This window comes from Bacillus sp. P14.5, assembly GCF_003316765.1.
In the GTDB taxonomy this organism is placed as follows: Bacteria; Bacillota; Bacilli; order Bacillales; family Bacillaceae_B; genus Rossellomorea.
Window position 1 is genome coordinate 1 of record NZ_NIJF01000065.1, and the last position, 57,390, is coordinate 57,390.

The 57,390-nt window shown below is 42.8% G+C and carries 55 protein-coding genes and 3 pseudogenes; 20 read left to right on the forward strand and 38 right to left on the reverse strand.

Features of this window, described 5'->3' with window-relative positions:
• Positions 1-22: 22 nt before the first annotated feature.
• From B9Z54_RS09735 to hemE, 4 genes are all read right to left on the reverse strand, one after another.
• Complete coding sequence (locus tag B9Z54_RS09735; RefSeq protein ID WP_113928214.1) at positions 23-274, reverse strand: hypothetical protein; 252 nt, start codon at positions 272-274, stop codon at positions 23-25.
• 986 nt (positions 275-1,260) lie between these two features.
• Positions 1,261-2,661, reverse strand: coding sequence for a protoporphyrinogen oxidase (gene hemY / locus B9Z54_RS09740; RefSeq protein ID WP_113928215.1), 1,401 nt, complete (start codon positions 2,659-2,661; stop codon positions 1,261-1,263).
• A 32-nt stretch (positions 2,662-2,693) separates the two neighbouring features.
• Positions 2,694-3,623 carry a ferrochelatase gene (hemH, locus tag B9Z54_RS09745; RefSeq protein ID WP_113928216.1) on the reverse strand — a complete coding sequence of 310 codons (930 nt, stop codon included), beginning with the start codon at positions 3,621-3,623 and terminating at the stop codon, positions 2,694-2,696.
• An 87-nt stretch (positions 3,624-3,710) separates the two neighbouring features.
• Positions 3,711-4,754 carry a uroporphyrinogen decarboxylase gene (gene hemE / locus B9Z54_RS09750; RefSeq protein ID WP_113928217.1) on the reverse strand — a complete coding sequence of 348 codons (1,044 nt, stop codon included), beginning with the start codon at positions 4,752-4,754 and terminating at the stop codon, positions 3,711-3,713.
• Between the two features lie 345 nt (positions 4,755-5,099).
• Between hemE and B9Z54_RS09755 the strand changes: the two genes are divergently transcribed.
• Positions 5,100-5,612, forward strand: coding sequence for an antibiotic biosynthesis monooxygenase family protein (locus B9Z54_RS09755; protein ID WP_113928218.1), 513 nt, complete (start codon positions 5,100-5,102; stop codon positions 5,610-5,612).
• Between the two features lie 46 nt (positions 5,613-5,658).
• Here the strand turns inward: B9Z54_RS09755 and B9Z54_RS09760 are convergent, their stop codons facing one another.
• From B9Z54_RS09760 to B9Z54_RS09775, 4 genes are read right to left on the reverse strand one after another with little or no spacing between them, the layout of a single operon-like run.
• Positions 5,659-6,309, reverse strand: coding sequence for a response regulator transcription factor (locus tag B9Z54_RS09760; protein ID WP_113928219.1), 651 nt, complete (start codon positions 6,307-6,309; stop codon positions 5,659-5,661).
• Positions 6,302-7,357 (reverse strand): sensor histidine kinase, encoded by a 1,056-nt coding sequence (locus B9Z54_RS09765; protein WP_345840715.1) that lies wholly within the window; start codon positions 7,355-7,357, stop codon positions 6,302-6,304. Before B9Z54_RS09765 ends, B9Z54_RS09760 begins: the two co-directional genes overlap by 8 nt.
• Positions 7,358-7,370: 13 nt before the next feature.
• Positions 7,371-7,709 (reverse strand): cell wall-active antibiotics response protein LiaF, encoded by a 339-nt coding sequence (gene liaF, locus B9Z54_RS09770; RefSeq protein WP_162785160.1) that lies wholly within the window; start codon positions 7,707-7,709, stop codon positions 7,371-7,373.
• A gap of 23 nt (positions 7,710-7,732) precedes the next feature.
• Positions 7,733-8,176 (reverse strand): LiaF transmembrane domain-containing protein, encoded by a 444-nt coding sequence (locus B9Z54_RS09775; protein ID WP_113928221.1) that lies wholly within the window; start codon positions 8,174-8,176, stop codon positions 7,733-7,735.
• A 352-nt stretch (positions 8,177-8,528) separates the two neighbouring features.
• Between B9Z54_RS09775 and B9Z54_RS09780 the strand changes: the two genes are divergently transcribed.
• Positions 8,529-9,923, forward strand: a complete 1,395-nt coding sequence (locus B9Z54_RS09780; RefSeq protein WP_113928222.1) for a hypothetical protein — start codon at positions 8,529-8,531, stop codon at positions 9,921-9,923.
• Between the two features lie 37 nt (positions 9,924-9,960).
• On the opposite strand, the gene B9Z54_RS09785 is transcribed toward B9Z54_RS09780, so the two are convergent.
• Complete coding sequence (locus tag B9Z54_RS09785) at positions 9,961-10,593, reverse strand: phosphatase PAP2 family protein (RefSeq protein WP_162785161.1); 633 nt, start codon at positions 10,591-10,593, stop codon at positions 9,961-9,963.
• A gap of 153 nt (positions 10,594-10,746) precedes the next feature.
• On the opposite strand from B9Z54_RS09785, the gene B9Z54_RS09790 reads away from it, so the two are divergent.
• Positions 10,747-11,919 carry a M20 family metallopeptidase gene (locus B9Z54_RS09790; protein ID WP_113928224.1) on the forward strand — a complete coding sequence of 391 codons (1,173 nt, stop codon included), beginning with the start codon at positions 10,747-10,749 and terminating at the stop codon, positions 11,917-11,919.
• A gap of 200 nt (positions 11,920-12,119) precedes the next feature.
• Here B9Z54_RS09790 and B9Z54_RS09795 read toward each other — a convergent pair.
• From B9Z54_RS09795 to B9Z54_RS09805, 3 genes and pseudogenes are all read right to left on the reverse strand, one after another.
• Positions 12,120-12,838: pseudogene (locus B9Z54_RS09795) on the reverse strand (EcsC family protein).
• 196 nt (positions 12,839-13,034) lie between these two features.
• A complete protein-coding gene (locus tag B9Z54_RS09800) occupies positions 13,035-14,255 on the reverse strand; it encodes an ABC transporter permease (RefSeq protein ID WP_113928225.1) in 1,221 nt (406 codons plus the stop codon).
• Positions 14,252-14,992, reverse strand: coding sequence for an ABC transporter ATP-binding protein (locus B9Z54_RS09805; protein WP_113928226.1), 741 nt, complete (start codon positions 14,990-14,992; stop codon positions 14,252-14,254). The genes B9Z54_RS09800 and B9Z54_RS09805 overlap by 4 nt, the downstream gene beginning before the upstream one ends.
• Before the next feature lie 599 nt (positions 14,993-15,591).
• On the opposite strand from B9Z54_RS09805, the gene B9Z54_RS09810 reads away from it, so the two are divergent.
• Together B9Z54_RS09810 and B9Z54_RS09815 are read left to right on the forward strand one after the other, a co-directional pair.
• Positions 15,592-16,011 (forward strand): HIT family protein, encoded by a 420-nt coding sequence (locus B9Z54_RS09810; RefSeq protein ID WP_113928227.1) that lies wholly within the window; start codon positions 15,592-15,594, stop codon positions 16,009-16,011.
• A 281-nt stretch (positions 16,012-16,292) separates the two neighbouring features.
• A pseudogene (locus tag B9Z54_RS09815) lies at positions 16,293-16,815 on the forward strand (tryptophan transporter).
• Between the two features lie 88 nt (positions 16,816-16,903).
• On the opposite strand, the gene yhzF reads toward B9Z54_RS09815, so the two are convergent.
• A complete protein-coding gene (gene yhzF / locus B9Z54_RS09820) occupies positions 16,904-17,122 on the reverse strand; it encodes a membrane protein YhzF (protein ID WP_240189873.1) in 219 nt (72 codons plus the stop codon).
• Between the two features lie 230 nt (positions 17,123-17,352).
• On the opposite strand from yhzF, the gene B9Z54_RS09825 reads away from it, so the two are divergent.
• Entirely contained in the window at positions 17,353-17,709 is a 357-nt protein-coding gene (locus B9Z54_RS09825; RefSeq protein ID WP_113928228.1) for a YtxH domain-containing protein, read from the forward strand.
• Positions 17,710-17,937: 228 nt separating this feature from the next.
• Positions 17,938-18,507, forward strand: a complete 570-nt coding sequence (locus tag B9Z54_RS09830) for an HTH-type transcriptional regulator Hpr (RefSeq protein ID WP_113928229.1) — start codon at positions 17,938-17,940, stop codon at positions 18,505-18,507.
• Here the strand turns inward: B9Z54_RS09830 and B9Z54_RS09835 are convergent, their stop codons facing one another.
• The gene (locus B9Z54_RS09835) at positions 18,508-18,837 is read right to left on the reverse strand and encodes a DUF1878 family protein (protein WP_113928230.1); all 330 of its coding nucleotides are present in this window, start codon (positions 18,835-18,837) and stop codon (positions 18,508-18,510) included. It lies immediately after the preceding gene.
• A gap of 303 nt (positions 18,838-19,140) precedes the next feature.
• Between B9Z54_RS09835 and B9Z54_RS09840 the strand changes: the two genes are divergently transcribed.
• Together B9Z54_RS09840 and B9Z54_RS25655 are read left to right on the forward strand one after the other, a co-directional pair.
• Positions 19,141-19,689 carry a DUF3267 domain-containing protein gene (locus tag B9Z54_RS09840; protein WP_113928231.1) on the forward strand — a complete coding sequence of 183 codons (549 nt, stop codon included), beginning with the start codon at positions 19,141-19,143 and terminating at the stop codon, positions 19,687-19,689.
• Positions 19,690-19,834: 145 nt separating this feature from the next.
• Positions 19,835-20,014 (forward strand): hypothetical protein, encoded by a 180-nt coding sequence (locus tag B9Z54_RS25655; protein ID WP_113928232.1) that lies wholly within the window; start codon positions 19,835-19,837, stop codon positions 20,012-20,014.
• A 927-nt stretch (positions 20,015-20,941) separates the two neighbouring features.
• Here B9Z54_RS25655 and B9Z54_RS09850 read toward each other — a convergent pair.
• The 3 genes from B9Z54_RS09850 to B9Z54_RS09860 form a co-directional block, all read right to left on the reverse strand.
• The gene (locus B9Z54_RS09850) at positions 20,942-21,031 is read right to left on the reverse strand and encodes a YjcZ family sporulation protein (RefSeq protein WP_044022973.1); all 90 of its coding nucleotides are present in this window, start codon (positions 21,029-21,031) and stop codon (positions 20,942-20,944) included.
• Between the two features lie 66 nt (positions 21,032-21,097).
• Positions 21,098-21,187 (reverse strand): YjcZ family sporulation protein, encoded by a 90-nt coding sequence (locus B9Z54_RS09855; protein WP_044022974.1) that lies wholly within the window; start codon positions 21,185-21,187, stop codon positions 21,098-21,100.
• Positions 21,188-21,276: 89 nt separating this feature from the next.
• Entirely contained in the window at positions 21,277-21,363 is an 87-nt protein-coding gene (locus B9Z54_RS09860; RefSeq protein WP_113928233.1) for a YjcZ family sporulation protein, read from the reverse strand.
• A gap of 190 nt (positions 21,364-21,553) precedes the next feature.
• On the opposite strand from B9Z54_RS09860, the gene B9Z54_RS09865 reads away from it, so the two are divergent.
• On the forward strand, positions 21,554-22,561 hold the full coding sequence (locus B9Z54_RS09865; RefSeq protein ID WP_113928234.1) for a peptidylprolyl isomerase: 1,008 nt from the start codon (positions 21,554-21,556) through the stop codon (positions 22,559-22,561).
• An 81-nt stretch (positions 22,562-22,642) separates the two neighbouring features.
• On the opposite strand, the gene B9Z54_RS09870 is transcribed toward B9Z54_RS09865, so the two are convergent.
• The 11 genes from B9Z54_RS09870 to B9Z54_RS09920 form a co-directional block, all read right to left on the reverse strand.
• Positions 22,643-22,822, reverse strand: a complete 180-nt coding sequence (locus tag B9Z54_RS09870; RefSeq protein WP_113928235.1) for a sporulation YhaL family protein — start codon at positions 22,820-22,822, stop codon at positions 22,643-22,645.
• A 92-nt stretch (positions 22,823-22,914) separates the two neighbouring features.
• Entirely contained in the window at positions 22,915-23,856 is a 942-nt protein-coding gene (gene yhaM / locus B9Z54_RS09875; RefSeq protein WP_113928236.1) for a 3'-5' exoribonuclease YhaM, read from the reverse strand.
• A gap of 372 nt (positions 23,857-24,228) precedes the next feature.
• A complete protein-coding gene (locus B9Z54_RS09880) occupies positions 24,229-25,434 on the reverse strand; it encodes an MFS transporter (RefSeq protein WP_113928237.1) in 1,206 nt (401 codons plus the stop codon).
• An 82-nt stretch (positions 25,435-25,516) separates the two neighbouring features.
• Positions 25,517-25,915, reverse strand: a complete 399-nt coding sequence (locus B9Z54_RS09885) for an ATP-binding protein (RefSeq protein ID WP_113928238.1) — start codon at positions 25,913-25,915, stop codon at positions 25,517-25,519.
• Complete coding sequence (locus B9Z54_RS09890; protein WP_113928239.1) at positions 25,912-26,436, reverse strand: ATP-binding protein; 525 nt, start codon at positions 26,434-26,436, stop codon at positions 25,912-25,914. The genes B9Z54_RS09885 and B9Z54_RS09890 overlap by 4 nt, the downstream gene beginning before the upstream one ends.
• Entirely contained in the window at positions 26,415-28,484 is a 2,070-nt protein-coding gene (locus B9Z54_RS09895; RefSeq protein ID WP_113928240.1) for an AAA family ATPase, read from the reverse strand. Before B9Z54_RS09895 ends, B9Z54_RS09890 begins: the two co-directional genes overlap by 22 nt.
• A 21-nt stretch (positions 28,485-28,505) precedes the next feature.
• A complete protein-coding gene (locus B9Z54_RS09900) occupies positions 28,506-29,738 on the reverse strand; it encodes a metallophosphoesterase family protein (RefSeq protein ID WP_113928241.1) in 1,233 nt (410 codons plus the stop codon).
• Between the two features lie 729 nt (positions 29,739-30,467).
• Positions 30,468-31,823, reverse strand: coding sequence for an NAD(P)/FAD-dependent oxidoreductase (locus B9Z54_RS09905; protein WP_113928267.1), 1,356 nt, complete (start codon positions 31,821-31,823; stop codon positions 30,468-30,470).
• An 89-nt stretch (positions 31,824-31,912) separates the two neighbouring features.
• Complete coding sequence (locus tag B9Z54_RS09910) at positions 31,913-32,095, reverse strand: hypothetical protein (RefSeq protein WP_113928242.1); 183 nt, start codon at positions 32,093-32,095, stop codon at positions 31,913-31,915.
• Positions 32,096-32,674: 579 nt separating this feature from the next.
• Positions 32,675-33,925 carry an ABC transporter permease gene (locus B9Z54_RS09915; protein ID WP_113928243.1) on the reverse strand — a complete coding sequence of 417 codons (1,251 nt, stop codon included), beginning with the start codon at positions 33,923-33,925 and terminating at the stop codon, positions 32,675-32,677.
• The gene (locus B9Z54_RS09920; RefSeq protein WP_113928244.1) at positions 33,918-34,817 is read right to left on the reverse strand and encodes an ABC transporter ATP-binding protein; all 900 of its coding nucleotides are present in this window, start codon (positions 34,815-34,817) and stop codon (positions 33,918-33,920) included. Before B9Z54_RS09920 ends, B9Z54_RS09915 begins: the two co-directional genes overlap by 8 nt.
• A gap of 229 nt (positions 34,818-35,046) precedes the next feature.
• Here B9Z54_RS09920 and B9Z54_RS09925 point away from each other — a divergent pair, with 229 nt between their 5' ends.
• Positions 35,047-35,232, forward strand: a complete 186-nt coding sequence (locus tag B9Z54_RS09925; RefSeq protein ID WP_113928245.1) for a YhzD family protein — start codon at positions 35,047-35,049, stop codon at positions 35,230-35,232.
• Between the two features lie 232 nt (positions 35,233-35,464).
• On the opposite strand, the gene B9Z54_RS09930 is transcribed toward B9Z54_RS09925, so the two are convergent.
• From B9Z54_RS09930 to B9Z54_RS09965, 7 genes and pseudogenes are all read right to left on the reverse strand, one after another.
• Positions 35,465-36,259 (reverse strand): enoyl-CoA hydratase, encoded by a 795-nt coding sequence (locus tag B9Z54_RS09930; RefSeq protein ID WP_113928246.1) that lies wholly within the window; start codon positions 36,257-36,259, stop codon positions 35,465-35,467.
• 160 nt (positions 36,260-36,419) lie between these two features.
• On the reverse strand, positions 36,420-38,033 hold the full coding sequence (locus B9Z54_RS09935; protein WP_113928247.1) for a long-chain fatty acid--CoA ligase: 1,614 nt from the start codon (positions 38,031-38,033) through the stop codon (positions 36,420-36,422).
• A 232-nt stretch (positions 38,034-38,265) separates the two neighbouring features.
• The gene (locus tag B9Z54_RS09940; RefSeq protein ID WP_113928248.1) at positions 38,266-39,759 is read right to left on the reverse strand and encodes a coproporphyrinogen III oxidase; all 1,494 of its coding nucleotides are present in this window, start codon (positions 39,757-39,759) and stop codon (positions 38,266-38,268) included.
• Between the two features lie 518 nt (positions 39,760-40,277).
• Positions 40,278-41,433: pseudogene (locus B9Z54_RS09945) on the reverse strand (IS256 family transposase).
• A 545-nt stretch (positions 41,434-41,978) separates the two neighbouring features.
• Positions 41,979-42,845, reverse strand: a complete 867-nt coding sequence (locus B9Z54_RS09955) for a Cof-type HAD-IIB family hydrolase (RefSeq protein ID WP_113928250.1) — start codon at positions 42,843-42,845, stop codon at positions 41,979-41,981.
• Between the two features lie 654 nt (positions 42,846-43,499).
• The gene (locus tag B9Z54_RS09960; RefSeq protein WP_113928251.1) at positions 43,500-43,853 is read right to left on the reverse strand and encodes a YlbF/YmcA family competence regulator; all 354 of its coding nucleotides are present in this window, start codon (positions 43,851-43,853) and stop codon (positions 43,500-43,502) included.
• A 92-nt stretch (positions 43,854-43,945) separates the two neighbouring features.
• Positions 43,946-45,082 (reverse strand): DUF445 domain-containing protein, encoded by a 1,137-nt coding sequence (locus B9Z54_RS09965; RefSeq protein WP_113928252.1) that lies wholly within the window; start codon positions 45,080-45,082, stop codon positions 43,946-43,948.
• A gap of 362 nt (positions 45,083-45,444) precedes the next feature.
• Here B9Z54_RS09965 and B9Z54_RS09970 point away from each other — a divergent pair, with 362 nt between their 5' ends.
• From B9Z54_RS09970 to B9Z54_RS09985, 4 genes are read left to right on the forward strand one after another with little or no spacing between them, the layout of a single operon-like run.
• Positions 45,445-46,821, forward strand: a complete 1,377-nt coding sequence (locus B9Z54_RS09970; protein WP_113928253.1) for a YheC/YheD family endospore coat-associated protein — start codon at positions 45,445-45,447, stop codon at positions 46,819-46,821.
• Positions 46,787-47,872 (forward strand): YheC/YheD family endospore coat-associated protein, encoded by a 1,086-nt coding sequence (locus B9Z54_RS09975; RefSeq protein WP_113928254.1) that lies wholly within the window; start codon positions 46,787-46,789, stop codon positions 47,870-47,872. The genes B9Z54_RS09970 and B9Z54_RS09975 overlap by 35 nt, the downstream gene beginning before the upstream one ends.
• Positions 47,869-49,233 (forward strand): YheC/YheD family endospore coat-associated protein, encoded by a 1,365-nt coding sequence (locus tag B9Z54_RS09980; protein ID WP_113928255.1) that lies wholly within the window; start codon positions 47,869-47,871, stop codon positions 49,231-49,233. The genes B9Z54_RS09975 and B9Z54_RS09980 overlap by 4 nt, the downstream gene beginning before the upstream one ends.
• On the forward strand, positions 49,230-50,423 hold the full coding sequence (locus tag B9Z54_RS09985) for a YheC/YheD family endospore coat-associated protein (RefSeq protein WP_113928256.1): 1,194 nt from the start codon (positions 49,230-49,232) through the stop codon (positions 50,421-50,423). The genes B9Z54_RS09980 and B9Z54_RS09985 overlap by 4 nt, the downstream gene beginning before the upstream one ends.
• On the opposite strand, the gene B9Z54_RS09990 is transcribed toward B9Z54_RS09985, so the two are convergent.
• Positions 50,416-50,811 carry a hypothetical protein gene (locus B9Z54_RS09990; RefSeq protein WP_113928257.1) on the reverse strand — a complete coding sequence of 132 codons (396 nt, stop codon included), beginning with the start codon at positions 50,809-50,811 and terminating at the stop codon, positions 50,416-50,418. The two genes, B9Z54_RS09985 and B9Z54_RS09990, sit on opposite strands and share 8 nt — an antisense overlap.
• A gap of 317 nt (positions 50,812-51,128) precedes the next feature.
• Between B9Z54_RS09990 and B9Z54_RS09995 the strand changes: the two genes are divergently transcribed.
• From B9Z54_RS09995 to B9Z54_RS10010, 4 genes are all read left to right on the forward strand, one after another.
• Positions 51,129-51,338 carry a YheE family protein gene (locus tag B9Z54_RS09995; RefSeq protein ID WP_113928258.1) on the forward strand — a complete coding sequence of 70 codons (210 nt, stop codon included), beginning with the start codon at positions 51,129-51,131 and terminating at the stop codon, positions 51,336-51,338.
• A gap of 66 nt (positions 51,339-51,404) precedes the next feature.
• Positions 51,405-51,599, forward strand: a complete 195-nt coding sequence (locus tag B9Z54_RS10000; protein ID WP_113928259.1) for a hypothetical protein — start codon at positions 51,405-51,407, stop codon at positions 51,597-51,599.
• A gap of 316 nt (positions 51,600-51,915) precedes the next feature.
• The gene (locus B9Z54_RS10005) at positions 51,916-52,839 is read left to right on the forward strand and encodes a PucR family transcriptional regulator (RefSeq protein WP_113928260.1); all 924 of its coding nucleotides are present in this window, start codon (positions 51,916-51,918) and stop codon (positions 52,837-52,839) included.
• 112 nt (positions 52,840-52,951) lie between these two features.
• Positions 52,952-54,049 carry an ABC transporter ATP-binding protein gene (locus B9Z54_RS10010; RefSeq protein WP_113928261.1) on the forward strand — a complete coding sequence of 366 codons (1,098 nt, stop codon included), beginning with the start codon at positions 52,952-52,954 and terminating at the stop codon, positions 54,047-54,049.
• Positions 54,050-54,147: 98 nt separating this feature from the next.
• On the opposite strand, the gene B9Z54_RS10015 is transcribed toward B9Z54_RS10010, so the two are convergent.
• Positions 54,148-54,360 carry a hypothetical protein gene (locus B9Z54_RS10015; RefSeq protein ID WP_240189874.1) on the reverse strand — a complete coding sequence of 71 codons (213 nt, stop codon included), beginning with the start codon at positions 54,358-54,360 and terminating at the stop codon, positions 54,148-54,150.
• A 308-nt stretch (positions 54,361-54,668) separates the two neighbouring features.
• On the opposite strand from B9Z54_RS10015, the gene B9Z54_RS10020 reads away from it, so the two are divergent.
• Positions 54,669-54,890, forward strand: coding sequence for an alpha/beta-type small acid-soluble spore protein (locus tag B9Z54_RS10020; RefSeq protein ID WP_113928263.1), 222 nt, complete (start codon positions 54,669-54,671; stop codon positions 54,888-54,890).
• Between the two features lie 208 nt (positions 54,891-55,098).
• On the opposite strand, the gene fumC is transcribed toward B9Z54_RS10020, so the two are convergent.
• Positions 55,099-56,478 (reverse strand): class II fumarate hydratase, encoded by a 1,380-nt coding sequence (fumC, locus tag B9Z54_RS10025; RefSeq protein WP_113928264.1) that lies wholly within the window; start codon positions 56,476-56,478, stop codon positions 55,099-55,101.
• Positions 56,479-57,390 lie beyond the last annotated feature (912 nt).

The window sequence follows — 57,390 nt, forward strand, 5'->3', positions numbered from 1 at the left end:
CCAGGCCTTTTTAGTTTTTCAATTATAATCGATTTTTAATCATGCCGGTCATTTCAGGCTTGCTTTTCCCGGTAAATTCTTCAATCAGGGGCAGGAAAATCAATGTTCCAAAGATGAACATGAAGCCGACCATCACACCGATCCCGATCGAAAGAAAGTATTCTTGAGTGATACCGCTTACAAAAAAGCTGTAAATTGTTAAAGCTAATCCGATTGCCGTCCCTGCCGCTGACAACCATTTAACGGCTGCCATTGTTTGAAGTTTGTCTCCCATCCGTTTTTCCCCCTATACGTTTTCCTTTATATACTATTTTATGTTTGTTCACAGATTTGTCAAATAAAATTCTTAAAAAGTTCAAAATTGGTTGTTTAGCAGGGAGGAGATATAGTTGGAAAGAAGCTGTGTCCTGGGAGGGTGATGAAAGAAGGTTATTTTACTCTTCGTTCTTTCAAATTAAAATTCTATTTAAACTCTAATCCGTTTGGATGACGTCGATTTTATAACTATTAAGATCGTTGCTGTTTGGTGGAGCAGCTGACTGCATCGATTCTTTGATTTCTGGATTCGATGATGCCTGTGACTCCATCTGACTGCACCGATTCTCTACTTTCTAGATTCGATGATGTCTGTGACTTCATCTGACTGCATCGATTCTCTACTTTCTAAATTCGATGCTGTCTGTGACTCCATCTGACTGCACCGATTCTCTACATTCTAGATTCGATGCTGTCTGTGACTCGATCTGACTGCATCGATTCTCTACTTTCTAGATTCGATGCTGTCTGTGACTTCATCTGACTGCATCGATTCTCTACATCCTAGATTCGATGCTGTCTGTGACTCCATCTGACTGCACCGATTCTCTACTTTCTAGATTCGATGCTGTCTGTGACTCCATCTGGCTGCATCGATTCTCTACATTCAAGATTCCATGATGCCTGTGACTCGATCTGACTGCATCGATTCTTTAAATTTTGGAATCGACGTAGTTACAACATCACTATTTCCTGCATTTTTTAATGCATCAACCCCACTTACTCATGATTTCATGCTGTATAAACTCTCCTTTTACTGCATCAAACCCACTCACCTCATGAGTTCATGCTGTATAATCCTACTTCCCCATCAACCACAGCACAACATAAACCACATACTTTAACACATCAACGCACGAAGAGGGACCGCCCCTTTTAACACGGTAATGCACTAAAACAAAAAAGCATGCACGCTGGATCTCTCCAGCGAGCATGCTTTAATTCTTATGATAGATAGGTCAATACATTTTGGACGGCTTTTTCACCTTGATCGATACAATCGGGAAGGCCGAGTCCTTCGAAAGAGCTTCCGGCGATGAATAGTCCCGGCAATTCATTGCGGACTTTTGACTGCATGGCTTCTAATCTTTCATTATGCCCAACCGTATACTGCGGCATAGCATCCTTCCATCTTGATACGATTGTGAATTCCGGATCCATCGTAATGTTCATGATTTTGTTCAGGTCTTGCAGTACGATTTTTTCAATCTGGCTGTCGGATAGATCGACAACCGCTTCATCGCCCGCTCTTCCCACATAGCATCTGATCAATACTTTGCCTGCTGGAGTTGTATGCGGCCACTTTTTATGTGTCCACGTACAGGCAGTGATCGTATAGTCGCTGTTCCTTGAGACGACGAAACCAGTTCCGTCAATGTCCTTTTGGATCGCTTCTTCCGGAAAAGCCATGGCGACCGTTGCCACTGAAGTAGCAGGGGTCGATTTCAAGTGGTCGAAGAAGCTGTACTGTGGAAACATTGCCGGTATGGTTGTATGCGGTGTGGTCAGGATGACACTGTCCGCATCAAGATTTTCACCGTTATTGAGCACCAGGGAATAACGGTTGTTTCCTTGTTTCTCAATCTTTTCAACTCTGACACCTTTCAGAACTGAATCTGGTACAAGCCTTTCCTCTATAGCATCAACCAATGACTGCAATCCTTTAGTCAATGTAAGGAAGATCCCTTTTTTCTTACCGTTTTTGCTCTGAGGTGCCGGGGTCGTTTTTTTCATACCTAGAATCAAACTTCTATGTTTCTGCTCAACCTGGTGGAACTGCGGAAATGTCGACATCAGGCTCAGTTTGTCAATATCTCCCGCATAAATCCCGGATAACAGCGGCTCAATCAGGTTTTCGACTACTTCATCGCCCAATCGTCTCCTGAAAAATTGGCCGAGTGACTGGTCGCCTTTTACATTTGATTTCGGTAAAACAAAGTCGGCTGCAGCTCTCGCCTTGCCCTGCATTGAAAACAAACCGGTAGTAACAAAAGGAGCCATTTGTGTCGGAATGCCCATTACAGATCCGCCAGGCATGGGATGAAGCTCCCCATTGACAAGAACATAAGCCTTGCCCGTTGAGTTGTTCACGAGATCATGATCGATGCCGACTTCTTTAGACAGCTTTGCTGCGCTCGTTTTTCTTTCGAGGAAAGAGTCCGGTCCCCGTTCAATTATGAAACCGTCCCGTGTCACCGTCTGGATTTTTCCGCCAAGCCTGTGGCTCGCTTCTATTAACTTAATTTCAAGCGGACGGCCTGTCTTCTCAGCTTCTTTTTGTAAATAGTAAGCTGAAGTTAATCCTGTAATTCCCCCGCCGATAATTACTACCTTCTGTTTCTCCACTGCTCATCGCCTTCTTTTTATAGTTTTGATTCTTATTTTAGATGCTTCATTACAACCGCTGCCATTGCATCAATGAACTCAGGCTTGGCATTTGGCATTTCCGGTCTGTAGTAGCTTGCGCCGATTTCATCTGTGACAACTTTACACTCATAATCATTATCATAAAGAACTTCCAAATGATCCGCCACGAAGCCTACTGGAATATAAACAAATGTATTATAGTTCTTTTTCTCGTGCAAGTCTCTCGTCAAATCCTGCACATCCGGGCCCAGCCATGGATCAGGAGTGTTTCCTTCACTCTGCCAGCCGACTGCATATTCTGTGATCCCCGCTCCTTTGGCAATCAGATCAGCAGTTTCCTGCAGCTGATTCGGGTAAGGATCTTCATCTTTCAGGATTTTTTCAGGAAGGCTGTGGGCGGAAACGATTAATACTGCACCGTTTCTTTCCTCTTCCGTCATTTTCGCATAGGTATCTTTTACTTGCTTAACCCAATAGTCAATGAACTTCGGCTCATCATACCAGCTTTCAACCGAAGTGATGCTTGGTCCTCCAATTTTAGCTGCCTCTTCCTTGGCACGTCCGTTGTAGGATTTGACACTGAATGTGGAGAAATGAGGAGCCAGGACGATTGAAACCGCCTCTTGGATCCCATCTGCATGCATTTGCTGGACTGCATCTTCGACAAATGGCTCAATATGTTTAAGGCCAAGATACATTTTGAATTCTACTTCATCCTGAATGGCATTCAAACGCTCTTCAAGGGATTTCCCCTGATCAAGTGTGATTTTTGCCAATGGCGAAATCCCACCGATTGCCTCGTAGCGACTGGTCAAATCTTCAAGCATCTCAGGAGAAGGTTTTCTGCCATAGCGGATATGGGTGTAATATCGTTCGATGTCTTCTTCTTTATAAGGAGTTCCATAAGCCATTACAAGGAGCCCCATTTTTTTCTTTGCCATAATGATTCACCTCAATAGTAAAATTCGCTGCTGCATCGACCATTCTCTTGCTTGAAAACAGGGTCTATAAGCAGCCTTTGTTTAAAATTACCCTTTAAGCTTTTCTGAACTGTATTCATGGATAAATGCCGTCAGCCTTTTCAGTGTTTCCGGTTTAACGGACGGGAACACGCCATGGCCAAGATTGAAGATGTATCCTGGTTCCTGTATACCCTGGTCGATGATCGATTTAGCTTTATCTTCAATGACATCCCAAGGAGCCAATAGGATAGCGGGATCCAAGTTCCCCATTACTGTCTTTGTGATTCCGTTCGAACGTGCTTCCTGGATTGGAAGTCTCCAGTCCAGTCCGACTACATCGATAGGAAGATCATGCCACTCCTGAGAGAGATGGCTTGCTCCTACACCAAACATGATCAATGGAACATTTTCCTGCTTTAATTCAGTAAAGATCCTTTCCATTGTCGGCTTGATGAATGCCTGGTAATCCTGAACATTAAGCGCTCCCACCCAAGAATCAAAGATTTGGAAAGCTGAAGCTCCTGCTTTGATTTGCGCGCGGCCATAAGCAATGGTCATATCCGCAAGTTTTTCCATCAAGGTAAACCATGCTTTCGGTTCAGCATACATGAATGCTTTCGTTTTGTTGTAGTTCTTAGAAGGACCGCCCTCGATCATATAACTTGCCAATGTAAAAGGAGCGCCGGCAAATCCGATCAAAGGTACGGACAGCTGCTCCTGAGTCAGCAGCTTGATGGTATCCAATACATAAGGAACATCGCTTTCCGGATCGATTTCCCCCAGTTTTTCCACGTCTGCAAGGGATTGGATCGGGTTGTCGATGACAGGACCGATTCCGCTTTTGATATCCACATCCACGCCAATTGAAGGCAGCGGGGACATGATGTCCTTATAAAGTATGGCGGCGTCCACATCATACTGTTCAACAGGCAAACGAGTAACGTACGCACAGATTTCCGGTTGATGAGTAATTTCAAACAGCGAATATTTTTCTTTTAATTTGTTGTACTCCGGCTGGGAACGTCCAGCTTGTCTCATGTACCAAACCGGTGTATATTCCGTTTTTTCACCTCTGGCAGCTTTTAAAAATGTGTCATTTAACTTTTTCATATTTATATGTCCACCCTTCTGAGTCCTCTATGTACACCATTGTATTATATTTTGCCTTAAGAATAAAAAATGAAGCAGCAATAAAGCCTATCCGTTCATATATCCCGTTTTCACTATAGACTTTTCCACTATAAAAGTATAGTTCAGGAGGTTAAATGTCATAAATTTGCCGATTTTTTTATGTCCGTTTGTTCAAAATCAAACCTGTATTTGCAGGGGCCAGTTCAAAGCGATATCATGAACATAACAGACTGGATGCATACTCTAATGAAAACAGCAGAGTTTACCCTTATAAACCAGGGGGAAAGATAAGAATATAATTCAACAGGCAGGAGTGATATGAAAATGTATGTTTATATGACCAGCGGAACACATGAATTCCTTAAAACACTTGAAGACAAACATTCAGATCAGACAATGGTCTTGATGGATAATGCAGATACTGCTGTCCTTGTTCACGAAACAGAAGGTAAGTCCATCTTTCAGGAGCCTAGACGCTACGAGGTGATTGACACTGCCGGCGACCTCAAAAAGCATGGTTTCGTGGTGATCAACAACATCCCCGTATCAGATGAAGGACGCCCGGTGTTTGAATACCGCTTCAAAAACCGCGCAGGGTTAATAGAAGAAGTAGATGGATTCATTGCCATCAGGGTGCTTCGTCCCTTAGATACGGATACCTACGCCATTCTGACTCAGTGGGAAGATGATCATTCCTTCAAAAAGTGGCAGGATTCCCAGCAGTACGCTAAAGCTCATGAAAAGAGAGGAACAGAAGACGGAGTGGATGCTCAAAGAAACATGTTCCCCCGTCCATCTTATGTGACGAAATACAGCATCGCTGAAGAGGAAGAATAAACCAAAAGCCGGCTCGCAATTTAAATTGCGAGCCGGCTTTTTCATTTTACTTTCCGGAACCATTCAGCAAGATTCCATTTCGATTGGCATAAATGGCTGCCTGTGTACGATCAGCTACTCCCAGCTTGCCAAGGATATTGCTGACATGGGTTTTCGTGGTTTTCACCCCTATAAATAATTCTTCCGAGATTTCCTGATTTGTCATCCCTTCGCCAAGACATTTCAGAACTTCTAATTCCCTGGCAGTCAAGTCCTCATGAAGCTTCCTTACCTGAGGACGGAACCTGTTCATCATCTTGTCCGCAACCTTCGGGGCAATAACGCTTTCCCCTTTGGCTGCTTTATAGACTGCAGCGGTTACTTCATCAGCGCTTGCAGTTTTCAATAAATAGCTGTGTGCCCCCGCCTCGATTGCAGGAAAGACTTTCTCATCATCGTAATAGCTTGTAAGTATGATAATCTTGCAATCCGGAAGAAACGTAAGAATTTCCCGTGTAGCTTCAATTCCATTTCCGTTTTCCATCAATAGATCCATCAAGATGATCTGCGGCTGGTATAGCCTCGCAAGTTTAACAGCTTCATTGCCGCTGGTGGCTTCCCCCAGGAAATCAATTTTATCTTCGGTCAGCAGGTAGGTTTTCATACCCAGCCTGACCATTTCATGATCGTCGACGATCATTACCTTGATTTTATCCATTCCTGCTCTCTCCCCCTTCTTTTAAAGGAATTCTTATATTAATATACGTTCCTTCGTTTTCCTTGGAGCGAATTTGAAAGACACCGCCAATTTCTTCACACCGCTCTCTCATTGTCTGCAGGCCGTAGGATGTCATTTTTTGCTGATTAACGTTAAAGCCTTTTCCGTTATCACTTATGTACAAGTTCAAGGTTGAATCTATCTTTTTGGTTGTTATCTTAATTTGGGTGGCTTCTGCATGCCTGAGGATATTTGAAATTCCCTCTTGGACTATGCGGAAGAGATGAGCTTCCGTTCCCTTTGTCAAACCTTCCAAGTGTTCCAGCTCAGGGGTGATTTCAATCGGCGTTTTATCTATTAGCTCCCCGATGAGCTTCTTTAGCCCTTCTTCCAGATTTTCGCCTTTAAGATCTATCGGCCTTAAATGAAGCAGCAGGGCCCTCATTTCTCCCTGGGCTTTCGCGGCAATTTCAGCTGCCTGCTGTAAAATCGGCTCTGCATCCTTTGGATTGTTCCTAACCGTTCTAACAGCTGCTGATGAAAGCATACTTAGAGCGAACAGCTGCTGGCTGACCGAATCATGCAGGTCTCTTGCAAGCCTGTGTCTTTCCTCCATGACTGCCGCCTGGTGAGCCTGGTCTGCTAATTCCGATTTCTCCTCAGCCAGTCTTTGCAGGATCTTCACCTGTTCTTGTATATATACAGCCAGCTGGTTCAGTTCATCTGTAATGATCCCTATTTCATCCTGTTTGCTGTCATCTACCCTGGCAGAAAACCGCCCGCTTCTTAAAACCGATACAAAGGTTGATATATCATCCAGCCTCCCTTTGAACAGGGAACCCGTCCTGACCCCAAAATAGATACTGAGCGACGAGAATAACAAGAAAATAAGGAGAGTCAGATACAAAGAACCAGCCAGCGTGATAGAAGGAGCCTCTGTTATCAGGATATAGAATTGTATAATTAGAAAGAAGATCAGGGTGCCCATCAAAGCCATCATAAAAAAGCTTCTAAAAAACCAAAAACGGATATTCATAGATTTGTTCAACAGAAACACCCCCTCACACCTTGTTAATCCGAACAGAGCCGATGGAGTACTCTATCTCGATTTTCAACTTCTTCCCTGCTTCTTCATACCCCGGAGACCGATAGCTCAGATTCGGCTTGATGTCCGAGGACTTTTGGCCGAAAATCTTTATATCTCCAATACTTCCTGCTACATAAATATCAACCGGGATATCCTCTGGTATCAGCATTTTCACATCTCCTATCCAACCTTTTATCTGGATAGGCGTTTCTCCCTCAGGGACATATGCCTTGCTTATATCAAAATAATAATCTCCAATCATGTTATACAGCCTCATGGGCTCAAGCGGCCAATTAGGCTGATTGAACTTCACATCGCCAATAATGAATCCGCGGTTTACTTTAATCCTTTTTTCTTAGATCCTTCGTGGACTCTCCCCTCGTAAGGCTCTGTTTCATCTCTAAATGGATAGTCATCTGTAACCGTCACTCTTATTCTGCTTTTTTTCCATAACAGCATGAAGGCAAAGCCGATTAAGCCGACCGGCCACAATTTCCACCAGTCCCCATAGCTGAATGCCATTATTTCAAAAACATCTAGAAGGAGGAGCCCTCCATAGATAAATAGAAACAATCCCAAGGTAAACTTTATCATCCTTCTCCATTTTAAACCTGTATAGATCCACTTCGCTCCCTCGATCAGAATGAGAAATGGAATGAATATGACAAATAACTGTTTTATTTCCAAGGAAATGACACCAATATTGATCAGAAGAAACACTATACCTGTAAATAATAAGATTGCAGAAAAAAACCATTGTTTTCCGCCAGAACTTTTCAAAATCAACACCGCCTTTTACCTTACTTCCTTCATTTCGATGATTAATGTAAAAATCCTTTAATTGCTTTCTGTTTTGTGATTTATCGCAGTGAGACATATTGGCAGATAATGCTCTGTAATAGAGAGTCTAAGGGCAGCCTGCAGTAAACGCTCCTCATGTAATTCAACTGACTAATTATAGTTTAGCTCCAATTCATTTCTTATAAGAGGAGCAAGGGCAGGATTCCCTCTCCGTCCAGAGACGGATTTTTTTCGTTTTCTTCCCTCACCTTCACTGTTCTGGTGAATATTCTGTAGTACAAAAAGGCGAATGCCCCTTTTTGAAGTGCAAACAGGGTGAGGGGGAATTTCAATGCTCGTGGAATTGACTGCATTACACTGGCTGTATTTAGTATTCATCGGGTTCATCATCCTTTTCATGATTTTCAGGAAAGATACCACCATCCTTTGTATAGCGGGAATTTTTCTTATTACTTTAGTTGCGAATGGTTCTTTGACCAGTTCTGTGAACAGTGTCTTTACAAGTTTTATTTATGCTATCACAGAACTGCTATCAACTATCCTGGTCATTTCGATTATTGTCGGAATGAGCAGGACGCTTACAAAAACCGGTATCAACGATGTTATGATCAGTCCATTTGCCCGACTGATCAAGACCCCGGCACTTGCTTATTGGACTATAGGGATCGTCATGATGCTGATTTCCTGGTTCTTCTGGCCTTCTCCTGCAGTGGCTCTTTTAGGAGCAGTACTGGTCCCGGTAGCTCTCCGTGTCGGTCTCCCTGCATTGGGAATAGCAATGGCCATGAACTTGTTCGGACATGGAATCGCCCTTTCCGGCGACTTTGTCATCCAGGCTGCACCCAAGCTGACTTCAGATGCAGCCGGACTCCCTGTTTCAGAAGTAATTCAGGCGAGCATTCCTCTTGTCATTGTGATGGGGGTGGTCACAACAGTCACTGCCTTTTTTCTTTTAAAGAGGGACATGAAAAAGGGAATATTGAGAGTCGAGGAATCGCAGCTTGAGGAAACTGAAGCAGAGGCAGGCCCTGAGCTCCTGAGTCCATCTGCGAAGAGGTTCTTCGCATTGATGATTCCTGCGCTTTTCGCCTTGAATATCCTTGCCATGTTCATGTTTGACCTGCAGGGAGGCGATGCAACCGCGCTCATTGGAGGAACATCCATTTTCATCTTGCTCATCATATCCCTTGCCGCTTACAGAGCAAAAGGACTTGAGCAAACCACAAGTTTCATTATCGATGGTTTTCAATTTGGGTTTAAAGTTTTTGGTCCCGTCATTCCTATAGCCGCTTTCTTTTATTTAGGAGATTCGGGGTTTTCTGCCATTATCGGAGAAGGCATTCTTCCGGAAGGTTCTGCCGGAATCGTCAATGATTTAGGAGGAGCGCTCGCAGCAGTTGTCCCACTTTCCAAAGCAGTCGGGGCTGTGACCCTGACAACAGTGGGAGCCATAACCGGTTTGGATGGATCAGGGTTTTCAGGCATCTCCCTGGCAGGCTCGGTGGCACTGCTTTTCTCAGACAGTATTGGTTCAGGAGCTGCCACACTGACAGCGCTTGGGCAGATTTCCGCCATCTGGATTGGAGGAGGCACCCTTGTTCCCTGGGCATTGATACCTGCCGCCGCCATTTGTAATGTTGATCCCTTTGAATTGGCGCGAAGGAACCTGATCCCCGTCATTGTCGGCTTGATAGCGACAACCATTACCGCTATGTTTCTCATATAACTTCTACTTTTTGTTCTTCCGTACAAAGAAGATGAATCTAAGAGTAAGGCGATAGCCCGCTCTTATGATTCATCTTTTTAATGAAAATATTTTTAAGTTTTAGATATACATATTCACACAGTAGATAATAGGAGAAACCAATGAGAAAACCGGCAAGTATATCTGATGGAAAGTGAGCCGAATCGACTGTCCTGCTAATTCCTGTCAGAAGTGCCAGAGACACGGCTGCTGCATAAACAGCTAATTTTCCTTTTTCGGAACTGATCATTTGGGAAATAAAGAATGCCAGTACCAGCATAAAGATAAGACCAACCATCGCGTGGCCGCTTGGAAAACTAAACCCTTCTTCGCCATGCAGCGCTTGTGGCCTTTCCCTTTCCACTGCGGATTTCAGAAATTTATTTACAAGATTCCCTCCGCCTATGGCCAAAACAGTAAATAGGATTCCAACAAAATTCCGATCTTTAAAACCGAGCCAAAGAATCAGGATTATACTGAATGTACCAATGACCAGTTCGCTTCCTATTATAGAAAAATGAGCTAATAAGGGGACGCTTTTGAATACAGCGAAAAACGGCTGATCAAACCACTCTATATTATCTGTATAGACAAGCAAAATAAGAGCCAGGAAAGCTGCAGATGCTATCCACCCCCATATTATTTTATTCATAAACATTTTCCACCTCCCCTGTTTGTTTTACCATATATGAAAGCAGTTCAACTAAAAAGAACTAACTCCGGCAATATTAAACTTGTAATGTTATACTATTCTTAATTTTCATATATATTAACAGCGACAAAGTTGTCTGAGGGAGGAAGTTTAATGCTCGATAAACTGCGTAATAGATTGGAAAGTGACTTTGATGAAATGGTTGAAATCCGACGCTACATGCATCAGAACCCCGAACTTTCCTTTAAGGAAGAAAAGACTGCTCAATATATTACCGACTTTTATCGTCAACTGGATATTGAGGTCACACCAGGAGTTGGCGGCAACGGTGTTGTGGCCAGGATACAAGGAGGAAAACCCGGGAAGACGATTGCTTTAAGAGCAGATTTTGACGCCCTTCCCATCCAGGACGAAAAAAAGGTTCCTTATCGTTCCAAGATAGATGGAGTCATGCATGCTTGCGGCCATGATGGACATACAGCTGCCCTGTTGATACTGGCCAGAGCCATGAATGAAATGAAAGAGGAACTGCCGGGTTCTTATGTATTCATACATCAGCATGCAGAAGAGTACGCGCCAGGAGGAGCGAAGCCTATGGTGGAAGCCGGCTGCCTTGATGGAGTCGATGCTGTATTCGGCACACATCTCTGGGCAACCGAGCCGCTTGGAAAAATTCAATATCGCACAGGTCCTATCATGGCGGCGGCAGACAGATTTGAAATTGTCATACAAGGTGCAGGAGGACATGGTGCCCAGCCTCACAAAACAAAGGATTCTATCGTAACCGCTTCGCAATTGACCGGCACACTGCAGCAGATTGTCAGCCGCAGAGTCAACCCGATTGAACCGGCTGTTGTCACTATTGGCTCATTTGTGGCAGAAAATGCCTTCAACGTCATTGCGGATACAGCCAAATTGGCCGGTACAGTAAGAACCTTCAGTGAAGAAACCAGAGACTTCATTATCAGTGAAATGGAAAGAATCATTAAAGGCACTTGCCTCTCAGCTGACTGCTCGTATTCCTTTGAGTATGATAAAGGCTATCCGGCTGTGGTAAATCACAAAGAGGAAACAGAGCATCTTATCAAGGCCGCAGAAGGTGTAAATGGGGTCAGTGAAGTTGAAGAGTGTGAAATGCAGATGGGCGGAGAAGACTTTGCCTACTACCTGCAAAAGGTTCCCGGCACCTTTTTCTTTACAGGCGCAAAGCCTGAAGGAGTCGAAATCCCCTTTCCCCATCACCACCCGAAATTCGATTTCAATGAGAAAGCGATGCTGACCGCTGCATGTGTTCTTGCAAACGCAGCTATTACTTACGCAGAATGACTGATATGCCGGTACATCTGTGCCGGCTTTTCTTGATTTGACGGCACTTAAGACCGCGCTCCATTTGCGAGGGACATCATCTTCACAAAAAACATATTTCATGCACCTCGCTGCATGGTCCAGGCCCATTATCCCGAAAAAAAGACGCACCCCGCTCATCCAGCGAAGTGCGTCTTGAAATAACTTAAAAAGCAAAAAATCTATGAAGACTGCTGGTTAAAGAATCTCCGACGGTATCCATATACAGCCGCCTCACCCAGTTCCTCCAATAATCCATAGTTGGCATAGGCACCGACCACTGCCCCGATGCCCGGAATGAGCTGAAGCATCTTCACAAAGTCGATATAATCACGGTATTCCTGCTGAAATACTTTCCAGTCCAGTTCAACCAGTCCATCTTTTTTTCTTCCCAGTGGTCGATGATGGATATTACTTCGCGGCGGTGATCGTCACTGGAGAACGCCAGCTGAAAAATATAAAGCATGAACAATCTTTCCTCATAAGACGACGGATCATATCCGTGGATTTTAGCTGCTTCATACAAATATTTCATCTTGATGGAGAGCAATAAAGGAAAATCAGCAAGCCCTAGAAAAATCCCTCCAGCTCCAGTGCCGGCTCCCTCCACTGCAGCGGCCTTCCTGTAAAATGACAGCCTTTCCCCCATATGCTTTTCCTTTTCTTCAAAACTCTCAGGTACGGTTACTTTACTGCTGGAAACAAACCCTGAACCAGCGAGAGTCACTTTCACCATATTTTTAATGCTGTCAGTAATGACCGTGTGAACTTTCTCAGGAATTACCGAGTTGAATTTTAACTGAGCCCTCTTAGCGGTACGATTTAATATTCCCGACCGTTTCAGTTTCTTTCTCTTCCACGTTTCCATATCGTTTCGAGCCTGATTTTCATAGATGCTCATCTGTCACACCAGTCCTTTTCATTCTTTCTTCGATAATGCGTCCTATCAATTCCAGCTTCTATTACCGCTGCCGGCGGGTATCTGTAAGGCAAGCGAGATGGGCATTATCGACTGAACCGCCTGTTCATGGGGGCTCTCCGACAAGTGTAAAGAATGCTTTTTTATATAATACGAATGAAGAAGGACAGAGTTTCACTCAGTAGTCGAATTTCTTCAGCCTCTGAATGAGGTAGGAGAAAGAAAATACATATGAGAACAGCAGGCCTGCAGCAAGCATTAAAGCAGCTCCTGTCCATTGTCCGCTCAGCAGCAGGGCCAATGAGAACAGGACTGCCTGGACAATCAATGACCAAAACACAACTTTTTGAAATGATTGTTTCTTTATACCCTTGGCTACTGGATAAAGAGATACCCATATTTTATAATCAAACCGCTTGAACATCGGGATCAACTGGAACCCTGTCAGGTACATAAACAGCATGCCGATCACAATGCCGAGCCAAAGCGTGTCGCTGAAAAAGAGAATGACCATGGCAATCAGGGACAAGCGGATATATAAACCGAAATACTCACTGGTCCTGAGAAGGGAACGCATATATAAGAACGTAAAGGTCTGCTTCTGTTCATACCTGGGCATGTTCATCAAGCCGTCAAGCCACTTTCTCCTGTGCACTTTCCCTTTCAGCTTTGGTACGTCCGTGAACATATTAGCCATTCTGTAAAACAGCAGCATCCTTTGCTCCTCCAAGGAAATCAGCACATCCCATTTCACACTTTTTTCTTTTACAGAATACTTGAAATAAACTAAGTATCCTATAAGGATGACCGCCACGACAGCAGCCAGCACAAGAGAGGCATCACTGAGGACCATGTATAAGAAAACGGCATTTAAAGCGAACCTGACAGCATAGTCAACGAGATGCGCTTCACGTTCTTGGTTTTTCAAGGTGTACCATCGCACATAAAGGTTCCATACCTTCAGTCCTAAAAGAAGCCCCAGGAGAAGGAAGAACGATTGAAATCCCTGCCCGGTCACCTTCACATACATCGGCATCATTGCCGCAAGGACGAGAAGCAGTATATAGGATTGAGAAATGAAACTCGCCCATATCCCTTTTTGAAAAAAAGATTTCATCCGGCTTTCCAAAGGAAGCAAAAAGACTGCGTCCGCTTCACGCAGGAAAGTGTAAACAGGACTCCAGGACAGGAGCAGCGCCAGTATTACCGCCATGATTAGAGGAGCAGGAAAAGAACTGTCCAGAGTCGCAACCCACTGGTTATATGTAAAAGCACCGCCGCCCAGCGCAAAAATCAGCACGAACAGAAGATGGTCATTAAACATATAGCGAAGATATTTCCTAAGTTCAGCGTTATATTCTACTACCCTTTTTTTCCATATTTCATCGATATTCTTCATTGATCCATTTCTTCCTTTGTCAGTTCAATATAAATATCATCTAGAGTGGCAGACGGCATACCGAATTCCAGGCGAAGCTCCTGCAGTGTCCCTTTGGCTCTGATTTGCCCGTCATGCAGAATGACAAAAGAATCGCAGTACCTTTCAGCGGTTGCCAGAATGTGAGTCGACATCAGGATACCGGCTCCGTTTTTCTTCATTTCCTCCATCCAGTTCAACAGTGACTGAATTCCGAGGGGATCAAGACCGACAAAAGGTTCATCAATGATATACAGACTTGGCTGAACCAAAAATGCGCACATGATCATGACCTTCTGTTTCATCCCTTTTGAAAAATGGGAAGGAAACCATCCAAGCTTCTTTTGCATACGGAATTCCTTCAGAAGCCCTTCTGCCCTCTTTTTATATTCCTCTTCAGGAAGACCATAAGCCATGGCAGTCAGCCTCATATGTTCCTCAAGGGTCAATTCATCATATAGGATCGGGGTTTCCGGTATGTAAGCAAACTGTTTTCGGTACTCATCCGTATCGCTTTTTAATTGGAGGCCATTTATGTTTATTTCTCCCTGTTTAGGTTCCATTAATCCGATTATATGTTTGATCGTCGTGCTCTTTCCGGCACCATTTAAGCCGATAAGGCCGACGATTTCCTTAGAATCAATACTAAATGATATGTCTTTCAAGACTGGTTTTCTCGTATAGCCTCCAACCAGATGCTGAATATCCAAAAGTGACACAAGCAACGCCCTCTCTTTTTGTTGTTGTTTTTATTTTAGCAAAGCGGCAGGTTCCAGGCTATGCAGGAACCTTACGCACCTCTTCATATTCCAACTTTTCCCTGTAGTAACCTGTTCAATATTGGCCATCATAATGGAGGAAGGGGACAGCAAATAAAAAACGGGGTGGTTGTTAAAGACCGGTATCCGATTTAAACGTTTGCTTTCAATAATTTTAGGGGATGGTCGTCATGCATAGTATTGACTGTACTCACACCATAATTTTTAACATACTTTAAAAATGAGGTGTTTATCAAAGAGAAAAGACTGTCAATGAACTCTTAAAGTGTAAAAGCTATAAGATAAGGGGATGGTCGCTTTGAACCAGAGTCAGACAAAACAGAATCTCTATACTCACTGATCTTGCAAAAAAATGCAAAATGAGGTGTTTATCGCAGAGCATTCAGACGTTCCACAAATGAACCTATAATATAGTCCTCCTTCAAATGGGGCTGGCAGAGGGTGATGCTGATATTACCTTCTTGCCAGCCTCTTCTCTGTCCTTTCCATTATTTCACTTCTTATGATAAAATCAGAAAAACACAGAAAGGCGGGATAGTATGAGTGACTGTATTTTTTGTAAAATCATCGACGGAGAGATTCCTTCATCCAAAGTATATGAGGATGAACACGTCCTTGCATTCCTCGATATCAGCCAGGTAACCAAGGGACACACTCTTGTAATACCTAAAGTACATAAAGAAAATATTTATGATCTGACAGAAGAAACAGCTGCTAAGGTTTTTTCAGCGGTGCCCAAAATATCAAATGCGATCAAGGCTGAATATAATCCTATCGGCTTAAACATCCTCAATAACAACGGTGAAGATGCAGGACAATCTGTCTTCCATTTTCATATGCACATCATCCCTCGCTATGGGCAGGGTGACGGATTTGGGGCAGTATGGAAAACACACACAGATCAATACACTCCTGACGATTTGAAAGAAATTGCAGAAGGAATCAGCAAGCACCTGTAAAACAAACATCCCTTTACTAATTACACAATAGAAACGAAAACTCCTCCTAACACGGGGAGTTTTTATATACCATTTTGACCTCAATCAACTTATCATCGGATGTCAAAGTGTTCACACATACTGCCATTTTGCAGCATAAAAGGCCTGATCAAAAAATTCAAACCTTTTGCTGTTAATGCGATTCATGCTGTGATATACTATTTTTAACTTTTCGCTGCCGGCAATGAGTGCACGGCGGGAGAAGCAAAGTTGAGAAAAGATTAGATGAGGAGAGATGAGAAATGAATACAAAATCTTTAGTCGCACTTTCACTGTTAGTAGGGATAGGTGCTGTACTGCACGCTGTCATCCCGGGAGTATTTCTTGGAATGAAGCCGGACATGATGCTGACAATGATGTTTTTAGGCATTTTTTATTTCCAGACAAAAAAATGTACTGCTGCTAGGAATCACTACCGGAATTATTTCCGGCCTGACAACACAGTTTCCGGCAGGTTTCATCCCTAACCTGATTGACAAACCGCTAACTGCATTTGTCTTCTATTTAATGGTTCTGGGAGTTAAAAAATATTCAAATACGATTGCAGGGACAGCTGTCCTGACAGCCGTTGGAACAATTATTTCAGGTGTTTTCTTCCTGACTTCCGCTTACTTGATAGCAGGCCTTCCAGGAGCATTCCTTGGTTTGTTCGCCGCCGTGGTACTGCCGGCAGCACTGGTCAATGCGGGAGCAATGTTTGTGGTTTATCCACTTGTTACAACGATCATCAAGCGAACCAGTTTCGCACAATCGGCTTCATCATAAAAACAGCCTTAATTTCCATAATAAAAATCAAAAAGGAACCTATTTTGGGTTCCTTTTTATTGTTCACTTATTAAGAGACAACAGGAACCTACGTCACCGCAACCCACAGCAGGATGCCCAGAACCAACGTGATGGCCCCTCCTGCTGCCAATACACCAGCTCTTCTCTTCAAGATGTTTTTTGGCGGATACATTCCCGGCTTTTGTGCAGCCATAAAATAGTGGACCGTGCCAAAGAACAATATTGCGCTCAACGCGAAAAATCCGAATATAATGCCATCCACATCCTCCACCCCTTCCTTCTTCAAAGTTTTTCCGCATGGCTTCTTCCTCCTGACCCTGGATACTAAAAGACCCTTATCTTATAAGAGGAAAAGCTAACGAAAAACTTTCCTTAAACACCCCTATAAGACATGTTTATGCCGAAATGAAAGGGTTATGAGAAAAGTTGATTAGGGTTTTGCCGAAAAGGGTAAAAAGGAAATAATGACTATGGTGTCGAAATAAAAATTCAAGATTAGATTTGGGGGAAAAATAAATGAAATTGAAATCAGTTACCTTCGGAATATTAGCCGGAAGTGCAATCGGAGCAATAGCGACACTTCTCTCTGCTCCTCAATCCGGAAAAGATCTGAAAGGACAAATCAGCCAGAATAAAGACGAATGGAAAGCTGTTCTGACAGAAATCAAAACAAACTCTGTTGAGGTCAAAGATTCTGTTTCACGCCTGACAACTGAAAGTAAACAGACAATTACCAATCTCAAAGATGAAATGCAAAGTTCTATCCAAACCTGGCAGGGCGAGACAGAACCGAACATCCAGCATATCAAAGATGATATCAGCGCAATCGAACAACTGGCTGATAATATGGAGCAAAAAATCAGCAAACAATAATTTTTAAAAGCCCGGCAAGCTATTTTGCCGGGCTTTTTTTATGCCTCATCAAGAAGGAAATCCTCTATAATAAAGAAAAAAATCTACCTTTCGAAAAATTTAGTAAATTTAAACCTTTATTAATTTTTATTTTATTGGCATAATAAAAGAGAGGGATTTGTAAGACTTATAGATTAGTTGAAATTAGACACGGTGAATCAATCAACTTTTGCAAAGCGGGTGAATCATATGGAAGAAAGAGAATACTCCATGAAGGAAGCGATGTTGTTCAGCCAAAGAATGGCACAACTGAGCAAGGCCTTATGGAAAGCGATTGAAAAAGATTGGCAGCAGTGGATTAAACCCTACGATCTCAATATAAATGAACATCATATTCTATGGATTTCCTACCATTTGAAAGGTGCTTCTATTTCAGATGTAGCCAAATTCGGGGTAATGCATGTATCAACGGCTTTCAACTTTTCCAAAAAGTTAGAAGAAAGGGAATTGCTTCGCTTTTCCAAGAGGGAAAATGACAAACGCAATACCTATATCCAACTCACTGAAAAAGGTGAAAGCGTTTTACTTGAATTAATGAGGAATTATCAGCCTGAAAAACATTCAATCTTTGAGGGAGTTACCCCTCTCAGGGAACTTTATGGACGTTTTCCCGATATGATTGAAATGATGGCTGTGGTTAAAAATATTTACGGAAATGACTTTATGGAAATCTTCGAAAAGTCCTTCCATAATATTGAAGCCGAATTCATTGAGGAAGACGGTAAACTTCAAAAAGTTTCTTCTGATGACGGAGCCTGATTATAGGTTGCGTTTAAGCTGCTCCATCAAAAAAGGGTATATTTTTTGAGCAGTACAGGCATCAATCACTTCTTGAGGGGTCAACCGGGAGTTAAGTTCCTCAGTAAATTCCTTGAAAAGCGGAGCAAAAAACACAAAACCTTCCGCTTTTTGTTCTTGACATTTAATGTTCAACCTTTCACAAAGTTGATAAAATTCCTGTAACTGTGCTTCAGACAGGCCTCTTTTGATGATAAGCTTGTAAAAATCATATCCTCTCTCCGGTATCATCTCCATCAGCAGCTTCTGCTGAAATTCAATTTTTTCAATTCTCTTCAATAAATCATTCATTTAAACACCCTCTTCTATCATCAGTTCCACTTGTAAACTGGCACAAATCCTATTGTGCAAAAATATTATAGATATTTCTTTAAACCTTTCCAATTTTTCCTTTCTTAAATGATACCAAATGCCGTGAAAACTTGCTATCAGCCTGTTTCTGAGCCACCCTTTTCACACGTGGAGACGGAAAAAATTATTTGAATATTTTTTTTACAAATTAATGTTATTTTTACTATTGATTTTTTCGTTCAGACGTCGTAAAGTATGAAAGCGAAAGATCAAATACTTGTCGTCTACTGGAGGCGATTTTTTATGCATTGCTGGAAAACAATCAATCTGGAAAAACAATTCGGTCACAGCCGTGTAATGTTATTATCAGCCATCGTCATGATGATGGTTTTTACAATCATCTATGTACCTGTCAATCTCATACTATCTGAAGATCTTTATGATAGTCATTTCTATATCTTCCTGGCGGGAATGCTGATTATATATCCATTGCATAAAGTGCTGCATATTGTGCCGATTTTGACCTATTTAACCAAAATTAAATATCAAGTAAAACGTCATTTATTCTTTATACCCATCGTCTCTTTCCGTGTCGGTGAGCCCATTTCAAAAAACCGCTTTATCTTAGCACTGGTGTTTCCTTTTTTCGCGATCAATACAGTGCTGCTTGCCGGGTGTGTAATGCTGCCGAATTTTTCACATTATTTTACGATTCTGACGGCTTACCATACAGGAATCTGCACAATTGACTTTCTGTATGCAAAAAGTTTGCTCTACTCCCCAAGAGATGCGATGATTGAAGAAAATGAAGATGGCTATGAGATATTAAACCTTCAAAGAGGCAGTATATAGTTCATTCAGCATTAAATAAATTTTTCTAAAGCATGCTGAATCTCCTATATATTTTGCCTCTTCTTACTTTTCAGCACTTCATTCTACCAATTTAGAGGATATTTTGGTATCGTATAGCATATAGGAGATATAGGGAGGGGATAAAATGATCTCCATTTTTATCATTTTTTCAGTATTTATCCTTTATTTTATAAACCAAATGACAAATTCACTTTGTCTGCAAAAAGAAATACCTGAAGAAAGACAGCCAAAAGTATTCAGGACCATCAACATACTCATCACCATACTTTTAATCTCATCATACATAGAAATATTGTATGCTTAACAGAAAAGTGAAAGGCGCTTGCTCAGACCCGACAAGCGCTGACGCGAAAAAGGAAGGAAGCCTGCACTTGGGCTTCCTTCCTTTTTTGTGCAGCGACTCGAGGGGCTAGCGCCTGGAACTGGACAATGAAAAGCGGAGCCGACTGTCCTGGCCCGACAAGCGCTGACGCAACAAAGAAAGGAAGCCTGCACTTTGGCTTCCTTTCTTTTTCGTGCAGCGATTCAAAGGGCTAGCGTCTGGAACTGGACAGGGAAATGTGGAAGGCCTTATACACACCCCTATAAGTTATCCTTCACCCAGGCCTGTATTTCCCTTTTGCGGGCCATTATTCTGTATTTCTTCTCTTCCCATTGGCCCGTATGTCTCTTTTGCGGGCCGTTATCCTGCTTTTCTTCCCTTCTTATTGGTCCGTATTTCTCTTTTGCGGACCGTTATTCTGTATTTCTTCTCTTCTCATTGGCCCGTATTTTTTTTTGCGGGCCGTTATCCTGCTTTTCTTCCCTTTTTATTGGTCCGTATTTCTCTTTTGCGGACCGTTATCCTGTATTTCTTCCCTTCTCATCGGCCCGTATTTCTCTTTTGCGGACCGTTATCCTGTATTTCTTCTCTTCTCATTGGCCCGTATTTTTCTTTTGCGGGCCGCTACCCTGCATTCCTTTACCTAGAGGTAGCGTAAATGTACCCTGCTCCGCCGGCGGAGGATCGGTTATACAAGGTGAACTCAAAGTCTCAAATGATAACGGCACTTCTATAAGTATTTAGTTTGCCCGGCTCATCTGCAATCTGACGGGTCCAATCTTAAACTGCATTGCTTTCTCCGTCTCTGCTGCCCGAATCTGAACCTTTCCTGCCCTCACTGTCCAATAACAAACACAACAGCGGACCGCCGCCCAGGCAGTCCGCTGTTTTTATGTTTTTAAGCAGTTATTAAACCCAAGCTGCTCCGATGATAATCAACAAAATGAACAATACAACGATTAACGCAAATCCTCCGCCATATCCGTATCCACCTGACATTAGACGCTTCCTCCTTTCTTAATGAAGCATAAGGCAATAAATTGCCTTATGCTTATCGAGGTTAAATTATAGCCAAGCTGCACCTACGATGATTAACAAGATGAACAATACTACGATCAACGCGAAACCTCCGCCATATCCGTATGAGCCACCCATAACTTTCCACCTCCTTTAGAAGCGCTACTTTATCGTATTCAAATAATCATTTTTTGTTTAGGCGCATTACATGTTTCCTTTGAAAAAACTTAGCAAATGTAGGCTGCACCCACGATAATTAATAAAATGAACAGCACCACAATCAGCGCAAATCCTGAGTTATATCCGTAGCTCATTTTTATTACCTCCTTTTTTCTAGTCAAAATATCTTATGTATGACGCAGAGATTTGGGTGTTATATATGCCCATTTTTTAGAAAACTCTCCATTAAAATGTTTATTTTCCTGTAGGGTTTGTGATATAGTATGTTTTGTAGTTTTTAGACAAATCTTATGAACAATATAAACATTAGGAGATGTTAACCCTATGAAAAAATGGATCTTAACTGTATCTCTAGCGGCTGGCGTCATTGGGCTGTCTGCATGCAACAATGGAGATGACAATGGCAGCAGTGAAGTCGTGGCGGAAACAAAAGCCGGAGATGTTACAAAGGAAGAACTATATACATCAATGAAAGAGAAATTCACTCCTCAATTGGAGCAAGCACTTCAGGAACTGGTACTTACCAAAGTACTGAGTGAGGAGTATGAGGTTTCGGAAGAAGAGATTGATGAAAAGCTGAATGAAGCGAAGGATCAACTTGGACCACAGTTTGAGATGTTCTTATCTCAATATAACTTGGATGAAGAATCATTCCAAGAGTACCTCAAGCTGCAGCTGCTTCAAGAAAAAGCGGCAACTGCCGATGTGGAAGTAAGCGAAGATGAGCTTAAAGAATACTACGATAATTGGAAGCCTGAGATTGAGGTGCGCCACATCCTTGTCGATGATAAAGAGACAGCTGACGAAGTCAAACAAAAGCTAGCTGATGGCTCAGCATTCGAAGACTTGGCAACGGAATATTCCAACGACCCCGGCTCTGCCGAGAACGGAGGAAGCTTAGGATGGGTCGATTATGAAGGCAGACAGAACTTTGTGCCTGAATTCTCCGAAGCTCTGGACAAGCTTGAAAAAGGAAAAGTCAGTGAACCTATCCAAACTCAATATGGATTCCATATCATCGAAGTAACGGATAAAAAAGAAAAAGAGTCGTTTGAAGATATGAAAGACGACCTAGAAAATTCATTGAAGTTATCTAAGGTGACTCCTGAAAAGATCCAACAGACGATGAAAGCCGTCATAGAGGATGCAGGACTGGAAATCCAAGATAAAGACCTTGAGAACAGCTTTGAACAGATCCTGAACCCTCAGGAAGCACCAGCTATGCCTCAAGAAGGGGAAACACCTGCCCCTGCAGAAGGCGCACCGGCTGAGGGAGAGACACCAGCTCCAGCAGAAGATGCACCGGCTGAAGAAGAAACAACAGAAGAATAAGCACCAAAAAGGGAAGCACGTTAATAGTGCTTCCCTTTTTTATATAGGCAAGGTTTACGAATAGAGCCCTTAAACGAGAATTCAGGCAGATGGCTGGCGGCGCTTTTCTTTTTCATTCTCCATCCGCTTGATATAAACCTCCCCTTCCTGCTCAATCCATTCATTTTCCACATCTCTATCTTCTTTTGCTGATTTCATGGCCATGTAAGCACTGACAAAAATACCTGCTACAATGAAATACATCCAAATAGGCAAAGTCATATTTTATATCCCCTCCACTGTTTGTCCTGCTATTAAAAATATATGTGGAGAAATATAAAAAATGACTTTCAAATGAAAGTCATTTAAGCATGTCACTTATGAAAAGCCGGTTTATAGAATGAACGGTTATCGAGAGCAAATACTCTTTCCGTATATTCTCCAGGCTTTGTTTTATCCAGCACCTTATCAAGCATATTCATTTTTGCATCGATATTATCAATATAGTGCAGAATTTCCGCTTCTTTGATCATTGGCGGTTTCGGGCTTCCCCACTCCGCTTTCCCGTGATGTGAGAGGACCAGGTGTTGAAGAATCATGACTTCTTCTCCATTTATCCCCAGCTCTTCAGATGCTTTTCCGATTTCATTGATCATAATTGTAATGTGTCCAAGCAGGTTTCCTTCCACTGTGTAAACTGTCGAGGTGGGCCCGGATAGTTCAAATACCTTACCCAGGTCATGCAGAATCACTCCAGCATACAGCAGGTCCGTATCAAGGGAAGGATACAGGGATGCAATCGACTTGGACAAGTCCAGCATCGACACAACGTGGTAGGCGAGTCCAGATACGAACTCATGATGATTTTTAGTTGCGGCCGGATACTCCATGAAGGGCTTTTGATATTTCTTCAGAAGGTGTCTTGTGATCCGCTGGATGTTCGGATTTTTCATTTCAAAGATATATTGGGTGATTTTGCTGCTCATTTCATCAATGCTCAAAGGCGCAGTTTGCAGAAAGTCGCTTAGTTGCAGGCCATCTCCAGGAGAACTAGGTTTAATCTGCCTGATTCTAAGCTGGTTCTTGCCCCTGTAGCTTTGAATATCCCCCGAAACTTTCACAATAGTTTCCGGCTGAAAATTGACTTCGTCCTGCTCGCTTGCATCCCACAGCTTCGCCTCGATATCCCCGCTTTTGTCCTGCAGGATCAATGTTAAAAATGGTTTGCCTGTATTGGTTGTTCCTTTTGTCGCCTGCTTGATCAGCATGAATAAATCAACTGATGAGCCGACATCATATTGAGCAATCCCTGACATTCTTACTCCTCCCATTTCTCTTGTTTCTGCTAGTATACCATAATCATAAACTCAGACTGGCAGGAAAGGACTTTCCATATTTTTGATTGATTTGTAGGCTCATTTAATTTTTGCCATTTTGGTGCAAAAGGGCATTCCAGCAGCAAAAAAGACAAGCAGAAACTGCTACTGCTTGTCTTTGAGTAAGGCTCTTTTCGTAAACTTTGTTACTATTTGATACTATTCCGAAGAAATATCTATACCAAGAAGGAAAAAATACGGTAATCACGAAAAGAAAAGAGCTGCTCTTTCCCGATAAGAAATAAAACTCTTAGTATCCGGGGAAAAATCCGGCTGTTGGGATTTTTCCGAAAGCAACAATATATGAGTAAGTCAACCTGCCGCCTCTGCTTTCCCTTTCCTGGCTATCCATACCTTCGTTGAAATTAAACCAATAATCATAATGAATGCACCGAATAAATAAGGGATATGAATATTCCATTCAAAAAGTGTTCCGGCGATTAATGGGCCAGCTACATTCCCGAGGCTGAGGAACGAATTGTTCAGCCCCATTACCATCCCCTGCCTCTTTCCGGCAAGCTTTGAGATCAGGGAATTCAAAGAGGGGCGCAGCATGGAGTTTCCGACAAAAAAGACCGCCGTGGTAATCAGGACCCAGACCATATTAGGCGCAAGAGTCATGATCACAAAGCCGAAAGCACTGATGAGCAATGAAATGGTCACAACTCTTTGATCACCAAGCCATTGAGTCATTTTCCCGACTCCCACACCCTGTACCACGGTCCCAATCAATCCTATCACCAGGATGATGAACCCCACTTCCTGAGGCCCGTAGCCATATCGCTCGAGGGCGTAATAACTGAAGATCGCCTGAAAGTTAGCGAGTCCGAAACTCATGATAAAGACCAGGACGAGCAAAAATCCGACCGGACTTGCAAGTGCTTTTTTCATGAGTATAAATTGATTTTCTTTCTCTTCAGGTTCCTCCTGCTCACGCATTTCCTTTGTATAGGATTCTGGCAAAATCAGGATCGATAAAATAGCAGCAATGGATGCGGCAATCCCCGCAAACAGAAATGGGTAGGAAAGGTCGTATTCCGCCAGCCAGCCGCCGATTCCGGGCCCAATGACGATCCCCATTCCCATTGCTGCTCCCAGGATCCCCATGCCCTGTCCGCGCTTTTCAGGTTCAGTGACATCGGAGACATAAGCCATGGCAGTCGGCATTAAAGCAGAGCCGAATATGCCCGCGAGTATTCTTGAAACAAACAGCATCCACAAACCGGAGGCAAAAGCGAAGACAAATTCAGCGATGGCGAACCCAATCAAACCGATTGTGATCAGCGGTTTACGCCCAACCCTGTCAGAAAGCCTTCCCCAAACGGGAGCAAATAAAAATTGCATGAACGCAAATACAGCCACGAGAGCCCCGAGCACTTGGGCATTCGCATTGAATTTTTCCACATAAAACGGAAGGATTGGAATCACCAATCCGATTCCAACCATGATGATGAATAGATTGAAGCTTAATAAGGCTAAAGGACCCCGTGCCTGAGCCCATCCTTTTGTACGATCCATAATATTTTTCCTTTCTGTCATTCCTTTGTGCTACTCTGTATTGTAACGGAAAAGAGTGAGATTTACTAATACAATCACCATGTTAATGCTGCCCGGCTGCAAGACTCTCTTTAGACAGGTAAATTACCTTTCCGCTATCCACTTTACTGGCAATGTGGGAATGACAGGTGAAAAACAGGATTTGAATATCGCCCCTTAACTCTTTCAGGAGCTTCATGACTGCTTCTGTTCTTTTTTCATCAAAATTGACAAAGCCGTCGTCAATGATCACAGGCATAGAGTGCACATCTTTCAGCATCAATACCAAAGCGAACCTTAAGGCAATATATAACTGTTCTCTTGTCCCTTGGCTGAGTTCATCCGGAGTGAAGGCAATTCCGTCTCTTCTTTCTATAATAAAAGAATTTTCCTGTCTCGAACGGATCTTGCGGTATTCTCCATTTGTCAGCAATTCAAAGTACTGCTCTGCCGTTCTAATCACCTTTGGAAGCTTTTCTTTTTATACTCTTCAATAGTCTTATTAAGAGCTGAACGTGCCAATGAATATCTCATCCACTCCCTGGACAATTCATTCAATTCCGCTTTTTGCTCATGATATTTGTATAACAGCCTTGAGTGAGATTCCCCTTCTTCCAGCACAGAAATTTCATAAACCGTTTCTGCCAGATTTTCACTCTCTTTATTAGTTTTCCGCTTCAACTCAGCGATTTCTTCTTCGAGACTGCTTTTTATTTTACTCAGTTCATGACTCTCTTCTCTCAGTATGTAGAATTCATGGAGCAAATTCTCCCCCAGCCGGTTAAACAGGATCCGCTCCTGTTGTTCAAGGGAATGTTTTTCACTACTTAAGTCAGCAAGCCACCTGTACTCCTCTTCCGTCTCTGTTCCAGCGGCAGCCAGCAGCTCCTTCAATTCCTTATGAATTGAATTCTCCTGTGCCTGGATGAATTCAAATTCTTTAATAGTATCAGCCCGCTGCTTCAGCAATTGGTTGTAGGACAAGGATTTTTTTCATTGACTGCAAGCGCATCTTTCATTCTCAGTAAGGTCTCTTCAATCACAGTGAATTTTATTTGGGTATCTTCGACAGCTTCCTCAACTTCCTTCGCGAAAAGTGAGATCTTCTCCAGGAGATTTCTGTGAATCTCAGAGATTTCCCGCTCCTCCTCATATAGGACTGATAACTCTCTTAGCCTGTCAAAAGCTTCTCCAAGCAGCTTCCACGGCATGTCAGGTGAAAGATGTAACTCCTCTGCCAGATCTCGAAAGCTTTCTTGCAGTCTTTGTTCTTTTATGAACAGGCCATGTTCCTCTTCTTGAAGTTTAAGGAATCCGTTTTCTGTGTTCTCTAATTTCAAGATCCATTGTTTCCAGTTCTCTCTCAGTTCTGTTTGCTCCTTCAATAACTCCCTGTTCTGCGCTTCCTCCCCACCGCTTTGAGCATCCAGTTTTTTCCGGAGAAGTTCTGCCTTTTCTTTCAACTGCCCATAATAATCTTCGCCCTCTTTATTCGACTGTAAGTTCATGAGAAGGATTATTGCTGAAAGGACCAGGAGGAATGCTGCTGCAGCTGAGAATAACGAATCCGACAGGAACCAGACCATACCCCCGGTTAAGATCGAGAAAACCAAACCAACTAAAATAGCAGAGCCTTTTTTACTTCTTTTTGGCTGGCTGTCTCTATTCTCTTTAAGTTGCTCTTGAACCAGCTCATATTGAATCTTAAGGGTATCTGCTTCTTTGCTTTCCTTTACCTTCTTTTGCAGCTCCTGATAGCTGGTTTCTTCCAGAAGCTTTTCTTCGATTTCCCCACAGCGTTCCTCCAGGAATCGCAGCTGCTTTTTTTCTTCTTGTATGGCTTCAATTACAGTTTCCTTTTTCAGTTCTAGTTTATTAAAGGAATCTTCCATGCTCTTCACTCGGTCTTTCATGACTATATCCAATTTGACATCTTTGATTGAATGAAAATCTGCTATATTCAATTCCCTCATCAACTGGTCTTTTTTAGCTTTAATGACAGTGAGTTTACGCTCTATGTCAGCAGCCTGGTCCTGCCATCTTATGTACAACTCCCTTTTTTCAAGGATGCTCGCGAATAATGCGCTGCGATCACTAACAGTCTCATCGGGCTGACTTTCCTCTAAAGTCTCATTCAATTCTGTTAGACGGGTACGAGTGACTTCCATAGCAGATTTTTGGTGAACATGCTGGCTTTGCCATTTTTCAAAGCGCTGAAGGCCATTTACAGGAAAAGAATGGAGGTTCTCCAATTCAGCTAATCTTTCTCTTATATCCTGATACTCGCAGAGATCCTTCCAGGATTTTTCAAGTGCTTCGATGAGGTTCAACTCTTCCAGTCTTCTGTCAGATTCTTCACGAATAGCAGCAAGCGATTCCTCCGCATTCTTCTTTTTTTCTTGTAACAGAGTAAAATTCTCGTTCTTCTCTCTGGCTTTTTTCAACTGTAATTCAATATGCTTGATTTCCATCAATTTCTGATTGATTTCAGGTTTCTTGCCCGCCTTTTTAAACAATCTGTCTAGTTCCTTCTGCCATTGCTCCTCCAACTTGAAAAGAGCATCAGTGCCTGTCATTCCCGAACTGAAAAGGTAACGGTTGATATCCTCTTCCTTCAGCTTGGAAATCTCTTGAAGGCCATGGATATTAAATGAATAGATCCCTTGAAAGGCCGCCTTATCCATACCCTTCAATACTCTTCTCAATTCTTCCTCGCCGCCTGTTGTTCCGTCCTCATAAATAACGGTGGCATCTCCTGCTGCTTTCCCTTTGATTCTCTCCACTGTAATTGAATGGCCTTCATCCAATGACAATGTCAATTTCCCTCCATACTTGGCATGCGTCTTCGGCTCGTACCTCTGCTCAGAGTGCAGCTTCGTAGGGAAACCGAATAGTACACCATGAATGAATGCCATAATAGTGGACTTTCCCGCCTCATTCTCCCCATAAAAAACAGAAAATCCGCTCAGTTCCTTCAATTCAAAATCCTCCAGTTTTCCAAAACCATAGATATGTATGTCAGTGATCTTCATGGTTGTCACCTCCTCTATTCATTAAGATTCTTGATGGGAAAAGGAATTTTGCAGCATGGATAATACCGCTTCTTTAATCTCTTCCTTTTCTTCAGGTTGAAGTGAATCAATATAGCGGTGCGCCTGGGGATGAAGAAATAAGGCAGAGGAAGCCTCGTCCCAGCTCTGTTCATCCCAGCCCTGGATGTTATGAATCATTTCGTTCAGGAATGTTTCCTGCCCTTCAATATAAGCAATTCCCGTGTTTTCCTTGATTCTCAAGGAGTGCACCCAGACAAAAGCATCCTGATGTTCCTCTCCATCCTGAAAGGCTTCCAGGATTTCACCAGTCTTTATTTTCTCAAGGACATCCGCACCTAAACCTTCTGTATCAGTTATTTCAATTTCCAAAAAAGTGTTCCCGTTTTTTCTGAACCGTTCCATTTCTGACTTGCACAACTCAAAGACCTGGCTGAGCTTTGTCTCCTCCTTCAAGGAAATGGTTGTTTTTTCCCAAAGAATTTCCTGGGTTTCAATAAATTCAAGCTCTGATCCTTCATTATCAATGGTCACGGTATAACAACCCTTTGGACCTGTTTCTTTCCGGTGCCTTCCTTGTATATTCCCGGGATATACGATCGGCGGGGAAGCAGAAAGCTCCTGGCGGACATGGATATGCCCGAGCGCCCAGTAGTGATAGTTTTTCTCTTTGAGATCCTTTATGGTGAATGGGGCATAAGTTTCGTGAGCGGATGTCTCACCTGCTTCGCTTCCGTGAAGGAGAGCAATATGGATATCTCCATTATTCCGGACAGCGGGATAATCAACTGCTTTCCGTTCTAATACATGGCGTGTATCATAGCTGAATCCGTATAGATGGACCCGGCTTCCTCCATTTGTTGTATGGATGAATTCCTCCACATCCGCACCAAAGACTTTTACATTGTCCGGCATCTCCAAGTGAGACCAGTAATTCCCCAGATAATCATGATTTCCATGAATGATATATACCGCAATGCCAGCTTCGCACAGACGTTGAAACTGCTTTTTCAATCTGGCCTGGGCCCGTATACTTCTATCTTCTTCATCATACAGGTCCCCGGATATAAGGAATAAATCCACCTTCTTCCTTAACGCATGATCGACTATTCTTTCAAAAGAGACAAAAGTGCTGTTCTGCACACGTTGAAACAACTCTTCAGGCAAGTGTTTCAATCCCTTGAAAGGACTGTCCAAGTGCAGGTCGGCAGTATGTATAAATGTTACTTTGCTCATAGATTCAACCCTTCTTTCATCCTATACGAATACACGTTCTCTTATTCTTTCATTATAGACTACTTTTCAGCAAAAAATAAGGATAGAGGTGATATTCTTTTTTGATAGTGAACATCCTAATCGCTTTATGAAGTTCTCTGGCAGGGTTTCCACATCAAGTGATATCTGTCATAATTAAAAACCCTAAAAAAGAGGACGAAATCATTAGTGATTTCATCCTCTTTCTGTTCCTTTAATTCACTTTTCTCTTTGATAATACTTATAAACATTTGATTGAAGTGAATGTCTCTTACATGCTGGTTTGGAGATATCTTCTTCAGTACTTCACAAAGTTTATGTCTCCAAGGTGCTGACTTGGATACATCATTTTAGCAGCATTGCTACGATGATGTCCCCATAATGCTTGCTTGGATACATCTTCTCCGCCATCTTGCCACCTTCATGTACTCAAGGCACTGACTTGGAGACATCTTCTCCGACGTCTTGCAACCATCATGTCTCCAAAGTGCTTGCTTGGATACATTTTCTCCGCCATCTTGCCACCTTCATGTACTCAAGGCACTGACTTGGCTACATCTTCTCCGACGTCTTGCCATGATAATACCTCCAATGAGCTTGATTGGATTCAACTGCTTCAGCATCTCACCTACATAATGTCCCCAACACCAAGTTCACTGAATAGCTGAGGTTTACAAACTTCTTTATTAGGCGCTGTGAAAGTCCGAAGACTTATAAGACAAAAACAGGTTCCTCGGCCAAATGTCTGCCCAGCCAAATCCCGCTTGCAGCCGCCTGTGATAGAGAATGGGTTTCACCTGAACAATCTCCTATGAGGTACAAGCCAGGCACTTCACTTTCAAAAAATGAGTTTGTATATAATTTCGGCTCATAAAATTTGGCATCGATACCGTATATCAGCGTATCTCCATGAACCTTTTCGCCCAGCAACCCCTCCAATGAGGAAAGCATTTCAAGCAGAGCCCTGGTATATAAATCAGGTACTTCCTCTTTTAAACTTCCACAATCCGCAGGCAAAGTTGGCATGATACTATTCCTGCTTAAGTCTTGTGTGATACGGCCAGATTGTAAATCTTCCAGTCTCTGCACCACAATCCGGTTCGTTTCTCTATTAATTTTTTTGATAATAGATTCAGCGTACCTCTGCGCTTCTCCCTGTGTGGGAAAGTACCTGGGCACGAATAAAGTGAAATTCAGATTGTGACTAGGCGTATCCTTCTCCCTTACATTCTGTCCGTCCGGCATGACGAGCCCGTGCTGATGCTTCCGTATGATCCGCCCTTCAGGATTCATGCAATAGGTCGTGGCCGTATAAGAATCCCCCAAATAGGTCAGCTTGGTTTCAAAGGTTTCCTTAAGAATTGAATTCAGCTGGCTGCCTTTCATCTCCACTCGCAAGCCCAGATCAAGCCGGGTTTCTCCAGGTACAAGTCCAAGCAATTCCGTCTGCTGCTTCAGCCACCTGCTCCCGCTCGTCCCTGTGGCCATCACCAGTTTCCGAGTCCGGAATTTTCTACCCTTTGAGTTTAATTGAAACCCTTCACAATTCGGAGTGATCGAGTCGATTTCTGTTTCAAAGGTCAGAGTGGCTTTCTCTTTTAGGAACTCATAAAGCCCTTGAAAAACCTTATTCGCCAATCCGGTTCCTAGGTGGCGGACTACTGTGGAGAGGACTCTGAAAGAATGTTCCTCTGCCCTTGAAGACAGTTCTTCATTCCCTGTATCGTAGGTGTCGACACCCCCTCCTCCAAATGCACACAGAATTTCATCCACTTCTCTCATCAGTTCGATGGCCTGCTCTTCTCCAATTTTCCTGCCCAGTTCTCCTCCAAAATCATTGGTGTAATTAAATTTCCCTTCTGATTTTCCAAGCCCGGCAAAGCCTATGTATTTACTGCAGTTCTCACCACACGTACAAGTGCCTCCATTATCGAGACCGCAGACGCGCTCCTCCAATTTCTTTCCTAGATCAATGATATGTATTCTGCAATCCTGATTTTCCTTTAATAACTGATAGGCCGTGAAAATACCGCTCACACCTGCCCCGATAATAGTAACGTCATACAAGCTGTTTTGCATGCATTACACTTCCTTTCTGATTACTCTCCGTTGTAGATGCTTTCCTTTCCAGAAGCACCCTAAAGTCAACTAGGCCTTTATATCTTTTTATCAATTTTATTTCCATCTTTTTTCAGTTCCTTGTGCAGCATCCTAAGTTCACTTCTTAACTTTTTGATCTCTTGGGAAGAATTTATTCCCTCCGACACTGCTTTTTTTATCACAAAATATAATCCGAGTGCAATAAATAAAAAACTCATCCCTGCTGCAACAGCTTCCATTAATTAACCACCTTTACTTAACAGGTTGCCCCCGAATATATTGCTGCCAGACAGACCCTCAGACTGCATCGAATCCTTAAACACTGAAATCGATGCTGACAGAGAATCCCACTAACTGCAAGGAATCCTTTAAAAAACAAATCGATGCTGCCAGACAGACCCTCAGACTGCATCGAATCCTTAAACACTGAAAATCGATGCTGACAGAGAAGCCCACTGACTACATGGAATCCTTTAAAAAACAAATCGATGCTGCCAGACATAGCCGCAGACTGCATGGAATCCTTTAAAAACAAATCGATGTAAAACCCTTCATCATTTAACTGTTCGTTTTAAAATCAAAAATCCCTGCATATCCTGCTTCTAAAAGAGAGGCAGCCCGGCTGCGTGTGAACGTCCGGCTTAAGTCTTTCAGAGGAAATCCCCTCGTAATTAAATAAGAGGCTGTTTTATGAGTATAGGATTTCCCCTGCGAAAAATGGGGGGATGAGGATAAAATAACACTCAAAAGCAACAATCTTTTAGAAAAGCGCCAAATAAAAAAGCAGCTCCCCTCATCAAAGGAGAGACTGCTTAGGATTAATTTTTCTTTGTTAACTCCAAGGCTTTCTTGATATCTTTGTAGGAATTTGACTTGCCGTACATCAATACTCCGCCCCGGTAAATTCGTGCTCCGAACCAGCCCAATATAAAAATGGAGAGAACCAGGATCCCGATACCAAGGATTGGTTCCCAGGCAGCGATATTGAGCATTCCCACCCGCAGGAACATGACCATTGGCGTGAAAAATGGGATATACGAAGCTGCCGTAATGAATCCAGCCTCAGGATTTCCCAGTCCATAAAAGGCAATGAAGAAGCCGATCATGATAAGGAAGGTCATCGGCATAACCATTTGCTGAACATCTTCTATCCTGCTGACAAGGGACCCCAGAAGGGCTGCAAGAGTCGCATACAGGAAGTAGCCAAGAAGGAAGAACACGATGGCATAGATGATAATTCCCACAGGAATATCATTCAATCCGAAAAACTCCATTATTCCTCCCATTTCTGAATCTGCTTTACTTGTCAGTGCAAAGTACCCGACTCCCAGTAATATTGTCAGCTGAGTTAAGCCGACCAGGCCGATCCCCAAAATTTTTGCGAACATCTGCTTTACCGGAGAAACACTTGATATCAAGATCTCCATGACACGAGATGATTTTTCAGTTGCCACTTCCATGGCGATCATATTGGCATAGACAATGACTGAAATGTAAATGAAAAATAGCAGAAGGTACACAATTCCTCGTGCCTGATTCAATTCTTCTTCCGATTTTGCCCCTTCTACCAACGCTTCCCTTTCAAAGGAAACTGGGGCACTCAATGAAGCGAGCTCCTCCGGTGACAGTTCCAGGTTTTCGGCCGCAATTGAGGATTTGATTCCTTGCAGGGCATTCTGCAGATCATTTGCCAGTGAGGATGCTGAAATTGACTCTGACTTATAGATTCCTTGCGGCAGGCCATTCTCATCCTCTGAAAGAATCAGGTACCCATTATAGGTTCCTTCTTCTGTACTATCCTTTAAGCTTTCTTCACTATCACTGGTTTGTTCGAGTTCTACCTCTTCATTAATCGTGCTCAATTGCGCGGAGAACGGACTGAACAAATCTCCAGTTTCATCAACAACCGCAACTACATCCTGTTCTTCGCCGCTGAAGCCTTCGATGATTCCCTGTAAGTTGGCAAGAAGAAAAATCCCTGCTGCCACAATCAGAGTGGTGATGATGAATGACTTTGCCTTCAATTTATTCAGATACGATTGGCCGAGAATCAAGAAAAAATTACTCATATGAAGTACCTACTTTCTCAATGAAAATATCATTCAAGGATGGCTCCTCTAATTCAAATTTGCGGACGAAGCCTCTCTTGACCACTTCTTTGAATACATCCTGTGCTATATCTTCGGACTTTACCTGAAGCTGAATCCCTTCCGTCGTTTTCTTTGTCTTGGTGACCCCGGGGAGCGTTTCAAGAAAGCTTAAGTCATAATCAGCATGTATTGTGACATTCTTTTTTCCAAAGGAACGTTTGATTTCTTTTAATCCTCCATGCACAACAGGGGTCCCTTTATGCATGATACAAAGATTCTCACAAAGCTCTTCCACATGCTCCATCCGATGGCTTGAAAACACAATCGTCGTTCCGCTTTCCTTTATATCGGCAACTGCATCCTTCAGCAATTCAACATTGACAGGGTCAAGTCCGCTGAAAGGCTCATCGAGGATCAATAATTTTGGTTTATGTATAATGGATGCGATCAACTGGATCTTCTGCTGGTTCCCTTTGGACAGCTCCTCAACCTTTTTGTTCTTATACTCCGGTACATTGAAACGATCCAGCCAGTACACCAATTCTTTTTCCGCTTCTTTCTTATCCATTCCTCTTAAGCGGGCCAGGTAAATGATCTGGTCATCCACTTTCATTTTCGGATATAATCCCCGTTCTTCCGGAAGGTATCCAATCTCAGGACTCGTTGAATAATCAATCCTTTTCCCATTCCAGGTAATGGTTCCTCCACTTGGGTCAAGCAGCCCGAGAATCATCCTGAATGTGGTCGTCTTCCCTGCACCGTTTCCTCCCAGGAAACCGAACATCTCTTTCTCCGGTATGCTGATCGATAAATCGTCGACCGCAGTGAACTTCCCGAATCGCTTCGTTACATTATTCAATGTTAATACCATGCTCTTTCCTCCATTTCACTCTCTTATAAAATCAAACGGCAAATTGGTTCCACCGCTAAAATTCCACTTGCATTGCTCCCCAACTACCTATACGATTTTATAGTAAAAAAGATTCACAATCCATAAGATTCACAAAAATAAAAAATACAAAAGAGAATTCTTTATAATTTTTTAAAATTATGTAAGAATAATAGTAACTATCAGAAATTTAATAAAGGGGAATACATTCATGAAGGTATATAAATTAACGGTTTTCGAACAAACAGGGGAAAATATTTATGAAGATTCATTTGAAGCTGCTTCAGATGAGGAGGCAAAAAAGATCGGAAAAGGGATACTTGAAGAAAAAGGCTACGAGGATCACACTCACCGTTGCGCTTCTCCGCTTGGCAAATTGATTTTGTTTCATCCGTAAATTAAGTTTAAACACTCTATAAGCTCACAAGTACACCAAGGGCTGACGCACTGGATTAAATTACAGTGCCTCTTTTTATTGTATTTTCGCATGGTGTGCATTGTGAAGTTCCCGGCTTCATTAGAAATGTTTCTCAGTATTTGTCCTCCAATTACCAATTATTTAAGCCAAAGAAACGTCCTGTGTCATCAATGCACAGAACGTTTCTTTCGTTACAGCTATTAGTTGGTGATCATTCTCCCTTAAATCGCGGAATCCTCTTCTCTACAAACGCCTTTATACCTTCTTGATGGTCATGTGTCTGGCGCATTTTCCATTGTCCTTCTTTCTCCAGCTGCAGCGCTTTCTCCAGCCGGTCTTTATTCAGCTCCGCATAAATCGATTTTGATTCAATGATCGACCTCAATGGCTTTTGCAAGCACTCTGTGATGTATTTTTCAATGGCTCTATCGAGTTTCCCTGAAGGGATCGCTTCATCCACCAGCTTTTTCATCAGTGCTTCCTGTCCTTCGATAACCTTCCCGGTCCACATGAGCTTTTTCGCCCTGCCAGTGCCAAGGCGTTCTTCAAGGAAGAAGTGGCCGCCGCCATCCGGAATGAGTCCTATGCCAATGAAATTCATCGCCAGCTTGCTGTCTTCCTCGCAAATGATATAATCAGTGGCCAATGCCAGGCTCAATCCCAGTCCCGCTGCAGCTCCATGTATACCGGTGATTGTCAGTTTCTTCATAGTGTAAAGGGTCATGGCCAGCTCGCCGATTACCTCCATGATTTCTGAAAATTCCTGTTCACCGCCTAGATTTAACATTTCTTTTATATCCCCACCTGAAGAGAATCCCTTTCCTTCCCCTCTCAGGACGAGGACCAGGATGTCTTCATCTTTCTCGACTTCCTTCAGGCAGTTCTTGAGCTCCCTCATCATCTGAGAATTCATGGCATTCAATGACTTTGGCCGGTTTAAAGTAATCGTTGCGGTCTTCCCACTTTTTTCGAGTTTAATCGTCTCATATAGTGCATTTACATTCATGAAAAACACCCCTTGTTCGCTTGAGTTCCTAATTTTAGAAATATTCTATTAATAGTATACCAAATTTTAATGGAAAACTATTAATCTCTATTTTCATAATAGAAGAAAGCCGGCAGACTCCCGGCTTTCATCTGGTATATTGAAAAATCTTTGAATCTATTTATTGTCCAACACGCTCTTTTACCTGATCACGCAGTGCTCTTTTTAAAAACTTTCCAACAGATGTTTTGGGGATTTCTTCGAAAAATAAAACCTCGTCAGGAAGCCACCATTTTGCAAATTGCGGCTGCAGGAATGCCATAATGTCCTCTTTCGTGGTATTTTGGTGATCGCCTTCCTTTAAAACTACGCAGGCTACCGGACGTTCCTGCCATTCAGGGTGAGGAACAGCGACCACTGCCGCTTCAAAGATGCTTTCGTGTGCCATCAAAGCATTTTCCAAGTCGACACTTGAAATCCACTCCCCGCCTGACTTAACCAGATCTTTTGTTCTGTCGACGATTTTAATGAATCCTTCTTCATCCACTGTCACTACATCTCCGGTATACAGCCATCCGTCCCTGAATGCATCGTCTGTCCGTTCATCTTTATAGTATTCGGATGCAATCCAAGGCCCTCTCAATGTGAGTTCGCCCATTTCCTTACCGTCCCAGGAAACTTCTCCATCCTTACCGACAATTTTCATTTCCAAACCCGGTACCAGAATTCCCTGCTTGGCCTTCAAGTTATATTTTTCTTCCGTATCCCAATCTTCCATATAACTCTTTTCACCTGTAACGACTGCAAGAGGACTCGTTTCAGTCATGCCATAAGCATGACTGAAAGGTATGCCGTGCTTCTCTTCAAAGGCTTTAATCATACCGAGCGGCGCAGCAGACCCTCCGCAAAGGATGGATCGAAGGCTGGAGAGGTCATACTCATTTTCTTCAAGCTCTTTTAACAAACCAAGCCAGATGGTCGGAACACCGGCAGTGATTGTTACCTTCTCTTCCTGCATCAATTCAGCCAGCAGTTTTGGTGTGAAATACGGTCCAGGAAGCACTTGGGATGTCCCGAACCAAGTTGCCGCGAACGGCAGCCCCCATGCATTTACATGGAACATCGGCACCACCGGCAGGGCAATATCTTTTTCTGAAACACCCGTCGTATCGGCAAGTCCGAGAGCCATACTGTGAAGAACGATCCCTCTGTGGGAGTACATCACTCCTTTTGGATTTCCGGTTGTGGCACTTGTGTAGCACATTCCCGCCGGAGCATTTTCATCCAGGTCATCCCTGAATTTATAGTTTGGGTCTCCTTCTGCAAGAAGTTCCTCGTAATGGTAAACCGGCGACAGGCTGGTTTCAGGGAGTTCTTCCTTATCGGTCATGATGACGAAAGCTTCGACTGTTTTTAACTGATCCTTCACCTTCTCAATCAAAGGCAGAATGTCCGCATCTATCAGCAGGACCTTGTCTTCGGCATGATTGATTATGTAAATGATGTGCTGGGGAGCTAGACGAATGTTGATTGTATGCAGCACTGCCCCGCTGCACGGTACTGCAAAATAGGCTTCTAAATGTCTGTGGTGGTTCCAGGCCAGTGTTCCTACCTTTTCACCTTCCTTGACACCCAGTTTTTCGAGAGCACTTGAAAGCCTGCGCGTCCTGGCCGCCATTTCTTTGTAGGTGAATCGATGGATTCCCCCATCCGTGCGCGATACAATTTCCTTCTTAGGGTAAAATTTTTCAGCACGCTCAATCATTTGTGTAAGCAGCAAAGGAGTATTCATCATTGGACATCTCTCCTGTCTATTTTGTAATCGCTTCCAATTCACTTCAATAGAATATATGCCTGGCTATACCCTTATCATTCGATATAAATGAGCTAAACCCTTTAAAGTAATGTTAATTTTCTGAAAATACCTTCTACCCAAAAAGAATCTTTGAAGGGACGCTTTCAATCTCCTGCAGTTTTCCTTAGTTCAAATGGAAAAACGGCCCTCTGAAGGAGGACCGTTCAATATGTTAATTTAAAAGCTCATCAAGAATTTGCAGCTTCTTCTCTGTATAGTTTTTAAATCCTTCATTATAAGCTTTCGGTTCTTTAGGATTCGCAAAGTGAGTAATTTTTCCGGTTTCGGGATCGATGAATTTACTTGCAGCGCCACACCCGATTCCGATGATTGTCTGCATTTCTTCCATGATCATGATGTTGTAGACGCTGTCCTGCCCGGGAAGGGCGTAGCCGACATTCTCAAGGTTGCCAAGAATATTTTTCTGTCGGTACAGGTAATAAGGAGCGTAATCATGCTTTTGCGTCCATTCATCCGCAAGGGACATCATTCTTTCAATCTCTTCCCTGCCCGCCACTTTGTATTTCTCTTTGTTCCTTGTCATCTCTGAAGCTCTTTTGAATGATAAGGTATGGACGGTCAATGACTCCGGCATCAGTTTTTTCGTCTCATTCAGAGAGTGGGTGAATTCTTCCACACCTTCACCAGGCAAGCCGATGATGAGGTCCATGTTGATGTTTTTCATGCCCATTTCCCTTGCCAGATGGAACTTTTCAATGGTCTCTTCCACTGAATGGTGCCGTCCAATCGCTTTCAAAGTTTCGTTTGTGTACGACTGAGGATTGATGGAAATGCGGTCGATGTTCCACTTATTTAATACATCTAATTTTTCAGGCGAGATGGTATCCGGTCTCCCCGCTTCAACAGTAACTTCCCTTACTTCAGCCACATCAGGAAAAGAGCGGTACATTTCTTCATATAGCAAATCCATCTGTTCAGCTGTAATGGAAGTCGGTGTTCCGCCGCCATAATAGATCGTCGTGATTCTGACTCCATTTTCCTTCAGCCAGCGGCCGGTTTCCTGGATTTCATAGTGCAGTCCTGTCAGGAAAGAATCGACTCTTCCCTGTTTCCCTAAAATTGCATAAGCAGGGAATGTACAATAAGCACACTTGGTTGGACAGAACGGGATTCCAATATAGATACTGACTTCTTTTTGAAGGGAATAAAGGTCTGGAACTACCGACAATTGCCTGTCAACGATCCTTTCCATAAGTTCGATTTTCTCATCGGTGATAAGATAATCCTCTTTCAATTTGCGGCGGATATCTTCCCTGGGCATGCCCTCTCTGATACTTTTATGAAACAGCTTGGTCGGACGGATGCCCGTCAGGATTCCCCACGGCTGGATGATCCCCGTGTATTCTTGCAAAACGTTCAAATAGACATGTGAAAGCCCATTTTTAAAGCTGCGGAACTTCTCTTTGTCTGTTTGATCTAAAGGAACTTCTTTCTTGTATTGCGAAAAATAGTTTAGATCTTCGGATTCCAGAATCGCCTCCGCAGTTATGGTATCTTGGATTTTTTCCAATTTAAATTCTATATGAAGGTCGCCTTTTTCCTTAAGAAAAGGGTTGACCGCCGGTTCTTCAAAAAACAGATTTGCGATAAGCTGCAACGGACGATTGAAGCGTTCATCGCTCAAACCGCTGAATGTAATTTTCAATGTAATCACCTTTCAAAAAATCGATTTTTAACTTGTTTAAGTGTACAGAAGGACGCGGGAATGGTCAATACACAAGAGGATCGCCTGCCTGGGGAATAGCGGTTAATTTGGGGTTTTCGCCTTCTCATTGGACCGTAAACTCTTTTTGCGGGCCGTTATCTTCGTGCTTCACCCTTCTCATTGGCCCGTAAGCTCCTTTTACGGGCCATTAACTTTGTGCTTTGGCCTTCTCATTGGACCACAAGCTCCTTTTACTGGCCGTTAACTTTGTGCTTCACCCTTCTCATTGGCCCGTAAGCTCCTTTTACGGGCCATTAACTTTGTGCTTTGGCCTTCTCATTGGACCGTAAACTCCTTTTACGGGCCATTAACTTTGTGCTTTGGCAGTCAAGCCCTTATTCTTGTGTAAATTCATTTATACAATGTCTCAACCTGCTATAGTGTTTATGATTTTTTTGACAGGAAAGGGGGTACCCCCTTTCCTGTCAAAAAAATTTCGCGCTTCGCTTCACCTATCATTACCTATTTCTTTTGTTCAATTGAAGGTTCTCATTTTCCATCAGAAAAGCACCTATTAATCGAAATGCTGATTGAGTGTTTGGAAAAATTCTGATGACTCTTTCACGCCTCCTGATTTCCTGGTTTAATCGCTCCAAAGAATTCGTGCTACTTATATTTATTTGATATTTATCATCTTCATTCAGGTATTGAATAGAGTCTTCAAAGCCCTCTTCCAATATGTTTAAAGCGTTCTCAAGCTTTTTATTATCTCCGTACTTATTGATGAATTCTTCTTTGGTAGCTCTTGCTTCAGATCCTGATGCAGATTTATAAATTTTCCTCAGATCGGATATGACTTGTTTCATATTTTTTTAGGTAGTTTTTTATAATATTTCTTTTCAAGTGAACAGTACATCGCTGCCACGAGGTTCCAATAAACTCACGTTCAATTGCTTTTTTTAGACCAGCGTGGGCATCAGAAGTGACTAATTTCGGTGATTGTAGTCCACGTGATTTTAACTCTTGAAAGAAGCCTTTCCAAGCTTCAAAGCTCTCTACATGGTCTACTTTCAGCCCAATGACTTGACGTTTTTTCTTCTCGTTCATGGCGGTCATGATATAGACTGCCTTGGACACAACTTTATTATGTTCCCTAACCTTAATGTACATAGCATCGGCATAGAGATATGGGAAATATTGAACATTGAGAGGGCGGTTGGCCCACTTATTTACAATGGGATCAAGCTTTTCTGTTAACGAAGAGACAAAAGACTTTGAAACACCTTGTCCACAAAGCTGTTCAACGATATTTGTGACTTTTCGTGTAGATACTCCGTTTACAACCATTTCAAGCATTGAGAGAGTAAGAGCTTGGTCGACACGTGAGAATTTTTCAAACACAGTAGGAGAAAAGTTGCCTTCTCTTGTCCGTGGAACGCGCAATTTTATCTTGCCGACACCGATTAGGAGATCACGCTCATAATATCCATTTCGATAATCTTGTCTGTCATTGGAGCGTTCATAAGCACCGGCTTGTAAGTAATCATCTCTTTCTTTTTCCATGAGTTGGTTTAACACCAGTACAAGTGAAGATTTCATTATAGTATCAAGGTTAGAATTCATGACAGAATCTTTTAAAATATCCAAATCTAGGCTAAACTGTATTTGAGTCATTTTTATTCCTTCTTTCAATGTTTTTCGTGGTTGAAAACATTGTTGACAAGAAAGATAAAAATGACTCTTTCTTTTTACACAATTATATGGACTTTATCTGCTTTGGCCTTCTCATTGGACCATAAACTCGCTTTGCGGGCCGTTATCTTTGTGCTTTAGCCTTCTCATTGGACCGTAAACTCGCTTTGCGGGCCGTTATCTTTGTGCTTTAGCCTTCTCATTGGACCGTAAACTCGCTTTACGGGCCATTAACTTTGTGCTTTAGCCTTCTCATTGGACCGTAAACTCGCTTTGCGGGCCATTAACTTTGTGCTTCACCCTTCTCATTGGACCGTAAACTCCTTTTACGGGCCGATATCTTTGTATTACAGCCTTCTCGTTGGCCCGTATGCATACTTTGCGAGCCGTTATCTTTGTTCTCCTGCCTTCTCATTGGCCCGTAAACTCTTTTGGCTGAATCAAATAAAGGCCTTATTATGCACCGCTCTCCCATATTCAACTCCTACACAAAAAAACTGACCCGCAAAGGCCAGCTTCATAGCAATCTATGACTTTATCACATTCATTTTCTTCAAAAATTCGATCGGATGCTGTTTGCGGAAAAGTTCTTTCACAGCGTAGGCTACTCCGTTTTGTTTATCCGTACGTGTTATCCAGTCTGCAGCACTTTTTACATCCGGGGACGAGTTACCCATCGCGATTCCAAGCCCGCAGCAGTCCAATAGGTCCTTGTCATCCTGGTTTGCTCCTACCATTACGACCTGATCGCGGCTGATTCCCGCTCTTTCGCACACATACAGAAGTCCACGGAGTTTTGAAACGCCCCTCTTGACGATGTCGACCCTGTCACTGCCGGTCAAGATACAATCCACTTCATGATACATGCCCTTAATTGCCTGAACCGCATCATTCCGCTCAGATTCAGAATTGAATTTAGCTTCGATTTTTAAAGCAGAGGAAGGTTCCTCGAAGAGATACTCACTCAGGGAATCAGTGTATTGGGTGCTGTAGATGAAGCTTGACTCCCTGTTGTAAAGTACTTTTTCACGGAGCGACCCTGATAACTTCATCCTGTTCATGATAGCCATCCTGTCCTGGACGACTCTCATCTGACAGTCCATCTCCTCTAGGAATTTAACAATCTCATAGGAGATATCTTCATGAATTTTATTGACATACAGCGGCTTGCCTAAATGTGTCCCGATATAGGCCCCTTGATGGGTAACCAGGGGATTGTCAATTTTCAAGGCCTTGGCGACCCTTTTCGCGGAAGGAAATGTCCTTCCGGTTATCAGAGTTACATAGATGCCTTTGCTCTGTACATATTCTATTGCTTCTTTTGTTTCCTTGCTTATACGGCCATTATGAAGCAGTGTACCGTCAATATTCATTGCCAACATACGATAAATCATGGATGCGCCTCCTCAATTGTTGTCTATTATCACCCGTGGGGTTGTATAAAAAATGGGAATGGAATGGTAACCATGTCCACCCTGGTCCTTTGTATACTCTTATGTACGAGACTGAGAAAATATGACAAGTTTGATAGAAAAGCGTAGACAAGCAGAGTAGACCAACAGTTCTCACTGGTGGTTTAGATTTGTTGCTTAAGAAATTATAAGACAATCTCTAAATCAGGGGAAAAAGCTGTTAATGCGGCTTACGGTTTGGAGAGTTTCTGTTCCACTGATTGATTTCATCAGCCATATATCTCCGATGGAAATTTTTTAAGAAATAAGGGGAGAAATTCCGCTTATTTGCTAAAACATGTGAATATAGTCTCTTTATTTATGCTTAAGCGGAAAAATTCCGCTTATATACCCCAAATCGAATGCAATTTCCCAGCTTAGCCGAAAAAATTCCGCTTATTTTTAATTATTTCTGTCCTTCACAGGTAAACCGCCTGTTTGAGTGGTAAGAAGTTTGCAAACCTACTTATCCCCTCATAAAAGGAGATTTTCTATACCTCGCTATTAGCGCGTTGGAACCCCACACACCACAGTGGTTTTCAGAACCAACAAAAAAACGCTCCAGGCTTAAATAGCCAGGAGCGTTTTGGTCAAGCATTACTGTTCCATGGAACCGTACAGGTCTTCCAATGGTTTCATGATGACTTTATTCAATTCATTGATCAGCATGCTCATTCTTTGTTCAGCTTCCATCAGTTTGGAGATTTTTTCGTCCTGCTGAACAAGCGCGGCTGTTTTTTGTGCATGCTCCACTTCTTCTTGTGTAAGCTCTTGGCCGCTCATTTGTTTTTGCTGAAGATTCATTTGGATGTTGCGGAAGTTTTCGAACATTTTTTGAGCCTGTTCATCGTTATTCACTTCGTCATACATCTTCTTAAGGTTATTGTACTCGTCACTTTTTCTTAGTGCGCTTTCCAGTTCGTTTGCGTAATCGTATAAATTTACTGCCAAAATCATTACCTCCTAAAAGTCTCTTTCCAATCCCCTACCACTATAACAAAAGAGAAAGAGGAATGCGAGGATACCGGGTTTCTGTAATATATCTATGCAAGGAATAGGACGATTACACCTTGAATCAAGCCGATGATGCCGCCTAATAACGCACCAAGGTATGTTATCATTTTCAGCTCCTTGGAAGTGATGCCAAGAACCATTTCTTCCAAACGCTGAACGGAAAAGGTTTCTACCTGCTCCCTAACCACTTCCTGCAGATGAAGTTTTTCCATGATCAATTCGATTTTTTGCGATACTGCCATTACGCTCATTTCAAAAACATGAGGGACAATGACCTTTGTGATGCGCTGCTTGAAGGGCGATAGGACATCCTTCAAGCTCGATGTCATCAGCTTGTCCACAGATACCACTTCCAGAATGGACTTCTTCAGGGATGGCAGGACATCCTCATCGCTGACATTTTTCAGAATGTCTTCCCACTTAGACTCTCTTAGTTTTTCCCATTCCTTCCTCAGGAGATTTCGCAAGATTTCTTTTGTGCCGTCATGTTTGATGAATTTGATGATTTCCGGCTGAATTTTTTCCGAGACGGAAGAATTGCCAAGAAACATGCCGAGCATATTCCCCAGCATCCCTCTTCCTTCAAGGAAGTCATCAATCATGATTTTAACTTTCCTTTTGCCTTCAGGACTTGAGAAATAAGCTTCTCCTTTATTAGCGATAAAATCAGCTGCAATTGGAATATAAGCGTCAATCTTATCCTGCCAGTGAAGAGGCAATGTAGCTTCGACTGTTTGGGAGCGGTATTTGTCTTTAAAGCCGTAATACTTTTCATCAATCCACTTTGCAATGCCGCTTTCAATAGTTTCCGTATTCATGGGAATCTGCAGCTTTGCAAGCCAGGCTTCAATACTTTCATCAGAGTCAACTAAAGGTTCTACACTTTCCCCGATCCATGCGACAGCATCTGACTTGAATTGGCTGTTGGTCAGCTTCTTCTGGATGCTCTCTGGAGTGATCAAATGGTGAACGACCATATCCCCAAGCTGCGCCGCCATTTCGCTTCGTCTCTTTGGAATCAATCCCGGTGTAAAAGGAACTTTCCACTTTCCTATATAAACAGGTTTATATGGTCGGAATAACATCTTGATTGCCAGGGAATTCGTCATCCCGCCAATCACTGCTCCTATCACGACCATCAAGATAAATGTTATAAGAATATTCATGATTTCATCCTTCCTTAAGGGCTGTGGCAGCAATGAACGTTTTCAAGTATTTTCAGTGTCACCTGAACATTTTCATCTATCCTACATAATATGCTATATCAGCATCCGCCCATTATCATAGGCTATTTTCGCATACATTGTTGCTTTCGGAAAAATCCAAAGAGCCGGATTTTTCCCCGGTTACTAAGAGTTTATATTCTAATCGGAGGGACCAGCTCTTTTCTTTTCATGTTAAATAGGTCATTCCGGAAAATTAAGGTTGTTGTTCTTGGAAATTAGTATTAAATAGCCACAAAGTTACGAAAAGATCCTTATCATATTATAAATTTTGTCCACGGACAGCGCAAACGGGGAGATTCGAGATGTTCATTACATGCAGTACTTCCAACTTAATTACTGGGCAGCCTGTGTTGTCCATTCCGGAAAAAAACTTCAAGGAATGGAGGGCTTTCGCAGATCAAGAAATCCTGCTGGTCATCGGCCTTTCTCAATATATGGCCAAGGTGGCGCAGGAAGTATCCCGGCATGATAATTATGAACTGCTCTTCCCGGAAAATCATCCCTTCCGACTGCGGAGCTCCCATAACTTCTCAACAAAATTATCACAAAAACAAAGGACTCTTTTCTTAGGACCGGTCATAGCCGTTCTGACTGATGAGGATTCCTCTGGAAGACCTTCCATAGGACAATTGGGAACGTATTATGATGAATTGCATAGATTCACGAAACTGCAGGGAGGCTATTTCTTTCTGACCGGCACATCCCTTCTCAACCAGCAAAAAGGCCTCGTCTGGGATGAAGAAAATGGAGAGTGGCTCGAGGGAGGCGTTCCCTTGCCGGATATAGTGTACAACAGGATTCATTCACGAAAATCTGACAGATGTGAACCGGTACGGCAATTAATTAACCGTCTTGAGGAACAGGGTGCGTTTGTATTCAATTCATCATACTTAACCAAAGATGCTGTAAATGAACTGCTTTCAGGCGAAGACTCCATTCTCGATTATTTACCACATACGGAAACTTTCACCACATCCAGCCTCCGCCGGATGCTTGGGAAACATAATGACCTCTTCATCAAACATATTGCAGGAAGCCAGGGAAAGAAACTCCTTCGCCTTTCTTACTTAGAGAATGATTATCGTTTAATTCAAAACATAGGCGGCGAAACACTGCAGAAATCCTTCTCCTCTTTTGAAGAAACCGTCGAAGAACTGTCTGAATTGAAGGTTTCTTCCCACTTTATCATTCAGGAAACAATTGAACTCCTCAGCTCTGGTGATAGGGCGCTCGACTTCCGGTTCCTCTGCCACCTCATTGCCCCCGGTGAGTGGAAGCTGGTTTCCTCTGTTGCACGCATTTCAGGTGATGGCCAGTTTGTATCCAATATTGCACAAGGCGGGGACCTGGCCAAACCGTTGAAAGTTCTGAGTACTATCTTCAGCCGGGGCGAAGCAAACAGGATTTACAAGCTGATGGAAGAGTTGGCCCTTGCTGTCTGCAGCCGGCTTGCCGAAAAAAGTTCGCTGACTCTTGGTGAACTTGGAATTGACCTTGGTGTGGATAAGGCTGGAAAGCCCTGGATAATTGAAGTCAACTCCAAGCCATCCAAACAAACCTATTTTGATACCAGCACAATCCGCCCTTCCGTCAAAACCCTTTATCACCTATCAAAATGCATTTGGGAAGAAAGGAGAGCTTTATATGACAAGACTGGGAATTTTGATGCTGGAGCCTGATATCACTCATCCCTTTTACACGGGAATTGCTCAGACCAGTAATTCACATGGAGTGGAAGTACTATTATTTTCACCTCTCCAAATCCATCCCCAAACAGAGTGGATACAAGGTTTCCGCTTTTCTACGGAAACAGAATGCTGGGTAAAAGATATTTTTACAATACCCGAATATATTTATGATAGAACCTTTTATGGAGACGATTTCACCTCCAAACAAGCCAAGGCGATTGTCCAATGGCTGAAAAACAGAGATGACTTATGCTTTTTAGGATACGGACTGCCGAATAAATGGACGATTTACAGGCATTTAATCAAACGTGATAAAGTTTCTCCTTATCTTCCCGAGACGACCCTGATCCATTCTATCCCGGAAACGGTTGCTAAGATAAGAAGAGAAAAAACTGTCATCATCAAGCCCTTTGATGGCGCAAACGGAATGGGTGTTTTTGAAATACAATCTAAAAATGGACATTTCCAAGTGCGGACCACGAAAAAACAGGAAATAGCAGTAAAGGATATGGATGAGGAGACTCTTTCACGCTGGCTTGAGTCCTTGGTTTCAAAAAGAAGCTTTATCCTCCAGGGGCAGCTTGATAATAGAGATGAACAGGACCGGCCTTTCGATTTACGGCTGCTGCTTCAGAAGAACGAAAACGATAAATGGAGCGTTTCTTGTAAAGGCTTCCGAGTTGGAATTCCCGGTACTCTTCTCACGAACATTAGTGCAGGGGCTTCGGTGATTTCATATGAAGAATGGAAGAAAACACTAAAGCATTACAATTGGACCTACATTGAATCTGAACTCAGGGAGATCCTCTCCTCACTTCCAGGAATCTTAGAGGAAGAATTCGCACCCCTTTTTGAGATAGGACTCGACATCATTATTGGAAGAGACAGTTCTGTATGGGTCCTTGATATGAATTCCAAACCGGGGCATAAAATGCTTCAGCTTCTAAATGAGAACGAAATTAAACGGCTGCACTCTTTACCGCTGCGATACTGCAAAGCACTTCAAAGAAAAATGCCCGCCACAGGAGGCGATTCTTCTTGATAAAGCCCTATAAATTAGAAGTATTCAAAACAAAGGAAAAGATTTTCTATCTCCCTGTCAGCCTAAATGAGGAGAACATCATTTCCATCTCTCTTGGGACATCTCATTCTGAAGCACTATGCAGAAAGCACCCCAACGGAAGGAATGTTGCTGCCATCAGCTCGAGTCTCGCTGAGGAACTTTCCCTCCCTCCCTTTATCACGCATATATATATGTTTCAGCATGAAAACGCGTTGATCCTCGGTCCCCTGATCGGCATTTTCACATCAGGCTTCACGTCTTTCGTGATGAAACCGATTGGTGAGCGGTCATCCTTTTTTTCCAAGCTTCTTTCCTTGCAGTCCTCACTCGGGGTCATCCCTTTCGTATTCGGTGAAAACCATATTGATTGGGAGAACGGCCTTGTAAAAGGGCATTTCTACAGCAGGAACCAATGGGTGACTCATATAGTCCCGCTCCCCAATGTGATTTATGACCGGCTTCCGAACCGAAGAAGTGAAAAAAAATCAAGTTATCAGGAGATCAAAAACCGGCTGCAGCAGCAATATGGAATTCCTTGGTATAACCCCGGTTTCTTTAACAAACTTGAAGTATTCGAAAGATTGGAAAACGATGAAGAAGCCCTTCGTTACCTTCCTGAAACCCATGCTTTTCAATCATTCTCACAGATAGAAAGAATGATGGCGAAATACGGACACGTTTTCATCAAACCTAAAAACGGAAGCCTGGGGCTCGGTGTCCATCAATTTGCATTTAACCGAAAAACGGAAGAATACACATGCAGATTCCAGGATAAGAGCGGCAGGAACCGGCTGGTGAAATCAGCTTCCTTTGAAAAGCTGCTGCAGAGGATCATACCTCCAAAGATATTGAACAGGATGGTCATTCAGCAGGGCATCAGTCTGATAAAGTCAGAAGAACGAGCGGTCGACTTCCGAGTCCATACCAATAAAGATGAAAATGGAGAATGGCAAGTGAGCGCAATTGCCGCCAAGGTCGCCGGGGAGGGAAGTGTCACGACCCACCTCCATAACGGAGGCAGTGTCAAAAGTCTGCAGGAACTATTTCCAGATGAAAATCTCTGCCTGCGTACAGAGGAGAAACTCAAAACCGCCGCCATCACTTTATCCTCTGCGCTGGAACGGAATATGGAAGGTTTCATAGGAGAAATCGGCTTTGATTTTGGCATTGATGCCTTAGGCAGGGTCTGGCTGTTTGAAGCCAATTCTAAGCCCGGGAGATCGATCTTTTCACATCCCGACTTGAAATCATTTGATCTTCTGACAAGAAGGCTTTCCTTGTCTTTCGGCCTATATCTTACTCAGAAATCGATCAAGCAGCCTCAGGAGACTTTCAAATGAAAATCTATTATCAGCCGCAGAAAAAGATATTCTTTCACAATGATCCTTCTTTGTCCTCTCTTCTTTTTGGAAGGAACTCCTATATTTTATACAGAGAGAATGAACCTTATAAATATTGCTTTGACATTTCATCCAGGGGAACAATATGCAGCCCGGTCATCGGGATATTGACAGCGAAAGAAAAGGGAAGTTATCAAGGGAACTTCCCTTTGTTCCAGAATCTTCAGAAGGCCATCCAGTCCAAGGGCGGTCTTTCGTTTATCTTCTCGATGAGTGATATTGGAATAGAAAAAATTGATGGCCTCTGCTTTCATGAAGAAAAGAATATGTGGGTCCCTTGCACCTTTCCCATCCCAAACTTCATATATAACCGCATCCCTTCTCCTGCTGGTGAAAAAACGGAAGAATTCTTGAGTTTTTTACAGTGGGCGAAACAGCGGAACATCAATTTTTTCAACCCGCATTTCTTTAACAAATGGGAAGTTCATCAATCCCTTTCTCAGAGTGAGTCAGTGAAACCCCACCTTCCTGAAACACATCTGCTGCAGAATAGTGATGACTTATTTGCATATCTGGCTGAGAAGAAAAAAATCTATATTAAGCCTGTACTCTCTTCCAAAGGAAAAGGAATCAGGCTGATAGAACTTTGTGAAGACGGCCAGATCCTTTGTAAATGCACCAGGAAAATTGAAAAATACATTCGATTCGATCGTTTGATTCTGAAGTACCCTGAATGGTTTGAAACTGATAGATTCATTTATCAGGAAGCGATACACTGCAAAAAAATGAACGAACACCGCTATGACCTCAGGGTGCTTGTCCATCGCACAGAAACAGGATTTGGAATCACCGGAATCGGTATCAGGATTTCAGAACGTCAAGAGGTGACGACACACGTTCCGCAAGGCGGCCGGATCCTCCCTTTTCAGCGGATTGAATCCAAAGAACTCGTTAAAAAGATCGAGGTCTTAGCAGAGGATTGCGGTGATCAGCTTCAATCCACTTTCGGCCTCATCGGTGAATTTTCAATGGATATCGGAATCAGTGAAGATAATGCCTCCCTGATCCTCTTTGAGATTAATGCCAAACCTATGCGGTTCGACGAAAGTGAAATAGAAGAAAAGCGGCTGGAAAGCCTGGCAGATGCCTTTTTCCTTCTCTCCGGCACTGCCCGTCAGGTTTCTACTTAAGTGCATTATAGATGCAGCTGAATCTTACAGCATTGGCTGGAGCATCTACCATGATTAAAAATATCGGCTTATACACAGTCCGCCCCGCGCTTTCCATTAGCAGTTCACGATGATATTCAGCTTCTTTCAATTCCGACTTCAGTGCCATAAGAACACCTTCCCTGAAAGTCGAAAAATCCCTATTTTGTTTCTCAAGGGAATGATACTTTCCGGTCAGCAGGTAATACGCATACTGAAGAAGTTCACAGTGCTTCCTCTTGTCCCTTTCTGCCTGCACAATATATTCCCTGTAGACGGGATTATTGGCTTTAGCCTGCAGTTTCTTATAAAAATTGACCAAAGTCCATGACTGATCAATGCCCCTTTGGAGCCGATTGACAAACAGCATAACAACACCCCTTCACCAAAAACTACTTTATTATGACAGCGCGTCACTGCCCTAAGAGGGAATGTCCCTCATAGGGCAGTGACGCGTTACTTCGTTAAAAGGGACTGTCCCTTTTAGCGCTTTAATGCAATAAATCAAGCCGCTCTCAACAAGCTATAGTAAACCTTATGACAGATCCTACAATTTTATGTCACATTACAGGGATTCGCCGCAGGGTTTGTGGTTTGGGAGACCCCTCTGTGAAAAATCTGGAGAAAGGTTTAGAATAGGAAGAAACGGCCTAAGATGCCGGAGCAAACATGAGGGGGCAATAAGGTATGATTCAGCATTTTCAATTTAAAAATATGTACGCCAACAAAAATTTACCTGGATGGACTTTTTCCTTTTACTATAAAGGCACCAGATACGAAGGCAGCTATCACAAGAATGGCTCGATAGAATGGAAAGGGGCACAGCCTCCTTCTGTAGATGATGAAATGATACAAAAGCAAATTCACGAATTAATGCTGTTCCACGTATATGAGTGAATGATCATTGAATAAACTTCTCCTATCAATGCACAATAAAGAAAAGTGTTCTAAGGAGGAGTTAGATTGACAAAGAGCAAAAAAGCAGCGGAGTTCACTTCTGATACACATTATGAAGGAAAGAAGAAAGCATACCTGGATGTTGACAGAATCGTTAATGAAGGTCTGAGCGGTGGTTCCGTGCACATGCGGGAAGAGAGCTCCAATATTGAGCAGTCAATGGACCTTGTGAAGGAAGAGCCTCCAGCGGAACAAGGATAAAAAGGATCGGCTTCCCGGCTGGTCCTTTTTTCATTAGCCGCTAAATATTGAACTCTTTCAAGAGAAGTTTAGCACCGGTCCGGACACGCTCCCGCTGCCTCTGCTCATAAAGTTCAACCCGTCTCAGCTCCACTCAGGTTGAAAGGCCCCTGCCTGAAATCTTTTAGTTTTCAATTAGAATACCGAAAACGGGCAGTTTCTAAGGAAAGAATGGACAATGCACCATCCTCTTAAGACACTGCAAACAAATCCTTTTGAAACTCAACCAGCATTCTCGTAAAATGAAACTAATCAGAAAAATAAAAGAGGGAAAATAATGCTTTTAAAACTACACCATAAATATCCTGAATCGAAATTACTTAAAGTTCCCCCTTCAGAACAAAGCAAGGATCACCTTTGGCTGACCACAGAAGATAAAAAGGAGTTCCTTTCCATTCCTAAGAACTGCTTGTCGCCAAAGGAAACCGAACTGCTTCTCACTCTTTTTACAGAGGCAGATACAACAGGGAACGTTCAAAATAACTCTCCCGAGAGCCAAAGCTGGCATGATTTTTTATATGGAGGAGCTTCATTGGAGCTTAACACTTCTCCCAAGGATCGGTACCGCATCATACAATTTTCAATAGAAGATAAAGTGGAGAACGAGCTGCTTACAGAAGCACTCCGCAGTATATTCGCCGAGCAGGCGGTCATTGTTTTCAACTCTCCTGCTGCTGGTGCCATCGTGGAGAAAAAAACGGAAATGACTCTTCCTGAAGAAGAACTTCTATCAGCAGCAGCGGTGATTGAAGGGGATTTCTATGTTTCACCAAGATTTTTCATTGGAAGATTTTATTCCATAGATGATTCGTTTCTATCATTTTTTGAAGAAGAAAGAAATCTTTTCTCTTTTGCAGAAAATAATATTTCTAAAGGAAGGGTGTTTACGTTTCCATCCACCTTCCTTCCTTTTGTCCTCCACCACGTACCGAAAAAAACGAAAACCCGCATGTTCGCGGATATAAAGGATGTATTTGCAGAGGACGAAGAATTGAAAATAACGATCAAAACCTATCTTGAGAATCAATCGAATACAAGCCAGACGGCAAAGTCGCTATTCATGCACCGCAATAGTGTCCAGTATAGGATTGATAAGTTCATAGAAAAAATCGGCATCGATATTAAAACCTTTCAAGGTGCCTTAACGGTTTATCTGGCCTGCCTTGAAACGGAAGAGGATGACAACAACATGGGGGATTAAGCAACATGCCCAAACCCTCCATGATTTTTTTATGCACTTTACCCATTACAACAAGTAAGCGTTTTCTATTACAATGGTTTTAACAAAAAGATAGAAAACGGAGGAGAACAAAATGGCAGAATTACAAATGAAAAGCATTTATAAAATTTATGATAAAAATGTAACTGCGGTAAAAGACTTCAACCTTGACATAAAAGATAAGGAATTCATCGTATTCGTCGGCCCTTCAGGGTGCGGTAAGTCCACAACTTTGAGAATGGTAGCCGGTTTGGAAGAAATCTCAAAAGGTGATTTCTATATCGACGGCAAACGAGTAAATGACGTAGCACCAAAAGACCGTGACATTGCGATGGTTTTCCAAAACTACGCACTTTATCCTCACATGAGTGTTTATGACAACATGGCATTCGGTTTGAAGTTGCGTAAATTCGACAAGCAGGAAATCGACCGCCGCGTACAAGACGCAGCCAAGATCCTTGGCCTTGAATCACTTCTCGACCGTAAACCTAAAGCATTATCAGGTGGTCAGCGTCAGCGTGTGGCCCTTGGCCGTGCGATTGTCCGTGATGCAAAGGTATTCTTGATGGATGAGCCGCTTTCCAACCTTGATGCAAAACTTCGTGTACAAATGAGGGCGGAAATTGCCAAGCTTCACCAGCGCTTGCAGACAACAACGATTTACGTAACACATGACCAGACAGAAGCGATGACAATGGCTTCACGCATCGTTGTTATGAAAGACGGCCTGATTCAACAGGTTGGTTCTCCTAAAGAAGTTTATGACCGTCCTGAAAACGTATTTGTCGGCGGATTCATCGGATCTCCAGCAATGAACTTCTTCCGCGGAACACTTCAAGAAGGCAAGTTCTCATTTGGAGAAGATGCTGTTGAAGTTCCAGAAGGAAAAATGAAAGTGCTGCGTGAACAAGGATACATCGGAAAAGAGATCATCCTTGGTGTAAGACCGGAAGATATTCATGATGAGCCTCTATTCATCGACTCTTCCCAAGGTTCCAAAATCAGAGCGAAAATCGAAGTATCCGAATTGACTGGTGCAGAAACTATGCTGTATTCCCGCCTTGGCGACCAGGATTTCGTTGCCCGCGTTGATTCACGTACTGACGTAGAAGCAGGCCAAACAATCGACTTGGCATTCGATATGAATAAAACTCACTTCTTTGATGCAGAAACAGAAGACCGCATCCGCTAATCGACTAACAAAAAAACTGCGCTCATCCATTGAGCCGCAGTTTTTTTGTGCTTTGTTTAAAAGTTTCCTCTTCAAGAAAGCAGGATTACCTTAGATGGCTAAATCTCCTTGAATTTTATGACCCTTGTTTCATCATGTCGGCACTCTCCTGAAAACAGATGTACACATTCATCCGACCTGGAACTATCCGGGATTCCATCCGCCAGTTTGATTTCATCGATATCCATATAAGCGCTATAATCATCGAAGAAATCATATACCCTTCCCCTGTCCGTCAGCTTAGAACCACATTTTGAACAATCAATCTCCATACGGGTCACTCCATTGCATAATGCACATACCTTCATTATTATCACCGTTTTTCCGCAGAATTCATTCCTTAATATCCTTTGTTTATCCTTATGAATTATGTGATAATCATCTCTATCTTTTTAGGAATAAATTCCCTCTGACAATCTGGTATATATTCTTTTAAAAGTTCCATAATACAGAGTAACAGCAGCAAAAAAACATTCAACCACATTGATGGGTCATCCAAATGAGATGGCCGCAGAAACTTTGCGGGACTGGTGCAAGTCCAGTTGACCCAACCATAAAAACAACAAGGAGATGACAAAACATGCAAAACCAACAACAATCACGCAGCAATAACTCTAACCAACTAGTGGCTCCAGGAGCTCAACAAGCTATCGACCAAATGAAATTAGAAATCGCTTCTGAATTTGGTGTACAACTTGGTGCTGACACTACTGCACGTGCCAACGGTTCTGTAGGTGGAGAAATCACTAAGCGTCTTGTACAAATGGCAGAACAGCAAATCAGCGGTTCTCTACAACGTTAATCTAACTTAATATTAATATGGCTGCAGCCCCCGACTTTAAGTCAGGGGCTGCTATTTTTATATCGTCGTTTTCGTGGTGAAAGCAGATAGTTTCCGCTTAAGTCCGGACTCTTCCTCATTTCTCAATCCTGAATATAGAGAACGGCAAGCCTTTAACTGTCTTATTCATCTCCTCTATACCATTCTCGTTTACTGAACCGATAACAAATTACTTTTTCAAATTCACCATTTTAGCAGGATCGATCCAATCGTCGTATTGCTCTTCCGTCAGGTGCCCAGATCTTACGGCTGCTTCTTTGAGGGTAAGTCCTTCTTTATGAGCCGTTTTGGCAATCTCAGCTGCTTTCTCGTAGCCTATATATGGGTTGAGGGCCGTGACCAGCATGAGTGACCTGTTGACGAACTCCTCAATCACTTCATGGTTCGGTTCGATTCCTTGAGCACAATTTTCATCAAATGACTTAATTCCGTCTGCCAAAAGCCTTGTTGACTGGAGAAGATTATGAATGATGACCGGTTTGAATACATTCAATTCAAAATTCCCCTGGCTGGCAGAAAATCCAATGACAGCATCATTGCCAAATACCTGAGCTGATACCATTGTCAGCGCTTCACTCTGTGTAGGATTCACTTTACCCGGCATAATCGAACTTCCCGGTTCATTCGCTGGAATGGTAATCTCCCCGATTCCGCTTCTTGGTCCGCTTGCCAGCCAGCGCACATCGTTGGCGATCTTCATTACATCCGCAGCCAGCGCTTTCAAAGCACCATGAACATGAACAATTTCATCATGTGAAGTCAATGCATGAAACTTATTGTCCGAAGAAACGAATGCGTAACCCGTTTGCTTTTCCAACTGCCCGGCTACCATATCACCGAATTTCGGATCGGCATTGATCCCGGTACCAACGGCAGTTCCGCCAATGGCTAAATTCAACAGATGTTTGCTGCTTTCATCCACCATTTTTAGTGACCTTTCAATCATTGTCCTCCAGCCACTGATTTCCTGTCCAAGGGTCAATGGTGTAGCATCCTGCAAGTGAGTCCGTCCTATTTTGATGATGTCCATGAATTTCTTCTCTTTTTCATTCAAAGTATCATGAAATTGCTGCAGCACGGGCTTGAGATTTTCATGAATTTCTTTATACGCCGCAATATGCATGGCAGTTGGAAATGTGTCATTTGAACTTTGTGACATATTCACATCATCATTCGGATGGACCTTCTCATCACTTTCTATCATCTGATTGGCTCTGTATGCGGTTACTTCGTTTACATTCATATTGGATTGAGTGCCGCTGCCGGTCTGCCAAACGACCAATGGAAAATGTTCATCCAGCATGCCTGAAATAATTTCATCGCACGCCTTGACGATTGCATCCTTCTTGGTATCAGAAAGCTTTCCCAGCTCATTATTGACAATGGCAGCCGCCTTTTTCAACTGCGCAAACCCATATGTAACCTCCAGAGGCATTCTTTCATGGCTGATCTTGAAGTTTTGCCTGCTTCTCTGAGTCTGAGCTCCCCAAAACTTATCAGCAGGAACCTCAATTTCTCCAATCGTATCACGTTCTGTTCTATATTCCATTCCGACTCCTCCTTAAAAAACGTTCTCTCTTCTATTTTTCCACTAAGAATTAAGAAATAACATCATTGGCAAAATAATGTAGAAAAAATCTTCTATATTAAGGCTATGTAGGATAGAGCGCTCACAATACTTTGTTTTTGTGCTGGCTTTTCATGCAGGTCATTGCCGGAGTTGATGAGGAACCAGGTTTGATTCTGCTCGTGGTGCTTGCTCGGGGATATCTACTTCATCTTTTGCGGAATCACGTATCCACGATGCTGGCAAGGTGTCTCTTATGTATCTTTTGCGGGAGCGTGTACCCATGACGCTGGAGTGGGGCATCTTCTTTGTCTTTTGTCTGGTTCATATACCCAAGGCGCTGGCTTGGATACATCTTCTTCTCCTTCCGACCTCAGTCATGTACCCAAGGGGCTTGCTTGGATACATCTTCTTCACCTTCCGACCCCCATCATGTACCCTAGACGCTTGCTTGGATACATCTTCTTCTCCTTCCGACCACAATCATGTACCCAAGATGCATGATTGGATACACCTTCTCCACCTTCCGACCTCCATCATGTAGCCAAGGGGCTTGCTTGGATACATCTTCTTCACCTTCCGACCCCCATCATGTACCCTAGACGCTTGCTTGGATACATCTTCTTCTCCTTCCCACTACAATCATGTACCCAAGGTGCTTGCTTGGATACATCTTCTTCTCCTTGCCACCACCATCATGTACCCAAGGCGCTGGCTTGGATACATCTTCTTCTCCTTGCCACTACAATCGTGTACCCGAAGGCGCTGGCTTGGATACATCTTCTTCACCTTCCGACCTCCATCATGTACCCTAGACGCTTGCTTGGATACATCTTCTTCTCCTTCCAACCAACATCATGTACCCAAGGGGCTGACTTGGATACATCTTCTTCA

What these genes read in the sequence shown, in the direction of transcription:
- B9Z54_RS09735 (WP_113928214.1), bottom strand. Translation starts at nt 274, where the DNA reads ATGGGAGACAAACTTCAAACAATGGCAGCCGTTAAATGGTTGTCAGCG.
- hemH (WP_113928216.1), bottom strand. Translation starts at nt 3,623, where the DNA reads ATGGCAAAGAAAAAAATGGGGCTCCTTGTAATGGCTTATGGAACTCCT.
- hemE (WP_113928217.1), bottom strand. Translation starts at nt 4,754, where the DNA reads ATGAAAAAGTTAAATGACACATTTTTAAAAGCTGCCAGAGGTGAAAAA.
- B9Z54_RS09755 (WP_113928218.1), top strand. Translation starts at nt 5,100, where the DNA reads ATGTATGTTTATATGACCAGCGGAACACATGAATTCCTTAAAACACTT.
- B9Z54_RS09760 (WP_113928219.1), bottom strand. Translation starts at nt 6,309, where the DNA reads ATGGATAAAATCAAGGTAATGATCGTCGACGATCATGAAATGGTCAGG.
- B9Z54_RS09780 (WP_113928222.1), top strand. Translation starts at nt 8,529, where the DNA reads ATGCTCGTGGAATTGACTGCATTACACTGGCTGTATTTAGTATTCATC.
- B9Z54_RS09785 (WP_162785161.1), bottom strand. Translation starts at nt 10,593, where the DNA reads ATGAATAAAATAATATGGGGGTGGATAGCATCTGCAGCTTTCCTGGCT.
- B9Z54_RS09790 (WP_113928224.1), top strand. Translation starts at nt 10,747, where the DNA reads ATGCTCGATAAACTGCGTAATAGATTGGAAAGTGACTTTGATGAAATG.
- B9Z54_RS09800 (WP_113928225.1), bottom strand. Translation starts at nt 14,255, where the DNA reads ATGAAGAATATCGATGAAATATGGAAAAAAAGGGTAGTAGAATATAAC.
- B9Z54_RS09810 (WP_113928227.1), top strand. Translation starts at nt 15,592, where the DNA reads ATGAGTGACTGTATTTTTTGTAAAATCATCGACGGAGAGATTCCTTCA.
- B9Z54_RS09825 (WP_113928228.1), top strand. Translation starts at nt 17,353, where the DNA reads ATGAAATTGAAATCAGTTACCTTCGGAATATTAGCCGGAAGTGCAATC.
- B9Z54_RS09830 (WP_113928229.1), top strand. Translation starts at nt 17,938, where the DNA reads ATGGAAGAAAGAGAATACTCCATGAAGGAAGCGATGTTGTTCAGCCAA.
- B9Z54_RS09835 (WP_113928230.1), bottom strand. Translation starts at nt 18,837, where the DNA reads ATGAATGATTTATTGAAGAGAATTGAAAAAATTGAATTTCAGCAGAAG.
- B9Z54_RS09840 (WP_113928231.1), top strand. Translation starts at nt 19,141, where the DNA reads ATGCATTGCTGGAAAACAATCAATCTGGAAAAACAATTCGGTCACAGC.
- B9Z54_RS25655 (WP_113928232.1), top strand. Translation starts at nt 19,835, where the DNA reads ATGATCTCCATTTTTATCATTTTTTCAGTATTTATCCTTTATTTTATA.
- B9Z54_RS09850 (WP_044022973.1), bottom strand. Translation starts at nt 21,031, where the DNA reads ATGTCAGGTGGATACGGATATGGCGGAGGATTTGCGTTAATCGTTGTA.
- B9Z54_RS09855 (WP_044022974.1), bottom strand. Translation starts at nt 21,187, where the DNA reads ATGGGTGGCTCATACGGATATGGCGGAGGTTTCGCGTTGATCGTAGTA.
- B9Z54_RS09860 (WP_113928233.1), bottom strand. Translation starts at nt 21,363, where the DNA reads ATGAGCTACGGATATAACTCAGGATTTGCGCTGATTGTGGTGCTGTTC.
- B9Z54_RS09865 (WP_113928234.1), top strand. Translation starts at nt 21,554, where the DNA reads ATGAAAAAATGGATCTTAACTGTATCTCTAGCGGCTGGCGTCATTGGG.
- B9Z54_RS09870 (WP_113928235.1), bottom strand. Translation starts at nt 22,822, where the DNA reads ATGACTTTGCCTATTTGGATGTATTTCATTGTAGCAGGTATTTTTGTC.
- yhaM (WP_113928236.1), bottom strand. Translation starts at nt 23,856, where the DNA reads ATGTCAGGGATTGCTCAATATGATGTCGGCTCATCAGTTGATTTATTC.
- B9Z54_RS09880 (WP_113928237.1), bottom strand. Translation starts at nt 25,434, where the DNA reads ATGGATCGTACAAAAGGATGGGCTCAGGCACGGGGTCCTTTAGCCTTA.
- B9Z54_RS09895 (WP_113928240.1), bottom strand. Translation starts at nt 28,484, where the DNA reads ATGAAGATCACTGACATACATATCTATGGTTTTGGAAAACTGGAGGAT.
- B9Z54_RS09900 (WP_113928241.1), bottom strand. Translation starts at nt 29,738, where the DNA reads ATGAGCAAAGTAACATTTATACATACTGCCGACCTGCACTTGGACAGT.
- B9Z54_RS09910 (WP_113928242.1), bottom strand. Translation starts at nt 32,095, where the DNA reads ATGGAAGCTGTTGCAGCAGGGATGAGTTTTTTATTTATTGCACTCGGA.
- B9Z54_RS09915 (WP_113928243.1), bottom strand. Translation starts at nt 33,925, where the DNA reads ATGAGTAATTTTTTCTTGATTCTCGGCCAATCGTATCTGAATAAATTG.
- B9Z54_RS09920 (WP_113928244.1), bottom strand. Translation starts at nt 34,817, where the DNA reads ATGGTATTAACATTGAATAATGTAACGAAGCGATTCGGGAAGTTCACT.
- B9Z54_RS09925 (WP_113928245.1), top strand. Translation starts at nt 35,047, where the DNA reads ATGAAGGTATATAAATTAACGGTTTTCGAACAAACAGGGGAAAATATT.
- B9Z54_RS09930 (WP_113928246.1), bottom strand. Translation starts at nt 36,259, where the DNA reads ATGAATGTAAATGCACTATATGAGACGATTAAACTCGAAAAAAGTGGG.
- B9Z54_RS09935 (WP_113928247.1), bottom strand. Translation starts at nt 38,033, where the DNA reads ATGATGAATACTCCTTTGCTGCTTACACAAATGATTGAGCGTGCTGAA.
- B9Z54_RS09955 (WP_113928250.1), bottom strand. Translation starts at nt 42,845, where the DNA reads ATGATTTATCGTATGTTGGCAATGAATATTGACGGTACACTGCTTCAT.
- B9Z54_RS09965 (WP_113928252.1), bottom strand. Translation starts at nt 45,082, where the DNA reads ATGAATATTCTTATAACATTTATCTTGATGGTCGTGATAGGAGCAGTG.
- B9Z54_RS09970 (WP_113928253.1), top strand. Translation starts at nt 45,445, where the DNA reads ATGTTCATTACATGCAGTACTTCCAACTTAATTACTGGGCAGCCTGTG.
- B9Z54_RS09975 (WP_113928254.1), top strand. Translation starts at nt 46,787, where the DNA reads ATGACAAGACTGGGAATTTTGATGCTGGAGCCTGATATCACTCATCCC.
- B9Z54_RS09985 (WP_113928256.1), top strand. Translation starts at nt 49,230, where the DNA reads ATGAAAATCTATTATCAGCCGCAGAAAAAGATATTCTTTCACAATGAT.
- B9Z54_RS09990 (WP_113928257.1), bottom strand. Translation starts at nt 50,811, where the DNA reads ATGCTGTTTGTCAATCGGCTCCAAAGGGGCATTGATCAGTCATGGACT.
- B9Z54_RS09995 (WP_113928258.1), top strand. Translation starts at nt 51,129, where the DNA reads ATGATTCAGCATTTTCAATTTAAAAATATGTACGCCAACAAAAATTTA.
- B9Z54_RS10005 (WP_113928260.1), top strand. Translation starts at nt 51,916, where the DNA reads ATGCTTTTAAAACTACACCATAAATATCCTGAATCGAAATTACTTAAA.
- B9Z54_RS10010 (WP_113928261.1), top strand. Translation starts at nt 52,952, where the DNA reads ATGGCAGAATTACAAATGAAAAGCATTTATAAAATTTATGATAAAAAT.
- B9Z54_RS10015 (WP_240189874.1), bottom strand. Translation starts at nt 54,360, where the DNA reads ATGGAGATTGATTGTTCAAAATGTGGTTCTAAGCTGACGGACAGGGGA.
- B9Z54_RS10020 (WP_113928263.1), top strand. Translation starts at nt 54,669, where the DNA reads ATGCAAAACCAACAACAATCACGCAGCAATAACTCTAACCAACTAGTG.
- fumC (WP_113928264.1), bottom strand. Translation starts at nt 56,478, where the DNA reads ATGGAATATAGAACAGAACGTGATACGATTGGAGAAATTGAGGTTCCT.